Here is a 57,671-nt window from a genome sequence, read left to right as displayed (position 1 = left end):
CGGCATGGACGTCTGGAGCCTGAACGACCTCATGCTGCGCACCCGTCGCGCGCTCGGTTCGGACACCGCCGGAGGGGACGGCATGTCCGGCATGGTCACCGGCAGCAGCGCGGTGGACCGCGTCGTGTCCCCGTTCGACGTCGCCTCCCTGGACATCCAGGGCAAGCTGGTGGGACGGCCGGTCAGCGACCTCCTCGGTGGCGCCGTGCGTTCCACCGTGCCCTACAGCGCCTACCTCTTCTACAAGTGGGCGGGGCACCCGGATCAGGCGGACGACGACTGGGGTGCCGCGCTCGACCCGGACGAACTGGTCGAACAGGCCCGGCGCATGATCGACCAGTACGGCTTCTCCTCCATCAAGCTCAAGGGCGGCGTCTTCCCTCCCGACGAGGAGATCGCCGCGATCCGCGCCCTGCGGGTGGCCTTCCCCGACCTGCCGCTGCGGCTCGACCCGAACGCCGCCTGGAGCGAGGAGACGTCGCTCCACGTCGCCCGTGAACTCGACGGAACCCTCCAGTACCTGGAGGATCCGACCGAGGGCAGGGCCGGCATGGCGGCCGTGGCACGGCAGACCGACACACCCCTGGCGACCAACATGTGCGTCGTCTCCTTCGAGGACCTCGCCCCCGCCGTCGCACAGGGCTCGGTGGGCATCGTGCTGGCCGACCACCACTTCTGGGGCGGCCTGCGGCGCGGTACGCAACTCGCCGCGATCTGCGAGACCTTCGGCCTCGGAATGTCCATGCACTCCAACTCCCACCTGGGCATCAGCCTCGCCGCGATGACACATCTGGCCGCCGCCACACCACGGCTGACCTACGCCTGCGACACGCACTGGCCGTGGAAGCGGCCGGACGAGGATGTGATCGACCCGGGGGTCCTGCGGTTCACCGAGGGGCGGGTCGAGGTGCCCACCGCCCCGGGCCTCGGCGTGGAGCTGGACCGTGACGCGCTCGCCCGGCTGCACCGGCAGTACCTCGACTGCGGGCTGCGCGACCGCGACGACACCGGCTACATGCGCCGCTTCGACCCCGCCTTCGAGCTCAAGACCCCCCGGTGGTGACCGCGGTATGCGCATCATGCTCAACCACCCGATCCTGAGCAGGTTCACCGAACGGCTGAAGACGGGGACCGAGGGTCGGCACGAGTGGCTGGAGGCCTCCGAGTGGGACGCGGAGCGGATCACCGAAGCCTTCGCCGACATCGACGTCTACGTCGGCTCACGGCTTGCCGAGGACGACGCGCGGCAGGCCCGACGGCTCCGTCTCGTCCACGTGGTCGGCGCGGGCCACGACGGCATCCCGCTGGAGGCGCTGGGGCCGGAGGTGACCGTGGCCAACACCCACCACCACGGCAGGTCGATCGCCGAACACGTCCTGATGTGCGTACTGATGCTGTCCCGGCGGGTGCTCGCGGCCGATCAGGAGCTGCGTGCGGGGCGGTGGCGGAACGTCGCCGTCGACGCCACGCTGCCTTTCGGGGACACCTTGCGGGGGCGGCGCGTCGGTGTCATCGGTTTCGGGGAGACGGGGACGGAGATCGGCCGGCTGTGCCAGGCGGTCGGCATGGGCGTACGGGCCGTACGCCGCGATCCGTCGGCCCCCCTGCCGGACGATCTGCGGCCCGACTGGGTGGGCGGCGCGGAGCGGCTCCCGGAACTGCTGGCCGACTCCGACATCGTCGTGGTCACCGTTCCGCTGGGGCCCGCCACCCGCGGACTGATCGGACCGGCCGAACTGGCCACGATGGGGCGCCACGCCCTCCTGGTCAATGTCGCCCGCGGCCCCGTCGTCCAGGAGGAGGCACTGTACGAGGCGCTGTCGGCCGGCACCATCGCCGGCGCGGCCCTCGACGTGTGGTGGGCCGGCCCTCCGCTCGCGCCGAGCCGCCTGCCGTTCCACGCCCTGCCCAACGTGGTGATGACACCGCACAACTCCGGTCATACCGAAGAAACCTTCGCTGCCCGGGCCACGGACATCGCGGCCAACATCAACCGGCTGGAACAGGGAAATCCCCTCACCAATGTGGTGCGTGAGGCCGACTCGCCGACGTAATTACCGGCACCCGCGCTTCCGGAGGGGAACTCACGTAAACTTCTCCTCCGTTATCGCGCTCGGTTGGGTCGGGGAGTGGGGGATCCGCGTCATGGTGACTTTCGCGCAGTTGAAGGCGGTCGACCCCGCTCAGTTCGAGCAGGCGGCCGATGGTTGGCACAAGGTCAGCAGCAGCGCCGGGGCGGCCAAGGACCGGCTGGACAATGAAATCAACGCAAAGCTTCGCGGGGGCCTGAAGGGTCAGGGGGTCGGCGCGGCGCTCGGCCGGCTGCAGCGGCTGAGTGAGAACTTCCACTACATGCAGGTGGAGTGTGCCCTGGTCCTGACGGCGTTGAACGGGCTGGCCGCGGAGTTGCGGGCGGCGAAGAAGAAGATGGACAACGCCGTCCAGGACGCCCAGGACGCGGGGATGACCGTCAAGGAAGACGGTTCGGTGCAGTACACACCCCCGTTGGTGCTGCTGCCGGGCCAGGAGTACGAGCCGGCCGGGAACGGCCGGGCGCCGTACGTCACCACGACGCCGAAGCAGCAGGCCCAGGGGTACGCCGACCGGATCGGTGACGCGCTCAAGGACGCGACCGACGCGGACGGCAAGTACGCCAGGACGCTGGGCAAGCTGATCACCACCGCCGATCTGTCGGTCACCAAAGACGAGTGGATCGACGCGGAGAAGGACCGGGGGGACGTCAAGAAGACGGTCGGGGACCATCTGCGCGATGTTCCCAAGGACAAGTCACCCAAGGACAACGCGGCCTGGTGGAAGAGCCTCAGCAAAGAGGAGCAGGCGGAGTACATCTCGCTGTATCCGGCGAGCGTGGGCAAGCTGGACGGCTTGCCCGTCGAGGACCGCGACGAGGCGAACCGCATCTGGTTCAACGAGCAGCGGGCGAAATACCAGACCGAGCTGGCCAACCTGCCGCCCGAACCGAGGCCCAGGTCCATCCTGGCCGGACGGTCCATGGTGCCCAATCCGGAGTGGAGCAGGTGGGACAGCAAGCGCAAGCATCTGATCGGCTCCCTCGACGGCATGAACCGCATTCAGATGCGTTTCAACTCCACGGGAAAGGTGGACGCTTTCCCTGATTCCAGGCTCTTCCGTCACCAGCCGCGCGGCGACGGGCTGCCGCCGGCGTATTTGCTGGATTTCGATGCCGAGAAGAACGGGCGCGCCATCATCGCGAACGGCAACCCGGACACGGCCGATCACACCGCCGTGATGGTCGGCGGCACCAAGAGCAGGCTCAGCGGCATCTACACGCCCATGGTCGCGGGCACCAACCTCTGGCAGGCCGCCAGCGCGATGCCGGGCGAGCCCAAGGTGTCGACCATCACCTGGAACGGTTACGACGCTCCGCAGAACCTGTTCCCGGAAGGCGTGTCGAACAAGTACGCCGACCGGGCAGCAGGAGATTTCAACGACTTCCTGTCGGGGCTGCACACCTCCCACGACCCGTCGTCCGACGACCATCTATCGGTGCAGGCACACAGCTACGGCACCGTGGTGGTGGGCTCCGCCGCCCGCCAGGGCACCCTGGAGGCGGACGACGTGATGCTCAGCGGCACCCCCGGCGTCCAGGTGGGGCGGGCCGAGGACCTGGACGTGCCCCCCGGACATGTGTGGAACCAGAAGGCGCAGGACGACCTGGTCCCCAAGTTGGGAGCGCCGACCCACGGCCACCACGAGGGCCTGACGCAGTTCATCACCCCCAACGACCCGATCTTCGGCGCCCACCAGATGTCCACCGACACCAAGGGGCACGGGAACTACTGGCTGGTCGGCTCGGAGAGCCTGGAGAACCAGGCGAGAGTCGTGGTGGGACGCTACGACGAGGTCCGGATGAAGTAAGCCACACACTCGCGCTGGTGTGCGAGAGTGAGCCTCCATGTCGTGATGGGATTCGGGCCCGCCGGAGCGGCCACTGCTCGGCTTCTGGCCGAGCAGGGTCATGCGGTAGGGGTCGTCACCACGTCGGGTCGGAGCCAGGAGCCCGGCATCGAACATGTCGCGCTGGACGCGATGGACAGCGAGCGACTGATCACGGCCGCCCAGGGCGCGGCCGCGATCCACAGCTGTGCCGCACCGCCCTACCATCGCTGGGCCGGTGAATGGCCGCCGCTGGCCTCGTCGCTCTGCGCGGCGGCCGAGGCGACCGGGGCCGTCCTGGTCATGCTGGGCAACCTCTACGACTACGGCCCGGTGGACGGTCCCATGACAGTGCGAGCCTCAAACTTCTTCGGTCCGGGGTGACCGACGGCGGGCACCTGGCCGCGCGGGTCATGCCACGCCTGCTGCGCGGCAAGCCGGTCTTCACGCTCGGGGATCCGGACGCCCCGCACAGCTGGAGCTATCTCCCGATGTGGCCAGGGCCCTGGTGGAGGTCGCGGGCGAGGAACGGGCCTGGGGACGGGCCTGGCACGTGCCGACGGAGCCCGCGCGGTCCACCCGTGAGATGGTCGGCCGCCTCGCCGCTCAGTCGGGAACGGGGCCGGTCGCGGTGCGCGGGCTGTCGCCGGCCGTGCTGGGTGTCGCGTCGGTCTTCTCCCCGGCTGATCCGCGGACTGAAGGAGGTCCGTTACCAGTTCGAGCGTCCGTTCGTGGTCGACGCGAGCGCTTACGAAGCCGAGTTCGCGGTACGGGCCACCCCCGTCGATGAGCAGGTCAAGGCGACGGTGGACTGGTGGCGCGAGCGACTGGCCACCACCGGGTGACATCCATAACGGGCCGGGTGGTTTCGTTCGGGGACGGGGCGGCGATCGTCAACTGACTCAGCTGATCTGCCACGACAAGTCGGGTTGAAAAAGGGCCAGTGACCTGAGTATGTCCGCCTCTTCGGACCGGGCCTTGATCTTCCGGCTGACGGCGAGGCCCGCTTCCAGGTGAGCACGGGCTTGGGAGAGTCGTCCGGTGGCGTGTTCTGCCTCCGCCAGGGCACGAAGGGCCTGACATTCTTCAAGGGCGGCATTGATGGTGCGGGCTATCGCGAGCGCGGCTGTGTGGTGGGGGAGTGCCTGTTCGCTCCGGCCGACTTCATGGAGTGCCCGCCCGGCCCCGTTATGAGCGATGGCTTCGCTGCGTCGGTCATCAATGCTCCGTAGCTCCGGGAGTGCTTTGGCGTAGAGCTCCAGGGCTTCCTGCGGCCTTCCGTGCGCGCGCAAGGTGTCTGCCAGGTTCATCTGGAGAATCGCGTACTGGCCCCTGCTGCCCAGGGCCTGTGAAAGCTTGATGGACTGCTGGTAGGAACTGATGGCGTGGTCCAGGTTTCCGGCTTCCTTGTGTAGCTCCGCGAGGTTGTTCAAGGCGATGAACTGGCCTCGTCGGTCGCCCACGTCACGGAAGCGGGCCAGGCCTTCGAGGAAGTACTTCAGCGCGTCTTTGTGCCGCTCGAGACTGAGGCAGATCATGCCCAGGAGATTGAAGCTTCTACCTTGCTGGAGCCGGTCGGCCTTCTTCAGGCGGAGCTGTAGTGCGCGTTGCTGGAGACCGAAGGCTTCGGTGTGTCGGGCGGTGTGCCAGTGGGAGATGGACAACTGGTGGAGGGCTTCGGCTTCGAGATGCTCGTCAGCCGTTTCCTGGGCCAACTCCAGCGCTGTCTGTGCGCTCTGGATTGACTCGTCGTAGGTGCCGGCGCCGGCGCAGGCGCTGCTGAGGTCGATCAGCGCCCTGCCATGAGCCTTTGAAAGGCCTGTGTTCTGCCAATGCCCAACGGCGTTGTATAGAAGCGGCGTTGCCGAGCGAAGGTAGCCCTCACCGGTCAGAAACCCGGCTAGCACATGTGTCGTCAGGGCGAGTCGACGTGGCGAGCCATGGGTGCGGGTGTAATCCAGGGCGACCAGAAGGTTGGGGCCTTCTGCGATGAACCATTGCTGAGGGTCGGCGTCATGCCACGCCTGCTCGGCAGAGCTCTGGGGCAGGGCGATGCGGAGACGGTGGGGATAGGCGCCGCGGTCTGCCTGGTCGGCGGTATACAGGTAATGGTCGAGGAGGCGTGTGAGCGCGCGTTGGTTGTCGGTCCCCGGATCGCTTCCGGCGAGTGTGGAGGCGTATTCGCGCAGCAGGTCATGGAGCCGATAGCGGTGTGGAGCGGGTTCCGAGATCAGATGGCAGGCGAGGAACTCCTCCAGTATGAGCTCGGTCTCCTCCAATGGAAGGTCGGTGAGCGCGGCGACGGCTCCGGGCCCGAACTCAACGCCGACATGCAGGCCAAGGCGACGGAAGGCCGTCTGCTGCGTGGGAGTGAGTTCGCGGTAGGAGACCTCGAACGCCTGCGCCATCGCATGATGGCGGTCACGGATTTCGGGCAGTCGTCTGGCTGCTCGGTTGAAGCGCTCCACGAGGTCGGAAACACCCCAGGTTGGGCGGGAGAGCAGGCGCCTCGCGGTGATCGCCAGGGCGAGTGGGAGGTATCCGCACAGCCGGGCCAGAGTAGCCGCTTCCTCCGCACTCGGAGCCCGCTCGTCGCCGAGCAGGCGCTGGAGAAGAGCGATCGCGTCTGCGCGGGAGAGAACATCCAGCGCGATCTGGCGGATGCCGGTCAGGCCGTCCAATTGGCGTCGGCTGGTAACGATGATCAAAGAGGAGGAGTCGCCCGGGAGGAGGGGAGTGACTTGCTCAGTGCCGGCGGCGTCGTCCAGGACGGCCACGAAGCGGCGGCCGCGCGTCGTGGAGCGCCACAGCGCGACCAGTCCGTTGAGGTCCTGGGGGAGTGCTTCTGTAGGCGTGCCAAGGAGGCGCAAGAGTTCACCGAGCGCCTCGGCGGAGGTCATGGGGGGCTGGAGGAGGGCGTGACCGCGCAAGTTGAGGAAGAGTCGTCCGTGGGGGAATTGGTCGCGCATCTGGTGTGCGGCATGAACAGCCAGAGCGGTCTTGCCGGAGCCGGGCATGCCGGTGACCGCGGTAGCGGTGACACACGCCTCGTGGTCCTGAGCTCTGTCAGTCCACGCGCTGGTCAGCCGGTCCAGTTCAGCCTGGCGCCCCACCCAGATCACGTCGGGAGGAAGAGAGTCGGGCACAGGCTCGAACGTGAGGCCGTTGGAGGCGGTTGTGGGGGACAGTAACGCGGCGACTGGTTCGCGGGCCAGGATGCCGCGGTGGATGCGCTGGAATGCTTCGCCAGGCTCAATGCCTGACTCCCGCACCAGAAGATGCCGCGTGCGCTGCAGTAAACGGGTCGCGGCCTCGGTGCGGCCGCAACTGTGGAGAGCAAGGGCGAGCCGACCGATGACGGACTCATCCGTCTGACCTCGCTCCGCAACAGGCTGCAGATTGGCGACGGCCTCCGCGCAGTTCCCTGATCTCAAGGAGATGTCCGCTTGGAGAAGCGCGGTGGCCAGGTTCTTTTCCTCGACCATGTTGCGAAGATGTCCCGCCCAGTCTCCCGGCAGTCCGGCCAGCGGCTCTCCGCCCCATAATCGGTTGGCTTCCTGTAACGCCTGGCGTGCTTCGCGAATGCTGCCGCTGTCAGCCAGCCAACGTCCCTGATCGAGAAGGCTGAGGTAGCGACGCAGGTCCACGGCGTCCGGGTCCGCCTGAAGCCTGTAGGTGTGCGCGCGACTGATCACGGCGGGGGCCTGTGAACCGGCAAGGGCAGAAAATGCCTTACGGATGCGGGAAATATGCACATAGAGGGCATCGCGTGGCTTGGTCGGCGGGCGATCGTCCCAAATTCGGTGTACAAGCGTGTCCACGCTCACCGTCCGGCCGGCGTCCCAGGCCAGCGCGGCGAGGGTCAGCCGCTCCTTAGGTGTTCCGAGTGGGCTGCGTCGCTCTCCGGCCCATAATTCGACCGCGCCCAGTAGCAGAATGCGGAGCTTCACCAGCGCCCTCCCGCCGGTACGGCACTTCAGTCCGTTACGACAGGATGACATCAAGTCACGGACTTGGCCATGCCAAGCCGCCGGTGGGTCCGAAAAGGTTCGCACGCTGAACGGCTGTGGTCGAGCCTTGTGCTCGCCGGGTAGGGAGTGGCTGTGAGTGACCTCAGCTGCAAGTGCCCTGACAGACGTGATGGGTAAGTCAGGCCCGAGGAGAGATGCACCGTGCGGGAAGCGGACATGGCTACGGCACTGTTATCCGCCATGATTGCCAACACGCCACTGCGCAGTTCATCGGCTGGACAGGCCCTGAACGATGTCGTGCGTGCACGATCCCGGCCTTCCGAGGGGCTTGCCCGGCAGTTGGAGGAGGCCTGTCGGGCCGAGGAACCCCTTCCCGTACTCATGGAACTGGCGAACGACCTCGCCCGGTGCGCCGCAGGCGATGCCACCTGGAAGGCGGCCTTGGAGACTTGGCTGCAACGCCACCAACGGCAGGCCCAGGAGACGAACAACCGCATCGACGGATCAGCCCACCTGCACGGGCCGACCCTCCAGGTGGGCTCGATCCACGGAGGCGTGCACTTCCATCAGACGGATCGCCTCGCCTCTCGCCCGGCGCGGTTGGTGCCGCGTCAGCTGAAACCCGGTCCCGCGCACTTCACGGACCGCGATGCGGAGCTGCGTGCATTGCACCGCATCGCCGACTCTCGGCCGCAGCGGGGGGGACCCGCTCTGGCCGTGCTTTGCGGCCCCGGCGGGATCGGGAAGACCGCGCTGGCCTTGCACTGGCTGCACCAGGTGGCAGACCGTTACCCCGATGGACAGCTGTACGCGGACCTGGCCTCAGACCCTGCGGGAGACCCGGCGCTGACGGGCTTGATCCTGGGGAGATTCCTCCGTGCCATGGGTGTGGCGGGAGAACAGATCCCGGCCGAAGCCGAGGAGGCGGCCGGCCTGTTCCGCTCCGTCACCGCCCACAGGCGCATCGCGATCCTGATGGACAACGCCGTCTCCGCCGCTCAGGTGCGAGCGCTGTTGCCTTCATCGCCGTCGAGCACTGTGGTGGTGACCACGAGGTGGCGCCTGGGCGGCTTGGCCATGGACGGCGCGGAATTCATCTCATTGACCCCATTGCACCAGCGGGCGGGCCGAGAACTTCTGACGCGGACCGTGGGGGAGCATCGAGTATCCGCAGAGGCGGATGCGGTGGCGGGGCTTGTCGGCTTGTGCGCGGGGCTTCCCATTGCGCTGTCCATCGCAGGAGCACGGCTGGTCATGCGGCCCGAATGGCCCATCGCCCGAGTAGTGCGGGAGCTGGCGGATGAACAGCGGCGACTCAAGGCACTGTCGGTGGAGGAGGTGACTGTCCTGAGCGTATTCGATGTCTCCTACGATGGGCTGCCCTCCGATGCGGCCCGAGCCTACAGGTGGCTGGGCCTTCACCCGGGTCCGGAATTCACCCTCGAAGCGGCCGCGGCGGCGATTGAACTGCCCGTCGAAGACACAGCCGCACTGGCGGAGGGCCTTGTGGACGCGAGCGTCCTGGAGGCCAGTGGCTCCGACCGGTACCGCTTCCACGACCTGGTCCGTCTGCATGCCCGGCAGCGGGCCGAAGCACAAGACAGCAGCCAGACCCGCAGGGATGTCATCCGGCGGCTCCTGGACTTCTATCTCTCCTTCGCCATGGCCGCCGACCGGGTGGTGACCCCGCTGGATTGGCATCTGAGCCCGGCCCATGAGCCTCATGAGGGGGCGCCCGCCTTTGCGACGGGTCGAGAAGCGCTCGAGGCGCTGGAGTATGAACTGCCGAACCTGATGGCAATGATGCGCGTCGGCTACGAGTGTGGTTTCGACGCCCTGGTATGGCAGTTGGCCGAGGCCATGTGGTCGCTGTTTCTCCAGCGCAAACACTTCCCGGACTGGATGGCCGCCTACCGACTCGGCATCGACGCCACCATCCGCTGTGCCGACCACGCGGCCCGTTCGCGTATGCACCATCACCTTGGGTTCGCCTTTCACAATCTGGGCAGGGCCGAGGAGGCTCTCGAGCAAGGGGTTGCCTCCCTGGCCGCGGCCCACGAGGCGGGACACGAACTGGCCGAAGCGGAAGCACTGGGACTGGTGGGTATGGCATACCGCTCCCAGAGGCTTTTCGATGAAGCCATCGACGCACAGCGACGCGTGGTCGCACTCGACCATGCGGCAGGCCGGGTGCGGGGAGAGGCCATCGGCAGACGAAGGCTTGGGCAGGCCTTGTGCTCCGCAGGGAGAATCAACGAGGCGATCGGCCAGTTCATTCAAGGCCGGGACCTGGCCGAGTCGCTGTCCGACAACACTGTCAAGGCGATGACCATGGTCTGGCTTGCGGACGCGCTCACGCGCGCCGACCGTCCCTCTGAAGCGGCCGCGATCGCACGGGGAGCCTGGTCGATCCTCGCCGAATCGGGATCCAGCCAGTACCGAGCTCAAGTGCTGATGGTGTGGGGTGAAGCTGCTGAGAAGGTCAAGGACCTGGCGACCGCACGCGACCTCCTCACGAAATCACGAGCCTTGTTCCTTGAAGCCGGCGCGCCGAGTCTGGAGCGAGTCAACCGTACGCTGGACAGGATGGCCGCACAGCGGGGCGAATACCCTGACCAGGCATCACCATGACGGCGTCTCGACAGCGACGCCGAGGCTCTCCATGAGGTATGTCAGCTGATAACCAGCGGCCAGCCAGGGATAGATACACACCCCGCACACCTCGGGACGCCCCGGCCCGTGGCGCAGGAGAACCTGCTCAGCGCAGCTCCGGAACACGGTCCCGGCACCAGTTGCCGGGACCGCGACAAGAGCGCACCCAGGGACTCGGGCCATCCCGGCCTCAGCGGCCCCCACAGCGGAGCCGACCGACGGCTGAGGGCAGCCGACCACCACGTCTGCACTCTGCCTCCACCGGCCCGCAGCTCCTTCCGTGACCACGAGAAACCGGTCAGCGACCATGCACACACACCCGATCCCCGGCCCACCGTTCGCCCCCCAAACCCACACCGAGACGCCCGCGTCATCCTGGCTGTGCCGCCGACAGCGGCTGACTCTCAAGCTCTCCGGCGCATGACGAGCCACCGGGCTGGCGGGAGGCGAGTGCCGGCACTGAAAGAAGCTCATCCCTCGTCCCTCTGGAGGAGATCCACACGGGCGCCCACGGGTGTCGGCAGGGGAACCGGGCGGACGGTCAGCGCCCGGCCCGGCTCAGAGAGATCAAGCAGGCGATACATCGTGCGCCGTAGGATGCCGGCGGCTCGTCCCGGGCGTGAGGTGATCAGCCCGGCTATGTGTGCCTGCCGGTCTCGGCAGTGCCGATCCATGGCCTCCCGCAACTGCCCCCGCAGCGAATTGTCCAGCCTCAGCCGGACTGCCTCCCGGCTCACCGACTCCGCCAGGCTCGCCGGGCGGAGGAAGCGATCCTGTCGTGAAGGGGCGAGCATCACAGGGACGCCGATCGCCGCCCCGTAACTGGTGACCGACCCGTAATCCCCGACGATCACATCGGCCGCGACCAGCGCCGCGCGCCAGCCCTCCTGAGGCGGCATCAGTAACAGACCCGCGTGAAGGCTGTCTGCCAGCCATGCCCGCACCTGCCAGGCTCCATGGACACCCCAGATGTTGGGGTGCACAATTGCCGCCACCCGGTACCCGTCGGACGGCAACTCCCGCAACAGTCGTTCCGGCAGATCCGGATGACTCCCCAGCGCGGACTCCGGCTGCCAGCTCGAGGTCACCACCACCAGCCTCTGGTCCGCGCCTACGTTCAACGCGCGCCGGTAGCGTTCCCGCAAGGGCACACTGGCCACCAACCGATCGAAGCAGATGTCGCCCGCCACCACCGCCACCGGTACTGCCTCAGGACACGAGTTTCTCAGCACCGCGAGTTCATGCTCATGTGTGAGCGACAGCGCCGCCGGCACCAGCCGGCCACGATGCACCAACGTCCCCCGATCCAGGGCATGCGACGGATGCGCGTCCGGACCTGCGCTCCGTGCACGTAACCGGGACGTCATCACGCCCGCCCCGTGCGGCAGTAACATCACTCGCCCGTGCAACTGCTCCACAGCCGTCTCACTGGCAGCCAGCACGAGGTCGAACTCACACTGAACGGCCTGCTGCCACGGTAGGAGGAAGCCGCCTTGAGCCCGTACGAACTCCTCCGCGCCATGACAGATCGCACCGTTCGGCGCAGGTGCGACGGTGAACATCACCGCGACGCGATGGTCGGACTCCAGCAGCGCGAGAACCTCCATCAGCCGAATTCCGGCAACCAGGAACGGCACTACTACCAGCACGGTGCGACACTCCGTACGCAGTACGCGACTGTGCGCGCCCAAGCCGATCGGCCCATTCACCCACGCGGCCCCCGCCATCACCGGTCGCCGCCCGTGCGGCAGTTGACCTTCTCCGACCACCCTGCGAGCGCAGGCGGTAAGCATCCATCGATACCAAACATGGCATCCCCCTGAACGTCGGCTACCCGTCTGCGACGAGGACTGCCCATGGGGTCCGATGGATTACTTGCACCGACCTTGCGGAAACCTTGCTGATGACTTCACGGCCTTTGCGGCCATGGTTTGCCAGGGAGTTAGGGGGGTGCATCCGCTCCTGCCGCCGGCGTCGCGCAGCACCTCGGCCGGCTCGAAGCCGACGTGCGGGAGGCTCCGCCTCCGGCAGCCTGGTCATGCGATAGCGGCTATCGGGGCCTGCGACGTTGCGATGATGTAGGGAATGCAGACCAAAACCGCAAAGATGCCCAAGGGGGACAGTCGGCGCGCTGCGGAGCGGCGATCGCCAGATGGTGCCACGTTCAGTTCTCCTACCTGGTTGGTCAATGGAGTGTGTGTCCTTCGAACGCGCGGATCTTCGAAATCCGCTCGACCGGTATTCGATCACAGCGCCGAGCGGGCATTCAAATCGAACGTTCGGCAGAGGTTGAGTTTTGAACTTTGCAGGCAGCGGGCGTACGGATGTTCGGAATGCTTTGGTCGGAATCCTTTGCCGGCCTCTATGACGCCAAAAATGTCATGTCCATTTGGCAGCATGCGGGTTCGGACGGACCCTAAGCCGGATTCCGGTACGCGGCGAGCAGATCCTCCGTAAGCTGAGCGACCACCTCGGCGACTTGGGTGCGCACGTAGTGGTGGCCTCCGGGATAGCGGTGGACCCGGGTGTCGGCCGTCGTACAGGCGCTCCACTCGTGCAGTGACTCGGGGTCGACGATCGGGTCGTCGAGTCCGCCGAAGACGCTCAGCCGCGCGCGCAGCGGCGGCCAGGCCTGCCGCGTGTGTTGCAGCAGCGCCACCGCATCCGCGAGGAACGGGGTGTAGACGGTCCGGGTGAGCGCGTCGTCAGTGGGTTCTTCCCAGCCCATGATCTCGGTGATGGCGGCGATCCCGGAGCCGAGGTTGCGCGCGATGTGGTCATCGAGACCGTCGCGGTTCGGTGGCGGAACTGCGGATATCGCGAGCAGGCCCGGCTCGGTCCGCGATGTGGACCGGAGCCGGTGCGTGGCCTCGAAGGCGAGCAGCGCGCCGAAACTGTGGCCGAAGACGGCGTGGAAACCGTCGGCGGGCGGCCGATGACGGAGGTCTGCGGCCACCGCTTCCGCGATGCCTGCCGCGGCCCAGCCGATGTCGGTGATCGACGGTTCCCCGACGCGGGCGCCCCGACCAGGGAGTCCGACGGTGACCAGGTCGATGAGTTCGGAGAATTCGGCGACCCAGGGCAGGAAGAATTCCGAGCCGGTGCCGGAAGGCGGAACGCAGTAGAGCCGGATCCGCGCGGTCTGCCGGTCGGTGAGACGGTCGAGGTCCACGGTGGGGAACGGCGAGGGCGTGGTCATGCGCCCCGCCTGATGCGTCCGAGGATGCGAGGGGCGAGCTGCCGGACACTGGCCGCGGTGGCCAGTTCCATCGTCGGGACGATGCAGTCCAGCCTGCGCTGCAGTACGGAGCTCAGTTCGGCCGCCATCAACGACTCCAGGCCGAGCTGGTCGAGCCGGGTGTTCGGATCGATCCGCTCCGATGTGGTCTGCAGCACCGTTGCCAGTGCCGAGACCAGCACATCGGTGACGATGCCCAGCGCCTCCGGCTCGGCCACCGAGCGCACCAGCTCCGGCACGTGCCCGTCGGCGTCATGGGGGTCGGCGTCCTGCGCGGGCAGCACCTCGGCGAAGCGGGGCGCGGCGACGGTGGGGAGGAGTTTCGCGGTCTGCGCCCAGTCCGTGTTCCCCACCATGATGACGTCCACGTCGGGATCAGTGATCAGCTCACCGAGAACCCGGGTGGCGGTCACGGAGTCGAGTTCCCCGAAACCGGCTTGTCGCATGGTCTCGACCATGCCGGCCCGGTCGGCGTAGCCGGTGTCGGAAATGGCGCACCACTGCACGGCGAGTCCGGGCAGTCCCGCGGCCCGGCGCTGCCGGATCACCGCCTCGCCCGCCAGGTTGCCGGCGGCATAGGTGCTCTGCCGGAGATTGCCGGCGAGGGCGGAGATGGAACTGTAGAAGACGAAGAAATCCAGTGGCAGGTCGCGGGTGAGCCGGTCCAGGTGCGCCGTCCCGGCGAGTTTGGGGCTCACCACCGCGCGGGTCCGCTCGTCGTCGAGTTCCACCGCTGTGGCGTCATCGAGGACGTCGTCGAGCACCATGGCGGCGTTGATGACACCCCGCAGCGGATGGCCGGTGGCCTCGATCGCGTCCACCAGATCCCGGGTGGCCACCGGGTCGGTGATGTCGGTGGCGTAGGCGGTCGCCGTCGCCCCCTCCTCGGCGATGCGGTCGAGCACGGCACGGGCTTCCGGGTGGGCGGCGCCGCTGCGGGAGGCCAGAGCCAGGTGTCGCGCCCCGCACCGGGCCAGCCAGAGGGCGGTGGCCGCGCCGAAACCGCCCAACCCACCGGCGACGAGGTAGGTCGCCTCGGGATTCAGAGCGACGGCGGGCCGCGGAACGCGTACCGGGACCGGTTCCGTGGGGTCGAAGATGATGACGATCTTGCCGATGTGCCGGGAGTCCCGCAGGAGTGCCACGGCCTCGGCGATCTGGTTCGCCGGGTAGGCGACGTGCGGCAGCGGCCGGTAGACCCCGGACCCGACGCGCTCGGTCAGTTCGGCGACCATCTGCTCGGCCACCGGGCTGTCGCCCTGGAGAAGACTGGTGAGGTCGACCCCGAAGAAGGAAAGGTCACGGGAGAACGACCGCAGGGCGAGCGCGTTGTCGGCGAGAATGTCGCGCTTCCCGAGCTCGACGAACCTGCCGTGCGGGCGCAGCAACTCCATACCGCGGCCCAGCGCTTCCCCCGCGACCGAGTTGAGCACCACGTCCACCCCGCGCCCCGCGGTGATCTCCCGGACCTCGTCGGCGAAGCCGAGGCTGCGCGAGTCCAGTACGTGCCGGTGGCCGAGCAGGCGCAGGAGCTGGCGCTTGGCGGGGCTGCCCGCGGTGGCGACGACGGTGGCCCCGACGTGTTCGGCGTACCGCAGCGCGGCCAGCCCCACCCCGCCGGCGGCCCCGTGTACGAGGACCGTCTCGCCCGGGCGGAGCCGGGCCAGATAATCAAGGCTGTAGTGCACCGTGGCGAACACCGTCGGGAGGGTGGCCGCCTCGGTGAACGACATGCCCTCCGAAATCGGGATGGTGAGCCGCGCCTGGCAGCGCAGATGTGAGGTGAGGCTCCCGGAGTGCGCGACCATCACCCGCTCGCCGACGGTCCGGTCGGTTACATCGGCGCCGACGCGGGTCACCACCCCGGCGCATTCGAGGCCCAGCAACGGGGTTCCCGCGTCCGGTGTCTCGGCCATGGGCGGCACCAGCCCCCGGGAGACCATGACGTCGGCGTAGTTGAGCGCCGCCGCCCGCACCTCGACGAGAACCTCTCCCGGTCCCGGTTCGGGTACTGTCACCGCCGTCCAGGCCGGTCCGTCGTCCGCCACGGCCAGGGCGAAGGGGCGGACGGCGCGGGTGGCGGGCCGGCGCTCGGTGATCCGCGGTACGAAGCGCCCACCCGCGGTGAGCACGACCTCGTCCTCGTCGGTCTCGGCGAGCAGCTCCGCGCACACGTCCGCCGCGGTCGCGCCGGGGGTCACCGCGATCCTCCGGACCCTCAGCAGAGGGTTTTCGCTGGTCAGCGTGCGTGCCTGGGCCCAGGCGGCGGCCGGTGCGGGGTGTTCGGGGACCGCTGTGTGCTCGCCGCAGGTCAGCACCCAGGCCCGCACCTCACGGCTCTCCGGCACCGTTTGGCAGGCGGTGACCATCGCCCTGAGGACCGCCGCCTGCCGGACCACCTGATCGACGGGGTCCACGGAGTTGTTGGCATCCCCACCGGCCTTCTCACCGAGCATGACCAGGATCCCGGTGCTCTGCTCGGTGCCGTGGAGCGCGGCGCCCCATCGGGCGGCGTCGGTGGAGGCATCGACGTGGCTCACCGAGCGGCCCAGTGTGCGCAGCCGCGCCACCACGGAGTCGGGCAAGCCCTCAATGCCGTCCGTGGCGACGAGGAAGTGACCGGGCGCGGCGCCCGAGGGTGTCGGCGCGAGCTGGTCGCGTTCGCCTCGGTCGGCGAACAGCACCGAACAGGTGGGCTCCTCGCCGAGCTGGACCACGTTGGTGAACCCACCGGAGCGCAGCACCCCGGGCCACTGCTCGCGAGCGAGCAGTGTGTCCTCGCGCAGATCCGTGTCGGTGAAGTCGGTCGCCGATGAGAGCAGCCCGTAGCAGGGGGCGAAGAGGTCGTTGTCGTGGAACTCGACGGCGAGCAGCCGTCCACCGCTGTCCAGGAGTTCGGTGAGGTGGCGGAGGGCGCGGCGCACATCGGTGGTGGCGTGCAGGACGTTGGCGGCGATCACCAGGTCGAAGGAAGCGGCGGTGAAGTCCTGCTCGATGGGGCCGCGGTCCAGATCCAGCGTCCGGTAATCGAGGAACCGGTAGTCGGCGAACCGGTTGCGGGCACGGGGGAAGAACGCACTGGAGATGTCCGTGTAGGCATAGGTGGTGCGATCGGCGGGCAACCGGGGCAGCAGCCAGGCGGTGGTGGATCCGGTGCCCGCGCCGACCTCGAGGATCCGCAGTGGCCGATCCGCGGGCCAGGCCTCGACCAGCCCGGTGACCAGTTCCCTGGCGAGCCGGTTCAGATACTGGTGTGCGACGGAGGTCGTGTAGTGCAGCTCGGCGAGGCGCTCGGTGTCCGAGAACAGCAATTGCATCGGATCCACGTCTCCGGTGAGCACCCCGGCCAGTTGCGGACCACACCGGGCGTACAGGAGCAGCTCCGGCGCCATGGCGGGGAAGTCCCGCAGCAGATCGGCGACCAGCCGGCCCGGCTCAGGTGTCCGGTCGAGCACGCCTTCCCGTTCGGCGAGCGCCCGCAGCTTCTCATACAGCCGCCGGTTGCTCGGCCGCGCGCCCTTTGCCTCCGGCCCGGCGAGCGCGGCCGCCACGAAGTGGCCGGTCAGGTGGGTGACGCGGCGAACGAATGTGGGGCTGTCGTAGCGCCGGGTCGCCGCGGTCAGTGCCTCCACCTGGTCGGCCCGCGCGGCGGCGAGCGCGGTGGCGGCCGGCAGCCCGGTCGGGCCGGTGGCCCCGGGCAGCGGAGCGGCCTGGAGCGTGCTGACGATGCGGTCGACGCCGCTCGCCGCTCCCTTGTTCCTGCGTACCCGGACACCGCGTAGCTCCATGGCAACGGTGCCGTCCGGATCCGCGATGGTGATGTCCATCACGGCCTCACGCAGCGACAGGCTGCGCGCCTGGACCAGTGCCACGCCCCGGTCGGCGGGGGTGCGCCAGAACCGGACCCGCTCGAACTCGGCGGGCAGGAACTGGTGGACCTGCCCGTTCTCTGCGCGGGGGAGCAGCGCCCCTATGGATTGCAGCGCGGAGTCGACCAGGGCCGGGTGTGCGTAGAACTCCTGCGCCCCACTCGGGTTGGCGTAGTCGGCGAGCACCGTGTCGCCGGCGACGGCGAGCCGTTGGACACCGCGGAACGCGGCTCCGTACGCCAGCTCGGCCTGCCGCATCCGCGCGTAGTGCCGTTCCCCGGAGATCTCGGTCCGTGCGGCCTCCCGGATGCCCGGCACGTCCAGCGGCGCCGGCGGCCCGGCGTGCAGTCGGCGTACCCGCCCCTTCGCATGCTCCTGCCAGTCCTCATCGCCCCGGCGGGAGGCCACGCGGGCCACCTCACCGGAGAGCCAGGTCTGCACGGAGATGTTCACGTGTGGGTCGTCCCACGGCAGTACCAGCGCCTTGCTGATGTCCAGGCCGGTGACCTCCGCCGCGCCCTCGTGGGTGGCTCGGCCGGCGGCGAGCGCCATCTCCAGATACGAGGCGCCCGGCATCACCACCGACCCGCTGATCCGGTGGTCGCCGATCCAACCGAGCCGCGACGGCTCGACCGGTGTCCGCCAGGCGGGTTCCACGCTCGGCAACCGGTCGCCGAGCAACGGGTGTCCCGACTCCTCCCCGGCCCCCGATCCCGCCGACCACCAGTGGGGGGCGCCATTGAAATGGTGCTCCCGCTGCCATGGGTAGGCGGGCAGCGGCACCACCCGGCCGCGCACCGGGAACCAGGCGTCCCAGTCGACCTCGGCCCCGGCCGCGAGCACCGCGGCGCAGGTGGTCCGCACCGCGGCCGCGCCGGCGGCCCCGCGGGACAGTGAGCAGACCGTGGTCACCGGCCGGTCCGCGGTGGCGCACTGCCTGCGCAGATAGCCGAGCAGCACCGGATGGGGACCGACCTCCACGATCGTGCCGCAGTGGTGCTCGTCCACCAAAGTGGCCACGGCCGGTCCGAACAGCACCGGTTCCCGGATGTTGCGCCACCAGTATCCGGCGTCGAGCTCGGTGCCCGGCAGCGTCTCGCCGGTGACGGCGGAGACGAACGCTGCGGTCTCCGATCGCGGTGTCAGCCCGGCCAGCGCCGTGTGCAGCCGGTCCCGGATCGAGTCCATCGACCGGCTGTGGAAGGCATAGTCCAGGTTCAGCTCCCGGAAGAAGACCCCGCGACGGAGCAGCTCGTCACCGAGCGCGGACAGTTCGTCGGCGGACCCGGAGAGGGTCACGTCGGACGGGCTGTTCACTCCGGCCAGCTCCAGGTCGCGGCCGGCGATCAGCGCGGTGCCCTCGGCGGCCGGGAGTCCTACCGCCGCCATCCGTCCGCCACCCGCCGTGTCCGCCTGGGCGAGACCGCGTTCGGCGATCACTCGACAGGCCGCCGCCAGGTCCAATGCCCCACAGGCGTGCGCCGCGGCCACTTCGCCCACCGAATGCCCCGCGACCGCGGCGGGCCGGATACCGCGCTCCCGCAGCAGTGCGGTCAGACCGACCTGCACCGCGAACAGCAGGGGCTGGGCGATCTCGGTCCGGTCCAGCTCCGGCTCCGCGGACCTCAGGGCCGCGAGCACCGACCAGCCCAGGCGCCCGGCCAGTTCGGCGTCCACCTCGGTGACCGCGTCGCGGAACGCCGGTTCGGTGTCCAGCAGCTCCGCGCCCATGCCCGCCCACTGGGCGCCGTTTCCGGAGTACACGAACGCCACGGGTCCCGGACACGCCTGTTCTGCCGCACCGCCGGGCACCGGGGCGCCCTCGGCGATCGCTTCCAGCAGCGTGGCTGCCTGATCGGCGCTGTCCGCCAGCACGGCAACCCGTTCGCGGTGGTGCCCGCGCCGAACGCAACTCGTATAGGCGAAGTGGTAGAACGAGTCGGTGTCCCGGAGCCGCGCGGCGGTACGTGTGACGGCCTCGGTGAGCGCCTCCGTGGTGGCCGCCGAGACCAGCACCGGCAATGACGCCGCCTCCGGCGGCGCGGGTGTGAAGGGTACGGGTGGCGGGCCGAGAACGGCGTGTGCGTTGGCCCCGCCGAAACCGAACGAGTTGATCGCGAGCGCCCCCGGGGGCAGGGCCCGCGGTGCGGTCACCGGTTCCAGGCCCAGCGAGGAGAAGTCGATGGCGGGGTTGAGCGGTTCGGCGTGCAGCGACTCCGGAATCGCACCGTGTCGCAGCATGAGCACACACTTGAGCAGACCGGCGATTCCCGCCCCGGACTCCAGGTGGCCGAGGTTCGACTTCACCGAGCCGATGGGCAGCGGTGTACGGCGGCCCGCGCCGAGGGCATCGCCCAACGCCCGGCACTCGATCGGGTCGCCCGCTTGAGTGCCGGTTCCATGGGCCTCCACATAGGACAGATCCTCGGGGCGCACCCCGGCACGGCGGTGCACCTGACGCATCAGCTTCTCCTGGGCCTCCGCGCTGGGCAGCGAGAGTCCAGGGGTACGCCCGTCCGCGCCCACTCCGGTGCCGAGGACCACGGCGTGCACGGTGTCCCCGTCCGCCCGTGCGTCGGCGAGGCGCTTGAGCACCACCACCGCGCCGCCCTCGGCGCGGACGTACCCGTCGGCGTGCGCGGAGAAGGAGCGGCATCGGCCACTGGGGGACAGCATGGACGCCTTGGAGAACCCGATGAAGTCGCCCGGGTTCAGCAGCAGGTTGATACCGCACGCGAGCGTGACTGGGCCCTCTTTGGCACGCAGCTGTGCGCAGGCCTGGTGCAGGGCGACCAGGGACGAGGAGCAGGCGGTGTCCACCGCCATGGACGGCCCTCGCAGGTCGAACAGATGCGAGATCCGGTTGGCGGTGTTGCAGAGTGCCGAGCCCGCCATCGTGTACGCCGTGACCGTCTCGGGGCTGGCGTACTGGAGTTGGCCGTAATTGCCGTTGCTCACCCCCACGTAGACCCCGGACTCCGATCCGGCAAGTGTCCCCGGATCGACACCGGCGTCGTCGAGGGCTTCCCTGGCCATCTCCAACAGCAGCCTCTGCTGAGGGTCCATCCGGCTGGCTTCCCGGGGCGACAACCCGAAGAACGCGGCGTCGAAACCGGTGATGTCGTCCAGGAACCCGCCCGCGGCGGAGTACGACTTGCCGGGACGCCGCGGATCGCCGGCCACGAACCGGCGTGTGTCGAACCGGTCCTCTGGTACCTCACCGACCAGGTCGCGCCCGGTGGCAAGCGCGGCCCACAGCTCCTCGGGCGCCGTGATGCCACCCGGCAATCGGCAGCTGAGCCCGATGATGGCGATATCGCCGGACTGCTCTTCACGGGAGAAGCGGGTACGCGGCTCGGAGATCGTCTGTTCTGCCATCCTTGCCGACCATACCCACGCGGGCCCGCGCTGATGCCCCCGATCAGGCCGGACCGGCATGGACGGGGTTCGTGGCACTGCCAACGTCGAACAGCTCCGCCTGGACGCGGTCCAGCGCGAGACGTACCGCCCCCAGGGCCACGGACTCATCGCCCAGGGCCGACGCCTCGACGGCGTCGACAAACTGGCCGGGATCGGCATGTCGGCCCCACCGATCCCGAGGGGCGGACTACCTCGACCTCGCGCTGGGAAGTCTGGCCGCGCCGGCGGCCTTCGCCGCGATCACCCGGCTGTCAGGTCACCGGCAACCTACGGTGCCTGGGGCGCCGGCTCGAGGCGCACGTCCTCCGGCTGGGCCAGGTACGTGACGAGCTGTGGCGGCCGGTAGCCGGGGTCCTCGTCGTAGCGCTCCTTCGCGGTCATGGCCAGGTACTCACGTCCGCTGGGGTGTCCGGCCTTGTCCGCGGCCTTGCCGATGGGCCGGTGCAGGGGCCTGGCCAATCGGTAAAGCCCTTCCCGGGAGACGTGCGGAGGGGCCATCGGATCGGGTGCGACCCTGAAGTCGACGCTCTCGCCCGGCGTTATCCGGCTGGGACCGTCCGTGCTGATGGCTCCGGGCTGAAACTCCAGGCCGTATTCCCGGGCCCGGCCGACCATCCACAGCAAAGCGATGTCCGACAGGGATGTCTCGGTGTAGCCGCCGCCGATGTCGCAGTGCACACCGCTGAACCAGACCTGCTTCAACTCCTGCCCGTCGGCGCCGGGCTGCTGATGCCAAAGTGTCGGCTCGAACGCCGATCGCTGCTCGTCAAGGGCCAGCGCATGGAAAGCGCCGTCGACCCTGGTGCTGAGCTTGGTGTCGTGGAATTCCCAGGTGCGGTTCAGCCACCTCACGGCGGGCTTGAGCCAGCGGGGTCCGAGAACCGGGACGCCGAGGGCACCGACGGTGTCCCACACGCCGATGAAACGGATCCGCGGGTCGTGCGAGTACGCCCGGCGGAACAGGCTGGACGCGACACCGGTCGGACTGTCGGCTGAGCTGCGGTACAGGGCCCACGCCTCGTCAACCCGTTGGGAGTTCTCCCGACGCAGGATGCCGCAGTTGCGCACCATGCCGGCGGTACTGCGGGCGGTGAACGCACCCCTGCTGAACCCGAAGAAGTAGAGGAAGTCGCCAGGTTCGTAGTTGTCGACGAGGAAGCGGTAGGCATCCAGCACATTGCGGGACAGCCCGACCCCGAACGCGCCGCCACGGAGGCGGTCCCACCGGCTGGTGCCCACCCCACGGTGGTAATAGACGCACTGTCGGTTCCCGGCCGAGTCCTCGGAAGCCACGGCCAGGGCGAGTTTGGTGACGTTGGTCGGGCAGGGATGGCGGTCCTCTGCCTGATCGGCCGTGTTCCACGTGCCGTCGCAGCACACAATCAGACGTTTGGGCATGACAGGCATCCTCTCGCACCTGCCGTCCTGTCGCACGGGCGCTGGCCGTGTGTCACTTGAGATAGGGGTCGTCGCTGCCGATCTCGCCGGGGCCGTTCAGTACGTGGACTCGAAGGTTGCCCTTGCCGGGAGCCGCGACGGACAGCGAGCCGTTGGAGACGGTCTTCGTGTCTCCCGTGACGGCGTCGGTGTAGGTGCCGTTCGGAATGCCGGTGAAGGTGCCTCCGCCGGTCACGGTGACGAGCGCGAAGCTGTCCGTGCTGCCGCTGGTCTAGCGGCGTTTGAACGCCATCTGGCCGGTGATGCCGTCGGTGGAGTACTGGCCCACCTGCAGCGCCGGTACGGCCCTGCGAATCCGGTTGAGCCGTTGGAGGTGCTTGACCAGGGGCTGGCCGAGGGTCGTGGCACCTCGCCGGTCGCCGAGTCGGCCTTTCCGAAGTCCGAGGCGGTGACCGGGCCGACCAGGTGGTCACCGTGGTAGGCGCGTCCGGTGGAGGCCAGGGGGCAGGTGGGGCCGCAGTCGATCTGCTTGCCTCTCTGGAACTCGATTTCCGAGCCGTAGTACAGCGTCGGTATGCCGCGGAAGGTCCACATCAGTGCCATGTTCTCGGCCCAGGCGTCGGTGCCGCCGCTGTAGCGGGTGCTCGACTTGTTCGGGCCGTAGTCGGGGTCCTTGCGAGGGTCGGTGCCCAGCGGGGTGCCGGCTACGGCCGCGCCACCATCATGCTCGCCCCGGAAAGGACCTAGCCGCCGAAGGTCACGGAGAGCCTGCCGTCCGCGGCGAAGGACCACTTCAGTGCGCCGCTGTACGACGTGCACCGAGACCCGTTCGTGCCGGACCAGAACTGGTTCGAGGCGTCGGCGTCGCCGATGGTGCGGTCTTTCGTCCCGCTGCCGCTGCGGCACGACACGTTGTCCCGGAACACCGAAGTGCCGCCATCGAAGGAGAAGTTGCGCTGGGCGTTGTCGATGCCGACGTTGCCCGACACCGACATACGACCGGGGTTGCTGTTGTACGTGAACCCGTGCTTGCCGTTGTGGTAGGCGATGCTGCGCCGGATGACATGGTCGACGGCGACGTCCGAGCCGCCGAGCTTGAAGCCGTTGCGGTCACCGTTCGAGGCCTGGGAGCCGTCCGAGAGGGTGCCGTTGTCGAAGGCGAGGGAGTCCTCGATGGTCACCGGGCCGATGGGGCCGGTGTCCGTCTTGGTGTAGAGGTCCCAGCCGTCGTCGATGTTGTTGTGGGAAACGGCGTAGCGGAACACGTTTCCGGAGCCGACCGTGAGCTTCGCGGCGAAGCCGTCTGCGTCCTCGCCGTCGGAGTCGGCGTTGTCGTGCGACTCCGCGCTCAGGACGAGGTTGTTCGACGGCCACTGGTCACGGGGGGTGCTGGAGGCGATGCGCGAGATCTGGAGCCCGGTGTCGTGGTTGAAGCGCGTCACCGTGCGCTCGATGATGTTGTTGCTGCCTCCGACGAAGATCCCATTGTCACCGGCGCGCTCCACGGTGATGTCGTAGATGTGCCAGAACGATCCGTTGACGGCGAGGCCGCGGTTCGCCGGGTCCTCGCTCATGGCCGAGAAGTTCAACACCGGTGTCTCGCCGGGGTAGGCGGACAGCTCCTTGCGGGCGCTCGAGGTGCCGTCGTTGCCCGGCGGGATGGTGACCGTCTGCGAGAGGTTGTACTTCCCGCCGCGCAGGTAGATCATCCCACCGGCGCTGATGCGGGTGATCGCTGAGGTGAGCGTCGTCGGAGAGGACTCCGTCCCGGGGGCGCTGTCACTGCCGTTCGGTGACACGTACAAGGCGTTGCTGTTGAGGGATGCGGCCTGCGAGACGGTTGGAGGGAACGCGAGCAGACCTGCCGACGCCAACGCTGCCACCGCCGTGGCGGCGAGGAGGCCGCGTGTGCGGCGGCCGCTGGCGGCCGCGGGGCCCTTCTGTCGCGGGGCAGGGGAAATCGGAGTGTGCTTCATGGCGCTGGGACCTCCTGTTGTGGGGGGCTGCCGTGGGGGCGGCGCGCAGCTCATGAGAGCGGTTGCTGACTGCTTCCTGTTCTGAAAGTGCAGGACGGAGCGCATCTTTACAGGTGACGGCCATCACACAAATTGCAAAGTAGCAAGCGCTTGCCGAAGCGTCAACGCCGTCGCCGCGTCTGCGGGTCACGCCACAACAAGGCAAGCGATGCCTGTCGCGCGCCGTACACTTAACTTGAATCATTCGTCTTACTGTACGGATCGCGTTTATGGGGGTAGGTTTGGCGCCATGACCGCATCCCAGACTCCGGCCACCGCCGAGGAGCTGCGAGGTGCCGGCCTGCGGGTGACGGCCGCGCGTGTCGCGCTGCTCGAGACCGTCCGGGACGGTGACCACCTCGGTGTCGAGGCGATCGCCTCCGGGGTGCGCGATCGCGTGGGCCACATCTCCCTTCAAGCCGTGTATGAAGCCCTCCACGCGCTCACCGCGGCGGGGCTCATACGCCGGATCGAACCGGCCGGCAGCCCGGCCCGGTTTGAGGGACGTGTCGGGGACAACCACCACCACGTCGTGTGCCGGTCGTGTGGTGTCGTCGCCGACGTCGACTGCGCGGTCGGCGAGATCCCCTGCCTGACCGCGTCCGACGACCACGGCTTCTCGATCGAGGAGGCCGAGGTCATTTACTGGGGCCTGTGCCCCGGCTGTTCCACCGCCCGCAGTTCTTGAGCACCATGATCCGCCCAGTCCGGAAGGATTCCCATGTCAGAGAACCATGACGCAATCGTCACAGACGCAAAACTGGAGGGCGGAGGCGGCTGCCCGGTCGCACACGGGCGCGCCCTGCACCCGACCCAGGGTGGCGGCAACCGCCAGTGGTGGCCGGAGAAGCTCAACCTGAAGATTCTTGCCAAGAACCCCGCCGTGGCGAACCCGCTCGGTGAGGACTTCAACTACGCCGAGGCGTTCAAGAGCCTCGACCTCCCGGCCGTGAAACGGGACATCGCGGAGGTGCTGACGGACTCGAAGGAGTGGTGGCCGGCCGACTTCGGCCACTACGGCCCGTTCATGATCCGTATGGCCTGGCACAGCGCGGGCACCTACCGCATCAGCGACGGTCGTGGTGGCGCCGGGGCCGGCCAGCAGCGGTTCGCGCCGCTCAACAGCTGGCCGGACAACGGCAACCTCGACAAGGCCCGCCGTCTGCTGTGGCCGGTCAAGAAGAAGTACGGCCAGAGCCTGTCCTGGGCCGACCTCATGATCCTCGCCGGCAACGTCGCCTTGGAGTCCATGGGCTTTACGACCTTCGGCTTCGCCGGTGGCCGCGAGGACGTGTGGGAGTCCGAGGAGGACGTGTACTGGGGTCCCGAGAAGGTCTGGCTCGACGACCAGCGCTACACCGGCGACCGTGAGCTGGAGAGCCCGCTCGGCGCGGTCCAGATGGGCCTTATCTACGTCAACCCGGAGGGCCCGAACGGCAACCCGGACCCGATCGCCGCGGCCCGCGATATCCGTGAGACGTTCCGCCGGATGGCGATGAACGACGAGGAGACGGTCGCCCTGATCGCGGGCGGTCACACCTTCGGCAAGACCCACGGCGCCGGCCCCGCGGACCACGTCGGCCCGGACCCCGAGGCCGCCCCCATCGAGGCGCAGGGCCTCGGCTGGGCGAGCACCTACGGCACCGGCAAGGGCGGCGACGCGATCACCAGTGGCCTCGAGGTCACCTGGACCGCCACCCCGACCCAGTGGGGCAACGGCTTCTTCAAGAACCTCTTCGAGTACGAGTACGAGCTCACGCAGAGCCCGGCCGGAGCCAATCAGTGGGTGGCGAAGAACGCCGAGGCGATCATCCCCGACGCCCACGACGCGTCGAAGAAGAAGCTCCCGACGATGCTCACCACCGACCTGTCGCTGCGCTTCGACCCGATCTACGAGCAGATCTCGCGTCGCTTCTACGAGAACCCCGAGGAGTTCGCGGACGCCTTCGCCCGCGCCTGGTACAAGCTGACCCACCGCGACCTGGGCCCGAAGTCGCTGTACCTCGGCCCGGAGGTCCCGGCGGAGACCCTGCTGTGGCAGGACCCGCTGCCACAGGCCCAGGGCGAGCCGATCGACGCCGCCGACATCGCCTCCCTGAAGGCCAAGCTGCTGGACTCGGGTCTGACCGTCTCCCAGCTGGTCTCCACCGCGTGGGCGTCGGCCTCGACCTTCCGTAACAGTGACAAGCGCGGCGGTGCCAACGGCGCCCGTATCCGTCTGCAGCCGCAGAGCGGCTGGGAGGCCAACGACCCGGACCAGCTGGCCCAGGTGCTGCGTGTCTTCGAGGGCATCCAGCAGGAGTTCAACTCCGGCGCCAAGAAGGTCTCCCTGGCTGACCTGATCATCCTCGGCGGTGCCGCCGCCGTGGAGAAGGCCGCCAAGGACGGCGGGTACGACATCGAGGTGCCCTTCACTCCGGGTCGTGTGGACGCCACGGAGGAGCACACCGACGCGGAGTCCTTCGCCGCGCTGGAGCCCACCGCTGACGGCTTCCGCAACTACGTGGGCAAGGGCAACCGCCTGCCGGCCGAGTACCTGCTGCTCGACAAGGCGAACCTGCTGAGCCTGAGCGCGCCCGAGACGACCGTCCTCGTCGGCGGCCTGCGCGCCCTGGGCGCGAACTACCAGCAGTCGCAGCTCGGCGTCTTCACCGACACCCCGGGCCGGCTGACGAACGACTTCTTCGTCAACCTGCTCGACCTGGGCACGACGTGGCAGGCGGTCTCGGAGGACCAGAACACCTTCGAGGGCCGCGACGACGCCACGGGCGAGGTCAAGTGGACCGGCACCCGTGCCGACCTCGTCTTCGGCTCGAACTCCGAGCTGCGCGCGCTCGCGGAGGTCTACGCGAGCGATGACGCGAAGGAGAAGTTCGTGAACGACTTCGTCGCGGCGTGGGCCAAGGTGATGGACCTCGACCGATTCGATCTCGTCTGATTCATTGCCTGCCGCATGACGTCCAGGCCGGCCCGTACGGGCCGGCCTGGACGTCCTCGGATCGGCATCAGCTCTCGGCGAGGACCTGCGTGAGCGCGTGGGAGACCTGCCGGATCATCCCCGGATTGGTCTCCCAGTAGTAGTTCAGGCCGGTGATCGCCTGGTACAGCGTCCAGCCCCGTCCGCGCAGGTAGGCGGCGGTGTCGACGCCGAGTTCGGACAGGAAAACCGCGCGGCTGCGGCCGGCGAAGATGTTCCAGGCCGGCTGCAGATCGCAGGCCGGGTCGCCGGCGTTGAGCCCGCCCCAGTCAATGACCGCGGACAGCCGGCCGTCCCGCACCAGCAGGTTGCCCGGGAGCAGATCACCGTGCACCCACACATCGCGGTCCCACGGTGGTGCCGCGAGCGACTCCTCCCAGGAACGGGTGACGGCCGCGCCGTCCACCCGGTCGCCGAGCCCTTTGATCGCGCGTCGTACGTGTTCGTCGTTCTCCGCCAACTCCCCGCCCCGCGCGCCCCGGGCCCGTGGCGGCGCGCCGGTGGTCTCGATGCGGCGCATCGCGGCGACGAAGCCGGCAAGGTCGGTGGCGGCTTGTTCCGGATCGTCGATGGTGCCATTGGCGTTGTCGCCGGGCAGCCACTCGTAGACGGCCCACGCGAAGGGATAACCCTCGGCCGGCTCTCCCATCCCCACCTGCACGGGTAGGGCCAGCGGCAGGTGGGGAGCCAACCGGGGCAGCCAGGCCGCCTCGCGCTCGGCCTGCCCGGAAGCCCACCCGATCCGTGGCATCCGGACACAGAGGCGCTCGCCGAGCCGGTAAATGTCGTGGTCCGTACCGTAGGAGGGCACCAACTCGACCGGCTCGTGCTCCCATTGCGGAAACTGCCGCCCCAGAAGTCGACGTACGAGCCCGGCGCTCGTCTCGACCTCGTCGGCGTGCATCTTGATTCGACTCACCGCGCAACGCTCGCAGAGTGTCGTGACCACAGCAAGGTGTGGCGGTCAGGCTCCGCGAGGCCGAGTGCTCTCAGGCCTTCGGCTGGGTGAAGCGGATGTTGTTGCCGAAGGGGTCGCGGAGGCCGCAGTCGATTCCGTACGGGCGATCGGTGGGTTCCTCGGTGAATTCGACGCCCCGGCCCAGCAGCGTCTCATATGTCTTGCGGCAGTCGTCCGTGCTGAAGATGAGCGAGCCGGCCGTCGCGCCCTTGGTCACCAGTTCGCGGACCTGCTGCGCCGTCTCCTCGGACATCGCCGGAGGGCCCGGCTTCTCCAGCAGGATCTGGCGCTCCGGGTGCCCGGGGACGCTCACGGTCAGCCAGCGCATGAAGCCCAGGTCGACGTCGGCGCTGACCTCCAGGCCGAGCTTGCCGACGTAGAAGTCGAGGGCCTCGTCCTGGTCGAGGACGTAGATCGTTGAGTGTGTGATGGCGGTGAACATGTGCATCACGCTACTGGGCGAGCCGGACGAAAACTTATCCAAAACTGCTCAGGTGACGGATGGCGACGGCCACCCGATTCGACCTGCGCCAGGTCGCCGGAAGGGGCGGAGGAGATCGGAACTGTGGTGTGATGGCGCCGTGAGCCGTGCCACAGAGGAGATCAACCGCCGCATGCTGCGGGCGCGGGATGCCATGGACCGCGCCTATGCGCAGCCGCTGGACGTCCCGGCGCTGGCCCGGATCGCCCATGTGTCACAGGCGCACTTCGCGCGCACCTTCCGGGCCACGTTCGGCGAGACCCCGCACCGCTACCTGCAGCGCCGCCGCGTCGAGCGCGCGATGTTCCTGCTGCGGGAGAGCGACCGCAGTGTGACGGAGATCTGCTTCGACGTCGGCTTCGGCAGCCCGGGAACCTTCAGCCGTACGTTCCGCGACATCGTCGGCCGGTCGCCGAGGGCATACCGCAAGGAAGCGGCGGCCATCGACGTGCCGACCTGCTTCACGATGACGTGGATGCGGCCGAGCGCCTGACGCGGCCCGGGGAGACGGCGCGGCAGGTCCGGGCGTCGTCGGCGAGCGCGGTGGGCCGGCCGGGCCTGCTCATCGCGTCGTGAGGTTCGGGCGGGGAGCGCGGCCCGCCAGCTCCAGCAGTTCGTCGACCGACCACTGGTCGTAGACGTGCTCGCCGTACTTGGCGGCGACGACGCGGCCGTCGCTCGCGATCAGGAAGTCGGCGGGCAGGCCGAGCCGGCCGCCGGGCTGGCTGCGCGCGGGGGTGCGCTCCCGCCCGCGGAGTACCGCCCATGTGCTGCGCAGGATCGCCCGGACGATCGGCCCCCAGGCGCGGGGGCTCAACAGGGCTCGGGGGGCCGACTCCACGCCGAACTCGGCGTACAGCTGCTTGGCGGGATCGGCGACGACGGCGAATGGCAGGTCGGCCGTGTGCTCCCGTAGCTCTTCGGCGGGGGAGTGGAAGATCACGACCTCGTGGATGCCGGCCGCCTCGATCTCCTCGTGCCGCCGCACCACGGACCGCAGATGCAGATTGCAGACCGGACAGCCGGCGAAGCGCCGGAACTGCAGGTGGACCAGCCGGTCAGCGGCGGGGACGGCGATCGGTGGGCCGGAGACGGGGGTGAGATCGCGGGGGCTGACGACCGAGTCGGGTCCCAACGGCCTGCGGCGCGTGAACATCTGACATCCCTTCGTAGGCGTACGGTGCACGCTTACGAGCGTAGGCGTATGTCGTACGCTGTCAAGCGCTATGCCACGTCCCCGTTCACTCACACACGAGCAACTGGTCTCCGCCGCCCTCGCCGTCATCGACCGCGACGGGCTCGCCGGGCTGTCGATGCGTGGGGTCGCCAAGGAACTCGGCATGAGCACAATGGGGCTCTACCGGTATGTGGACGACCGCGAGGAGCTCGAACGGCTCGTCGTGGAGTCCGTACTCGGCGCCGTCGACACCGGACCGCCACCTTCGGACGCGCCATGGGGTGAACGCGTCGAAGCCATGGCGCGGCGCCTGCGCGACGCCGTGGGCGCGCATCCCGCGGTCGTGCCGCTGACGGTCGCTCACCGGCACCGATCCCCGGGTGTGCTCCGCTGGTCGGAGACGGTGCTCGCCATCCTCATCGAGGCGGGCTTCCACGGCGAACAACGGGTCATCGCGCTGCGCAGCCTGGTCGCCTATGTGAACGGGGCGCTCCAGTTGGAACACCTCGGGCCCTTGTCCGGCGAGGGTACGGTCGCCATCTCGGCGCTGTCGCCGAGCGAGTTCCCGCACATGGCCGACACCGCGCGGCAGGCCCGGAGCCTCAGCGCCGACCAGGAGTTCCTCGGCGGACTCCGCGTGCTGATACGGGGCCTGGGCCCGGCCGGTGGTCCCTGCTGTCCGCCCGATACACCGGCATGAGCATCGAAATCGCGCTCGCCGGAGATGGCGCGCGCAGGAAGCCCTGGCGTTCGAGCGGCGGCCGTCCGGGCAGACGACGTTCTCCCAGATCGTCGTCGACCGTCGTGCCGCCGCTGGGGACGGTGACCTTGACACGTGCGCCGTCCGCTCCGGCCCCGCGCACCGTGACGCGCAGGGTGTTGTCCTCGAGGCGCGGGACCATGTCCAGGCGGGTGATGTGTGCGATGGCGGTGGGTTCCAGCCAGACGGTCTGCCAGATCCCCGACGAGGCGGTGTAGACGATGCTCTTGCCGGCGTGCGGGGTGACGTCCTGGATCCGCTGCTTGCCGAGGGCCTGACCGCCGGTCTCCGTCGGGTCGTACGCGGAGACGACGAGGGTGTTGCTGCCGCCGTTCAGCAGGGGCGTGATGTCGTACGAGAAGGCGTCGTATCCGCCGTGGTGGACGGCACCGGCCCGCTTGCCGTTCGCCCAGACGGTGGTTCCCCAGTAGGACGCGCCGAAGTTGAGCTGGACGCGGCGGCCGCTCCAGCCGGACGGCACGGTGAAGGTGCGCTTGTACCAGAGCTTGTCGTTCTGGGTGATCTTGCGCTGGACGCCGGAGAGCGCGGACTCCGGCGCGAACGGCACCCGGATCCGCTCGCCGAACGTCGCCGGCTGTCCGGCGTCAGAAGGTGTCGTGTGGTAGACATGCGACAACCATAGGAAGCATCGACGTGGCAATCGTGGGCCGCAATCAGCAACGACTGGTAAAATCTCACCATGACCCAGTGTGTGGAACTGGCCCTCGACCTACCGCCGCACGCGGTGAACGCGGGCGTGGGGGTGCACGGCTCGACCGGCCCCCACGAGGTGTTCCGGCTTCCTCACCTGTGGCAGCTCCATCTGTACGGCTACTCGGGCACACTGACGCTGGGCGGGTCGACGCATCCGATCCGCCCCGGATACGTGAGCCTCGTACCGCCGGAGGCGGAGGTGCGCTTCCACTACGGCGCGCGGCGCTGCGAGCACTTGTACGCGCACTTCCGGCTGCCCGGCGGCGGGGAGCGGCGGACGGTGCCGGTGATGCAGGACGCCGGCGCGGACGCGGCGGCGCTGAGCGGGCTGCTGCGGCAGACGGTCGCGGCCACCGCCCAGTCCCCGGCACGGGCGTCGGCGGAGCTGTGGACGGTGCTGTGGCGCACGACCGGCCTGGCCGACACCGCCGAGAACCGCTCAAGATCCCGACACCCCGCGCTGCGGACCGCCCTGGCCCATATCGAGGAGCGCCTGGCCGGCCCCCTGAGCGTCCCGGAGATCGCCCGTGCCGCCGGTGTCTCGCACACCCATCTGACCCGGCTGTTCCGCGAGGGCACCGGGGACACGGTCGTCGGCTACATCAGGCGGCGCCGCCTGGAACGGGCCCGGCACCTGCTGGAGGCCTCGACCCTGGCGATCCCGGCGGTCGCGGCGACCGTCGGGATCCCGGACCTCCAGGCGTTCAACAAGGCGTGCCGCAAGGAGCTGGGGGCGTCGCCGCGCGCGGTGCGGGAGGCCGCGAGCGGGTGAGGCTCCGGGCCTCACCTGTCACCGGGAGCCCCCGTTTCCAGCAGCCGTCCCCCGTCCAGCCGCAGCCACCGGTCCACCTTGATCTCGGTGAGGAAGCGCTCGTCGTGGCTGACGACCACGAACGCGCCCCGGTAGGCGCCGAGCGCGCTCTCCAGCTGGCCGACGCTGACGAGATCGAGATTGTTGGTCGGCTCGTCCAGCAGGAGCAGCTGCGGGGCCGGTTCGGCGCACAGGACGCAGGCCAGGGTGGCGCGCAGCCGTTCGCCGCCGGACAGCACCCCGGCGGGGAGGTGGGCCCGGGCGCCCCGGAAGAGGAAGCGCGCGAGCAGGTTCATCCGCTCGGCCTCGGCCGTGCCGGGCGCGAACGCGGCGAAGTTCTCGGCCACCGTGCGGTCGAGGTCCAGCAGGTCCAGCCGCTGCGAGAGGTGGGCCACCCGCCCGTCGGCTCGCCTGACCTCTCCGGTGACCGCCGGGAGGTCGCCGCTGATCAGGCGCAGCAGCGTGGACTTGCCCGCCCCGTTGGACCCGGTGAGCGCGATGCGTTCGGGGCCACGGATGGCCAGGTCGACACCGCCGTGGGCGAACAGGGGCCGCTCGCCGTAGCCGACCTGCATCCGCTCACCGAGGAAGACGGTGCGCCCGGCGGGGACAACGGTCTCCGGCAGGTCCAGTACGATCCTCTGCTCGTCCCGCAGGGCTCGGCCCGCCTCGTCGAGTCGGGCCTTGGCCTCGCCGACCCGGGCGGCGTGTGTCTGGCCGGCCCTGCCCGCGGACTCCTGCGCGCCCCGTTTCATGGTGCCGGCGAAGATCTTCGGCAGGCCCGCGTTCTTCAGGTTGCGGGCGGCGTTGCTCGCGCGGCGCTCGGCCCGCTCGCGGGCCTGCTGCAGCTCCCGCTTCTCCCGCTTCAGCTCCTGCTCGGCGTTGCGGATGTTCTTTTCGGCGGTTTCCTGCTCGGCCTGCACGGCCTGCTCATAGGCGGTGAAGTTGCCGCCGTGGAGGCGCAGTTCGCCGCGGTCGAGCTCGGCGATGCGGTCCATGCGGTCGAGTAGAGCCCGGTCGTGACTGACCAGCAGCAGACAGCCGGTCCAGCCCTCCAGTACGTCGTAGAGCTTGTGGCGCGCTTCGAGGTCGAGGTTGTTGGTCGGTTCGTCGAGCAGCAGGACGTCGGGCCGCTTCAGCAGCTGGGCCGCCAGACCGAGGGTGACGATCTGGCCGCCGCTGAGGGTGTGCAGGCTGCGGTCGAGGGGGATGTCGGCCAGGCCGAGCCGGTCCAGCTGGGCCCGGGTCCGCTCCTCGACGTCCCAGTCGTCGCCGATGGTGGCGAAGTGTTCCTCGCTCACGTCTCCGGACTCGACGGCGTCCAGCGCCCTGATCACCGTGGCGATGTCCAGGACCTCGGCCACCGTCAGGTCACCGGTCAAGGGCAGGTTCTGCGGGAGGTAGCCGAGCGTCCCGCTGACGGATGTGCTTCCGCCGCGGGGGCGCAGTTCGCCGGCGACCAGCTTGAGCAGCGTGCTCTTACCGGCTCCGTTGGGCGCGACCAGGCCCGTACGGCCGCTGCCCAGGGTGAAGGACAGGTCTTCGAACACGGTGGTGTCGTCGGACCAGGAGAAGGACAGGTTCGAGCAGACGATGAAGGTGTCGGACATGCGAGAGACCTTGGGTGTCACGCGGGCGCGCCGAGGCTGCTGTCCCGCTGGAGGCATGGGTCAAGGGAACGACGGAATGGCCACGACGGCGGCGCTCCCTGGCGCCCGCCGGTGGCCGATCACATCCGGGTATCACCCGGAGATGTCGTCGTCACCCGCCATGTCTGGTCTCCCTGCTGCACGATGAATGGCCCGGCTACCCTAGCAGCCCCTTTCCGCCTCGGCTACGCCCGCGCAATCGCCAGGACCGCGTTCTGGCCCCCGAAGCCGAAGGAGTTGGAGAGTGCGAGGTCGATGCGGGTGGTGGCCGGGGTCGTGGGGATTTTGATGTCGAGGCGGGGGTCGGGCGTGTACAGATTGGCGGTGGGCGGCACACATTGGTGTTCGACGGCGAGCACGCTGAATGCCGCTTCCACCGCACCGGCCGCGCCCAGCAGATGGCCGGTGACGCCCTTGGTGGAGGTCACCAGCGGGTCCGCGGTGAGCGCGCGGTGCAGCATGCGGCCTTCGGCCAGGTCGTTCAGCGGGGTGGAGGTGCCGTGCGCGTTGACGTGCTGGACGTCCTCCGGGCGGGCGCCGGCGTCCGAGAGTGCCGCGTGCAGCGCCGCCTCGATGCCGATGCCGTCCGGGTGCGGCGAGGTGACGTGGTGGGCGTCGGCGGTCGCGCCGTAGCCGGCGATTCTGGCCCGGACGCGTGCGCCACGGGCCGTGGCGTCGGCGACGCGTTCGAGGACGAGCACACCCGCGCCCTCTCCCGCGACGAAGCCGTCGCGGTCGGCGTCGAAGGGCCGGGAAGCGGTGGCCGGGTCGTCCTGGCGTTTGGACAGGGCGCCCATCTTGGCGAATCCGGCCATGACCAGAGGGGTGATCATCGCCTCGCTGCCGCCCGTGATGACGATGTCACAGCGGTCGAGAGCGAGCAGGTCGCGGGCGGTGCCGATGGCGCTCGCGCCGGAGGCGCAGGCGGTGGCCACGACCAGGTTGGGGCCGGTGGCCTTGAATTCGATGGCGGTCTGCCCGGCGAGCATGTTGGGCAGTTGCATCGGCAGCAGCAGCGGGGACACCCAGGCGGGGTTCTCCTCGATCAGCACCCGGTGCTGTGCCTCCACGGTGCCGGGGCCGCCGTCGGCGCAACCGAGAACCACACCGACCCGGCCGCCGTCCCAGGTGGTCGGGTCGAGTCCGGCGTCCGCGACCGCCTCCCGGGCGGCGACCAGGGCGAACTGCACGAAGCGGTCCAGCCGGTGGGCCCGGCGGCCACCGAGCAGCCGATCGGGGTCGAAGTCCGGGACACGGCAGGAGATCCGCACCGGGTGGCCCGCGAGCTCCGGGTCATGGGCGGCGGTGGGCCGCCCGTCCAGGGCCGCCTCCCAGCTCGGCCCGACCCCGATTCCCCCCGGGGTGACCAGGCCGAGTCCGGTGACGGCGACATCGTGGCGGCCCATCAGACCTTCGCGCTCCGCTCTTCCATGAGGCGCGCCATGTCGCCGATGGTGGGCACCTCCAGCAGCTCGTCGTCGCTGATGACGATGGAGAACTCCTTGTCCAGTACGAGGGAGAGCTCGACGACGGCCAGCGAGTCGAGCTCGACGTCCTCCCTGGTGGCCTCCGGGACGACCTGTTCCGGCGCCACCTTGAGCTTGTTGACCAGGATTTCCTTGAGGGTGTCGAACATGGCTGCGTTCCTTCCGAAGAGTGCACAGTGCGGGACAGGGGGGACAGGCGGTGTGGGCCGTGCTCAGGGGCGTCAGCCAGGCTTGACGTCCGGCCAGATGACGGTCGCGGCGCCCCAGGCCAGCCCGGCGCCGAAGGCGGTGAGCAGCACCCGGTGGCCGGCCGCGAGGCTGCCGTCGGCGGTGGCGTCGGCGAGCAGCAGCGGGATCGAGGCGGCGACGGTGTTGCCCTTGTGCGCGATGTTGGACAGCCGCCGCTCCTCGGGGATGCCGAGATCGTCCGCGACCGTCGCGAGGATGCGTGCGTTGGCCTGGTGGGCGGCGAGCCGGTCGATGTCCGCGAGGCCCCAGCCGGCGTTTTTCACCGCCTGTCGGGACGCCTCCGTCATCCATCGCACCGCGTGCCGGTAGGTGTCCCGCCCGGCCATCCGCAGGAACTCGTCGCCGGGTTTGACAGGCTCGGCCCGGCTGCGCTGCCGGGATCCGCCGCCCGGCACCTGGAGCAGTCCGCTGAGCGAGCCGTCGCTGCCGAGCACGACACGGCCGACCGCACCGGGCTCGTCCGGCTCACCGGCCCGCAGCACCACAGCCCCCGCCCCGTCGGCGAAGATCACCGCAGTGGCGCGGTCCTGCGGGTCGATGAGGGTGGTGAACGCGTCCGCGGCTATGAGCAGGACGCGACCGGCCGTGCCCGCCGCGATCAGCCCGGTCGCGGTGGCCAGCCCGTACAGGAACCCGGTGCACACGGCCGAGACGTCGAAGGCCGCGACCGCGCCGAGCCCCAGCCTCCAGGCGACCTCGGGCGCGGTCGCGGGACACACCCGGTCGGGCGTGGCGGTGGCCAGCACCACGGCGTCGACCTGTTCCGCATGCTCCGGCCCTGCCGACTCCAGCGCCCGCCGGCCGGCCTCGACCGCGAGATCCGAGGTGGCCTGTCCGGGCAGCACCATGTGCCGGGAGGAGATGCCGGTGCGGGTGCGGATCCACTCGTCGGAGGTGTCCAGGCGGACGGTGAGGTCGTGGTTGGACACCGGGTTCGGGGGGACGTACGCCCCGATACCCGCGATCACGGACGCGGGCGCGTTGCCGGTCACGGCGACACCCTCCAACGAACCGTTCATAGCTGCGCGTTCTCCTTACGCGTCCGGACGTGAGCTACGCGCTGCCGGTGACCGCGGCCTCGGGGGTGCCCACAGGGACGTCGCCGCGTATCTCCGTACGGGCGAACGACCCGGTGACCGCCCACGCGACCGTCTCCTTGATGACCCGCTCGGCGATGGGGTCGAGAATCCCCTCGAGGCTCGGGATGCCGAAGTCGAAGTCGGCGTCGAAGCGGACGACCACGTCGTCGCCGCTCTGTGTGATGTGCCACTGGCCGGCGAAGCTGTCGAAGTCGCCGTCGGTCTGTTCGAAGTGGATCTCGCCGCGCTCGGGGAAGAACCGCTCCTCCTCGGTCCAGCGCAGCAGCCCGCTGCGGAAGTGCAGTTCCCAGCTCGAGCTGCCCGCCTCCGCGGGGAACGCGCCGTGCACGGTGGTGGCCTGCACATGCGGGGCGAGTTGCGGATACTTCTCCCACTTGACGATGTTCTCGAAGACGTATCCGGCCTTCTCGGAGCGCACCACGGCGTCCAGTTCCACGTGCCGCACGTTCAGTTACCGCCTTCCGGCATGGTGGCCGAGCCGCTGATCAGGTCGCGGGTGGCCTTGTCGAAGGATTCGAGGAAGAAGTTCACATCGCTGTCGGTGAGGGTGGCGGGCGGCGTGAAGCGCACCACCGAACTGCCGATCATCGAGTGGTTGGCGACGACTCCGTGGTTGAACAGCTCGATCAGCAGCTCACCGGCCAGCCCCGCCTCGACCAGCTCGACGCCGATGAGCAGGCCCTGGCCGCGCACGTCCACGAGCTGGCCGGGGATGTTGCGGTGGGCGATGTCGGAGACGCGCGACAGCAGCATCGCCCCGAGGTCCATGGACCTGGACACCAGCCGCTCCTCCTTGACCGCCCGGATGGCGCCCTGAACGGCGGCCATCAGCAGCGGCTGTCCGGAGAAGGTGGCGGTGTGGACATAGGGGTCCTTGTCGAACGGGCGGAACGCCTGGCGGGTGGCGACGGCCGCGGAGACGGGCAGCACGCCGCCACCGAGGGCCTTGCCGGTGAGCAGGACATCGGGGACCACGCCCTCGGTGTCGGCACCCCACCACTCGCCGAGCCGGCCGAAACCGGTCTGCACCTCGTCGAGGACCAGGAAGCCGTCGTACGCGCGGACGAGTTCCTCGACGCGCTTGAGGTAGCCCTTGGGCGGAATGATCACGCCGCCCTCGCCCTGGACGGGTTCGAGGATGACGCACACCTCGCCGGGGTGGGCCCGCAGTTCCGCCTCCAGCGCCTCCGCGTCGCCGAACGGCAGGTGCTGGACGTCCGGGAGCAGCGGGCGGAACGGCGCCTGGTAGACCTCCTTGGCGGTGGTCGACAGCGCGCCGAGCGTCTTGCCGTGGTAGCCGCCGCGCATGGAGACGGTGCGCCTGTGGCCGCCCGCGCGGGCCAGCTTGAGGCCGGTCTCGACGGCCTCGGCGCCGGAGAGCGCGAAGTGCACCCGGTCCAGGCCCTCGGGCATGACGGAGACCAGCGCCTCGGCCGCACGGGCGACGGTGGGCTCCAGCAGGATGCGGGTGGCGGTGGGGTGGGTGCGCAGCTGGCGCTCCACCTCCTCCATGACGATGGGGTGCCGGGCGCCCATGATGAAGACGCCGTAGCCGCCGGCGTTCAGGAACCGCTCGCCGTCGCTGGTGGTCAGCCAGGCCCCGGAGGACTCCACCTCCATATGGCTGCCGAACAGCTCGGCGAGAGTCGCCCGCCCCTTGCTGAGGTGGGCGCGGTACAGGCTGAGGATCTCCTCCTCGGTGTCGACCCGGGGTCCCTGGATCACGGTCACGGGTAACGTCCTCCGGAATGCGCAGTGGTGAGTCAGAGCAGTGCGAGCGATGGGGCGGCGATTTGCTTTGGCTTGTGTCGGCGGTCGGCGGGCCGTCAGGATCCGAAGACCGCCTCACGCGGGCTGGCGTCACGGGCGATGGACACGCCCTGAAGGTGCGAGGTCTTGAGCATCGGGTAGTTGGCCTCGCCGAAGACGCCGCCGGTCAGGCCGGTGCCGCCATGGCTGGGCAGATAGGGCAGGAACCCGATGTGCGAGTCGTTGATCTTCAGGAGGCCGCCGTTGACGACGCGCTGCACAAACGCGTCGATGACGTCGTCGGACTCGGCCCACAGCGAGTTGCGCAGCCCGTACTCGTTGCTGTTGACGAACTCGATGAAGCCGGCCAGGAGTTCGTCGTCGCCGGACGGCTCGGGGACGACGATCGGCAGCAGCGGGAAGAACGTCTCCTGACGTACGACGTCGAAGCGGCGCGCGCCGGGCAGCCCGTTCACCCGCACCACGGTGGGCTGGAGGAAGACTCCGGTGTCCGAAGGGGTGCCGTCCAGCTCGGTGCGCCTGCCACCGGTGACCAGCTCCGCGCCGGCCTCCAGCGCCTGCTGGAGCAGCCCGAAGAAACGCTCGCTGCGGCGGACCGGGGACAGCAGCACGCCCTCGTCCTCGGGATAGCCCGGGCGTACGGTCTTGACCTGCTCCTTGACCTGGGCGATCAGCTCGTCGGCGAGGGCGGGGTGCACCAGGACGCGGTTGGGCACCATGCAGATCTGCCCGGACCCGTAGAACGACTCACAGATCGCCTCTGCGGCGCGCTTGAGGTTCGCGTCCTTCCACACGACGATGGTGTCGTTGCCGGCCAGCTCCAGGATCGGCTTCTTGCCGTGTGCGACGCACCGCTCCTGGAAGCGCAGGCCCTCCTCGCTGCCGCCGATGTAGAAGATGTCGTTGATGAGCGGGCTGTCGATCCACCGGTCGAGCGTCTGCTTCGGGTTGGAGCAGACGGCGTTGAGCACTCCGGGCGGCGCCCCCACCTCGTCGAGCAGCGGCGCGACGACGTCGCGCAGCACCCACATGGTGGACAGGGCGATGGAGCGGGGCGCCCGTACGACGACGGAGTTGCCCGCCATCAGGGCCAGCACCGCGAGGGCGGCGCTGGGCGCGGGGGCGTTCTGCGGCGGGTTGAAGGCGACCACGCCGTCGGGCTGGCGGCGCACGATCAGCCGCCGCCCGGCGTGCTCGAACTCGGTGTGCATGCGCTGCCGGTACCAGTCCAGGCTTTCCTCGCTGTAGACCTGGAACAGGCAGCTGAGTTCCCAGCGGGCCAGGCTCACCGGGTGTCCCTCGGCGACCAGCATGTCCAGGAACTCGTCCCGGCGGCGATCGAGTGCCTCGCGGAACAGCGTGCCCAGCCGCATCCGGCGCTCCAGCGGAATCGCCGCCCAGCCCGGTGCGGCCGACGCCGCGGCCTCCGTGGCCAGATCGATCGCGGCATCGGACGCGATGGCGCAGCGTCCCACCACGTAGGGATGGTCCGCGGCCGTGGATTCCGGATTCCGCTCCAGATCCCTTTTCAGGCTGACGCTCGTGAAGACGTCTTCGAGCAGCGACTGTGCGCTGACGGTGTAAACCCAGCCGTCGCCCTCGACGTCCTTGCCCGCGATATAGAGTTTGTAACTGGGCAATGGGTTTTCACGCATCATCCGGCCCCTCCGAGTCGACCCCGCCGGCATGCTCAACCCTGGACCCCGGGCGGCGGAATGAACATGGGAATCAAGCTGACGTCGGATTCGGGCAGTTGGATCGCTTCACCGACGCGTTGCATACCGAGCCGCTCCCACAGCAGGGCGTTCCGCTCGGACGAAGCCTCGCAGTAGCCCCCGAGATCAAGGGTGACGGCGAGTCGCACCAGCTCGTCCGTGAGGGCGGTCCGGGCATCCGTCCCCCGCGCTTCCGGACGGACGGCGGCGAGCGCGACGTGTCCATGCCGCGGAAGGTCGGTCGGATAATTCGTGTCGAGCGCTTCGATGAGTTGGAGGCAGCGCTTTTCCGCGGGGCCGGTGGACGCGGCGATGTCGGCGAGGAACGCTTCCTCGTCCTCCGCCGTTATGGGGACCGTCCTCCCCGAGGGCGAGGGCTCCCATACGATGACGCCACTGTGGTCCGCCGTGACGATGGCGGTCCCCTCGTGGTTCAGCATGAATTTCACCCAGGCGCGCAGGAAACCGCGCAGATAGCGCTCCCGCTCCGGAGTCCCGTGCGGTATCAGCCAGTTGACGACCGGGTCGTCCTCGATGAAGGCCGCGGTAAGAGTGTCAACAATCGCCTCCACATCGGAGGACATCTTCACTTCGATCACTTTCATCACTTTCCGTCTGGAGTTCGCGAAACAGCAGGAGACCTGACCGCGCACTGTTGCCAGACGCCGGTCAGCCAGTCGGCGGCGATCCCGATGGGGGCGTCCTGCGCGTTCCCGCTCTTCGGCAGATCGTCATCGGGTGACTCCTTCGCCCGATGAGGGGCGAGGCCGTACGACGGTGTGACCGCCGGCTCCGGGAAAGCCGCGGGGGCAAAGCGCCGCGAGAATTCGTACGGCGGAGTGGGCAAGGTGGAGATCTCGGGGGTGTACGGCAAGAAGAGGGGGGAGTTGCCCGACGGCTCCACGAGGCGCCCGGTCGCTTCACCCGCGGACAGCTGGGCATAGAGCAACGGCCGCTCGCCGACGCACTCCGCGCACAGGTCGAAGAGCCGCTCATCGGCGATGACCCGGCGCGGCAGACACGACGCGTGAAGGGCGGTCAGGCGTTCCCGGTAGGCCTCGGTCCGGGTCGGCAGGGCGGGTGGGAAGACCGGGACCGGGGTCACCCCGGCCCGGACCATTCCCATGAAGGCGGTGATGAACTCACGCTGGTCCGAGAGCATGAGAATGGCGCGGTCCCCCGGCGTGAAGCCGGCGGCAGCGATCCTTCTTCCGATGTTCTCGGCAGCCTCTTTGAGATCAGCAAAGCTGAGAAATTCGGCCGACTCTCCTGAGACAAACGTGAACCCTCGGGTATTAGACAACATTCTACTAATGACACGAGACAAGCTCACGTAACGGAAACCTCCACCTGTGTGTTCTCCCCGGCAAGGGAACGGTTACCCGATAAGTCACTGGGCATTTCCAGTGGCGTGCGGATGAACGTATCAACGTGGCCAATCGCGAACATACAGCGGCCGGTGTAGCCGTAACTGCACTCTCTGCGGATGCCTACCATCCACCCCCGACCGTATTCGGTTCCCCTGTACTCCAGGACGGTGAGCCGGGCTACCGCGCGGAGTGGAAAGCGATACGGTGACCGGTAGGCGGCACCGCGGTGGGCGGCGGCCGGGTCGGTGTCGATGCGGCCCTGCGCCGCTGCCTGGCCTGTCGTCGCCGCACTCGTCGCCGGTCGCAGGCCGCCGGTGCGCTCGCGCCCGGCCGCTTCCCGCGGATACGGCAAGAATCCCATCCGCGTCCTTCATCACCTGTTCACCCGTTGACCTGGATAGCCTGGATTCCGCCGACTTACGCGTAATCGAGACCTGCGCGGTCAGTTTTTCCTTGCGTGTGTCACCGGCTCATGCAAGGGTTTCTGCTACTGGTCGGCTGGTACGGCCCGGAGGAGGGACATTTGATCAGCGGGGGAAACAGTGATGTGGCGGCCGATGTGGAGGCCACATTACTCATCGCGGATGCGCATCCCTGGACGAGACTGGGGCTTTCCGCGCTGTTGAACGCGGTGCCGGGGCTGCGGGTGGTAGCTCAGGCCGCGGACAGCGAAAGTGCTTGTGCGTTGGCCGAGAGCGCCAAACCGGATATCGTCATCATCGACACCGATTTCCCGGATCTCGGCGGGGCGGAGACCATCCAGCGCATCTTGGAAGCGGACCCCGAGGACCCGCCGGCTGCGCTCCTCGTCACCTCGACGGTCGACGACAATGACATATACTCGGCCCTCCATGTGGGTGCCCGTGGCATTCTCCTGAAGAACATCCCGCCGGAGCAGATGACCGCGGCCGTCACGGCCGCCGCCCGCGGCAATATGGTCTTCTCGCCCGGCGTGATGTCCCGTCTGATCGACATCTGCACCCATCGCACCACGCCACTCGAATACGACGGTTCGAGGCTGGCTACACTCACCATGCGCGAGGCCGAGGTGCTCAAGCTTGTCGCCAAGGGGTACGGAAACTCGACCGTCGCCAAGATTCTTCACATCAGCGAAGCGACAGTGAAGACCCATCTCAACCGCGCCATGGGGAAGCTGGAAATCAGCAGCAGGGCGCAAGCCGTCGCGTTGAGCTATGAGTTCGGCCTGGTGATACCGCGGCAGCGGGTCTCGGGCCCGATGCCGAATGCCAACAGCGCATAGCCGCCGCACGACCTGGACGGCCCTCATCCGGCCGTCCAAGTCCGGGTCGTCGGCCTGACCGCCCGTTGGTAGGGTCGCCCGATGTCGGAACGGATATCCCGTAGGGATTCATCACAGGGCGGCAGTCTCCTTTCCGGTCGTGAATTCAGGGCGCTCTGGCTGGCCTACGCCCAGTCCGTTCTCGGCGACCAACTGGCCAAAGTGGCGCTTTCGCTGCTGGTCTTCGACCGCACGGGCTCCCCGGCCTGGACCGCGCTCGCCTACGCCTCACCACCCTGCCCGCGCTGGTGTCGGGCGTGGCGCTCGCCGGCCTCGCCGACCGGTTCCCGCGTCGCACGGTCATGGTCGGATGCGACATGGTCCGCACCGCCCTGGTCGGCCTGATGGCGCTGCCCGGGATGCCGCTGCCGCCGCTGGCCGCCCTGGTGGTCCTCGCGCAGCTCGCCGAGGCGCCGTTCGCGGCGGCGCAGGGCGCCCTGCTGCCCGCGGTGCTGGGCGAGGGCGCGTACGCACGCGGCCAGCGGCTCATGTTCATCACCCAACAGATCGGCCAGGTGCTCGGGTTCGCCGCCGGCGGTCTGCTCGTCGCCTGGTTGGGCCCGCGTCCGGCCCTGGCGGCGAACGCGGCCACCTTCCTGTTATCCGCCGCGCTGATCCGCACCGGGGTGCGCGACCGCGCGGCGGCCGGCGGCCGCACGGCCGGTCCCGGCTGGGGGCACGGGTGACGGGCGCGGCCGGCCTCATCTGGTCGGACCGCCGGCTGCGGGCGCTGGGCTGGCTGGCCGGGTTCATCGTGCTGCCGGAAGGCCTGGCCGCGCCGTTCGCCGCCGCGGCCGGGGCCGGCCCGGCGGGGGCGGGTCTCCTGCTGGCCGTGCACCCGGCCGGGCTTGTGCTCGGCGCGGCGCTGCTGGGCGGGGCCCGGGTGACGGACGGACGACGGCAGCGCCTGCTCGGCCCGCTGGCGGTCGGTGCGACCCTGCGGCTGGCCTGCTACCTGCTGACCCCCGACGAACGGCGGGGCCAGGCCCTGGGCCTGGCCAGATCCGGACTGATCTTCGCGCAGGGGGGCAGGGGTCGCGGCCGACGGCCTGGCGGCGGACATCACCGGCAGCCCGGCGGGGACGATCGGGGTCGCGGGAGTCCTGGGAACCCTGCGTGCGCTGGCCGCGGCCGGAGCCTGGTCCCGGGCCCGGCAGGGGCCGCGCGGCGCGCGGGGCCCGCGCCCCCGGGGGCCGGAGGAAAAAGAAAGCGTTTTCGAAGCGGACACGAAGTGAGGTGCGCCAGCATGGTCGGGCAAGCCCTGGCACACCACCGTAGGTGGATCTGTCTTCGGAGCTCGTTCGCGGTGCGTGGCGCGCAGCGCTGACCCTTCAGAGGCGGCCTTGGGCGCCACACGGCGTTCTTGAGGAAGAAGGCAACACCCGGCTCATGACGCTCTTCTCGTTCCGCTCCTGCTTCGACGGAGCCGTGCCGCCGACGGTCGCCGACCCCGCGGCGCTCGGCACCGCCGCGTTCCGCGCCGTCTCCTACTGTGAACCCTTCCGCGCCGCCTCGGGGTACGGCTGGTACCTCTACCCGCCGCTGGACTGCTTTGTGAAGTGGGACGGGACCTCCTTCCGCTGGCTCGCCGAGGGCTGCCCCGACTGGCTGCCGCTGACCGAGGTGGCCGCCCAGACCATGCTGCGCGTGCGGGACGGCGAGGCGCCCGACGACGACCCCGTGCTCGGCCTGCCCGTCTTCTCCGCCGCGCCCGAACCCGGACTGCTCCAGGTGTGGACGGGCCTGATCGCGCGCACCCCGCCCGAGTGGAGCCTGCTGGTGCGGGGCGTGCCGAACCTGCCGGGCAGCCTGACGTACGAGGTGCAGGACGGGCTGCTCGAGTCCGGCTGGTGGCACGGACCGCTCGTGGGCAATCTGCGGTTCCGCCGCACCGACGAGGTGGTCCGCCTCTCCCGCAGGTCCCCGCTGTCCGCCGTGCAGCCGGTGCCGTCCGAGGCGTATCAGAGCCGGACGCTGCGTCAACTGGACTTCATACCGGCCGACTCCGACAGCCTGCCGGAGACCCGGCAGATGATCGCCGACGCCCTCGCGGTCCGGCACGACGACCGGCCGGGCGGCTACCGACGCGAGGTGGCGCGCCGTCGGCGCGGCGACGAGACGCCGGACGCCAAGGCCGCGTCGCCGCAGTAGCCTTGGGCCCTGCCCGTGCCGACTGCCTGTGCCGACGGCGGATCTTCTGCCGGAGCATCGAAGACGAGAACGCCAGATGCGCAACCAGCTGCTAGGCCCCGTGACGGCCACCGGCCCGGAGGAGCCCGTGCCCGCGGCCGGGCCCCAACGACGGGGGTGATGGCGGCCCTGCTGCTGCACGCCAACCGCGTGGTGTCCGAGAGGCAGCTGTCCCACCTGGTGTGGGGGAACGACCCGCCGCCCAGCGTCCGCGGACAGATCCAGGTCCATGTCTCGGAGCTGCGGAAACTGCTGGGCCGCGGCACCATACTCCGACAGGCGCCGGGCTATCCCATCGTGGTGGGGCCCGGCGAGCTCGACCTGCACGCCTTCGACGAGGCCGTGGCCCGGGCCCGGGACGAACTCGAAGCCGGCCGCCCCGAGCCTGCCGCCGAACGGCTGCGCGCCGTGCTGGACACCTGGCGCGGCCCGGCGCTGGGCGGGGTGACCGAACCGCTCCGCGCGCTGGAGGGACCCGGGCTCAACGAGCGGCGGCTCAGCGCTCTGGAGGACTTCTTCGACGCCCGGCTCGCCGCCGGCCGGCACATCCACACCGTCGGTGAGCTGCAACAGGAGGTCGTCCGTCACCCGTTCCGGGAGCGGCTCCAGGTGCAGCTGATGCTGGCGTTGCACCGGTGCGGCCGTACTCCGGAGGCTCTCCAGGTGTACGCGGACACCCGCGCCCGGCCGGCGTCCGAGGTGGGCATCGAGCCGGGCCGGTCGCTGCGCGACACCCACCTGCGGCTGCTGCGCGACACCACCGAGTGCGCGGCGGACACCGGCGTCCCGGCCCTTCTGCCCGCCGTCTCCCCGGCCGGCCGCGGGCCGCTGGTTGAACAGGTGCTCGTTCCCCGGCAACTCCCTCCGGACGTACCGCTGTTCGTTGGCCGCAGCGAGCAGCTGGCGTGCCTGGACGGCCTGCTCGAAGCCACCGCGACCACCGTGGTCGCCGCGATCGGCGGCGGCCCGGGGGTGGGTAAGACCTCGCTCGCGGTGCACTGGGCCCACCGGGTCCGCGACCGCTTCCCCGACGGCCAGCTCTACCTGCCTCTGTGCCGGCGCGGGCCGGACGCGTCGGCGCTGGACCCGGCGGAGGCGACGGCCGCCGTGCTGGAGGCGTTCGGCGTGCCCGGGCCGCGGATCCCGGCCGGTCGGGCTGCCCGGTTCGGTCTCTACCGCAGCGTGCTGGCCGGCCGGCGGGTGCTCATCGTGCTGGACGACGCCCAGGACGCCGACCAGGTGCGGCCGCTGCTGCCGGGTGTTCCCGGCTGCCTCGTCGTGGTGACCAGCCGTACTCTGCTGGTCGGTCTGGTCGCCGCCGAGGGCGCCCGGCCCGTCACCCTCGACCTGCTGTCGGCCTCCGAGGCCCGCGAGTTCCTGGCCCACCGCCTCGGCGCGGCCCGGGTGGCGGCCGAACCGGAGGCGGCCGACCAGCTCGGCGAGGTGTGCGCCCGGCTTCCGCTCGCCCTCGCGGTCGTGGCCGCCCGCGCCGCCACCTGTCCGCACTTCCCGCTCAGCACGCTGGTCGAGGAGTTGCGGGACGCCTGCGTGGGCCTGGACGCGTTGGACAGCGGAGACCCGGCGACCGACCTGCGCGCGGCCTTCGCCCGCTCGTACCGCTCCCTCAGCCCGTCGGCTGCCCGGCTGTTCCGCCTGCTCGGCCTCCACCCGGGGCCGGACGTCACCTCCGCGGGCCTGTTGGGCGAACCGGTCCGGAGAGCCCGGGCGCTGCTCGCGGAGCTGAGCCGGGCCCACCTGGTGACCGAGGACGCACCGGGCCGGTACCGCAGCCACGACCTGCTCCGCGCCTACGCCCTGGAACTCACCGTGGCCCACGACACCGACGAGGACCGCCGGGCCGCCCTCCACCGACTGCTCGCCCACCCTCCGCACACCGCTCACCGGACGGCTCGGCCGTTCCCCGCCCCGGGGCTGATCCCGACCGGACCCGGCTGCCGGGCCGTGCCCTCCCCTCGTCGCCCAGGCAACGAGGCGGTGTACGAGATCGAGGAGTTCCGGTAGCCGCAGCGAACGATGCCCCTCCGCTGATCGCGGTTGCGGCGGGCGCCGGGTGCGGCTCCGGACGGCGCTGTCCGGGGCCGCTCCCGGGGTACGCCAGTGGCGGGTTGGCGCGAGCTCAGCCGCTCGTCTCCGGGCGGTCGGGGTGGGACCACTCGGTGTGGAAGGTGCCGGGGCGGTCGGTGCGCTGGTAGGTGTGGGCGCCGAAGTAGTCGCGCTGGCCCTGGAGGAGCGCGGCGGGCAGGCGCTCGGCGCGCAGAGTGTCGTAGTAGGCGAGGGCCGTGGAGAAGGCGGGCACGGGGATGCCGCGGCGGGCGGCGGAGGCGACGATCTCGCGCCAGGGCACCTGGGCGTTGGCGATCTCCGCGGCGAAACTCTTCTCGGCGACCAGGCTGACCAGGTCCGGGTCGGCGGCGTAGGCGGCGCGGATACGGTCGAGGAAGGAGGCGCGGATGATGCAGCCGCCGCGCCAGATCCGCGCGACCGCGCCGAGGTCGATCTTCCAGCCGTACTCGGCGGCCGCGTCCTGGACCATCTTCCAGCCCTGGTCGTAGGCGATGACCTTGGAGGCGTACAGGGCGTGTTCGACCTGGGCGGTGAACCGTGCGGCCTCGGTGCGGCTGAGCGAGGGCGTGGTGCCGCCGGGCAGGCCGCGGTAGGCGGCGCGCAGCTCGGCCTGGCCGGAGGCGGCGCGGGCGAAGGTGGCCTGGGCGATGGCGGTGACCGGGGAGGCCAGGTCCAGGGCGGTCTGCACGGTCCAGCGGCCGGTGCCCTTCTGGCCCGCGGCGTCGGCGACGACGTCGACGAAGGGGGTGCCGGTGTCGGCGTCGGTGTGGGCGAGGACCTCGGCGGTGATCTCGATCAGGTAGGAGCCGAGCCGGCCCTCGTTCCAGGTGCGCAAGATGTCGGCGATCTCGGCGGGGGTGTATCCGGCGACCTGGCGGAGCAGGTCGTACGCCTCGGCGATGAGCTGCATATCGGCGTACTCGATGCCGTTGTGGACCATTTTGACGAAGTGTCCGGCGCCGTCGGTGCCGATGTGGGTGGCGCACGGCTCACCGTCGATCTTCGCGCTGATGGTCTCGAACATCGGGCCGAGGACGGTGTACGACTCCGTCGAACCGCCGACCATGATGGACGGGCCGTTGAGGGCGCCCTCCTCGCCACCGGAGATGCCGGTGCCGACGAAGTGGAGGCCGCGCTCGCGCAGCGCGGCCTCGCGGCGGCGGGTGTCGGCGAAGTGGGCGTTGCCACCGTCGATGATCACGTCGCCGGGTTCCAGCAGCGGGGCGAACTCGTCGATGACGGCGTCGGTGGCCGCGCCCGCCTGCACCATGATCACCAGGCGGCGGGGGCGCTCCAGTGCGGCCACGAACTCCTTCGCTGTCTCGGCGGGGACGAAGGTGCCCTCGTGGCCGAACTCCTCGATGAGCGCGCGGGTACGGTTCGCGGTGCGGTTGTGGACGGCCACGGGGTAGCCGTGGCGGGCGAAGTTGCGGGCCAGGTTGCGGCCCATGACTCCCAGGCCGGTGACGCCGAGGGAAGCGGAAGTGTTCATGGGGCAGTTCCTTGACTGTGGCATGCGGTCAGGGGGCGGGCGATCCCGTGACAGCAGATACGGAGCAGGGGCCCGGACGTCTCAACGTCGGCGGGACGACAGGCCCGGGCCCGGGTCCCCGCGCGGCGCACGACCCGCCCCGACCTGGCCCGCGGGCCTCGGATAACCTGCCCTCTGCCCCAGGCACACCCTTGACAGTCGGAGCACATGATGAGCGGCGAGAGCGGCACCTTCTCCCAACGCGTATCCCGCCTGGGGGAGCGCCGACGGGCCCAGTACGCGCCGTTGTTCGACGGCCGGCCCGAGGTCGCGATCGCCAACACGCAACTCCTGCCCGACCAGGCCATCCAGCTGGCCACCGCCTATGGCTACCGTTACGCCCGTACCCAGGGCACCAAGTCCGTCCGTCGGCGGATTTTCGTCCCCGACCCCGACCCGGCGGTGCGGTTCGAGGCGCTTTTGCCCGGCACGCCCTGGGAGGTGGCCGAGGCGCACCCGGCGTTCCACGGGCGCAGCGCCCGCGCCGCCCGCAACCACGCCGCGATGATCAGAGGCGAGCGTAAGCTCGTCAAGCTGGTGCCGGTCATGGTGGTGGTACTGCTGGGCATCGGCGGGATGGCCATGCAGGCCATCACCACCGACAAGGCGGCGTTGCTGGTCCCCGCCGCCTTCTTCACCCTCCTGGAGGCGGCCCTGGTGGCCATGATCTGGGCCGGATTCCGCAAACAACGCCAATTGGAAGCGGCGGCCCAGCGATTGATGCGACAGTTTCCCCCGCATGGCTTCGCCCCGCACTGAGCGGTGACCTTGTGGTGCGGGCGGACCGGACCTCAACCCCTTATAAGTACGGATCATCACGACAAAACAGAGAGGAGCAGCATCCCCGATGAGCTGGGCAGCCCATGACATCAACACGGGAAGCGCGCATTCCGCGCGCATGTACGACTACTTCCTGGGCGGGAAGGACAACTACCCCCCGGACCAAGAGGCGGCTGAAAAGGTGCTGGCCGTCCTGCCGCACGCGCGCACCATCGCGCGGAACAATCGATACTTCATGCGCCGGTCGGCACGCATGCTCGCCGAAGAGGCCGGGATCCGCCAGTTCTTAGACATCGGGACGGGGATTCCCACCTCGCCCAATCTCCACGAGGTCATCCAGGAAATCGCCCCCGAGGCACGCATCGTCTACACGGACAACGACCCGATCGTGCTGACGCATGCCCATGCCTTTCTCACCAGCGTCCCGCCGGGGAAGACCGCCTACGCGGAGGCCGACCTGCGAGATCCCCGCAGCATCCTCACCGCTCCCGAGCTGCTTGAGACGCTGGATCTGACCAAGCCGGTGGCGTTGATGATGATCTCGATTCTGCACTTCGTCCCCCCGGAATACGATCATTACGCCATCCTCGGCGAGCTGGTGGACGCGCTCCCCTCCGGGAGCTACCTGGCGTTGACCTACGGCACCTCGGACTTCGCCCCCCAGGAGATGAAGCGCGCGGCGGACGTCTACGCGGCATCACGGGTTCCGGTGCAGCAGCGCCGGAAGGAGGAGATCCAACAGTTCTTCCGGGGGCTGGAGCTGGTCGAGCCCGGCGTGGTCCCGATCCACCGCTGGCGCCCCGACGACCCTTCGCTCAGTGAGCTGTCGGATGCGGACGTCTCCATGTTCGGCGGCGTGGCCAGAAAACCTTGAGCCACCCCTCGCCGGCCCTACGCGGCCACCGGCCCTACACGGCGCGCGCCAGCCCCTCCCACCGCACCCGCCACCGCCCGTCGGACGGGAAGCCGGGCGCATCGCCCCCGGCGCTGTCCCACCCGGCGGCCATCAGGGCCACCGCGTAGAGCAGTCCGCCCGCGCCCGGGAAGTACGGCGTGGCGACCCGGGAGCCGCCGAGCGGCATCCCGGCGTCGTCGAACCCGAACTTCTCGTGCAGCAGGAAGCCGATGGCGCGGTCGGGCCCGCCCAGCCGCGCCGCGTTCATCGCGAGCATCGGGAAGTCCCAGCCCCAGGCGGCGTCCCAGGCCCACACGTCCCACACCTTGCGGACGGTGGCGCGCATGATCGTCACATCCACGTCGTGTCCCGGCAGCCAGCCGTACAGGCCGACCAGCGAGGGGTGGTCGAAGATGTACTCGGTCCACATCTCGCGCACCCCCTCGTACACGACGTACACCCCGTCCTGGACGGGCAGCGGCGCAAGTCCGTCGAGCACCGCCTCCCAGCCGGGGTCCGCCGGCCGCCCCAGCCGCAGTGATCCGCACGGCGACCGCGTCCACATCCGGGCCGCAGCTCGTCCGCACCGCAACGGGGCTGCCCTCCAGGGTGAACCGGCTGTGCAGCGTGCCGGTCCTCAGGTCCAGCCGCTGGTGACAGCCGCTCAGATCGGCCTCGACCGCCTCGGTCCCATCGGTGCGCAGCAGCCTCAGGCCGATGCGCGCCAGGTTCATCCGGTGCGGGTTCGCCCTCAGCCAGTCGGAGAGTTCCGGGTGCTCCGGGCCGGGGATGTCATAACGGACCGGCCGGCCATGGGTGTCCCAGACCTGTCCGGCGAAGTCCGACGGGGCCTGGCCGTCCGGAAGCGGGTCGCTGTGCCACCCCCAGTCGGACAGGGTGGCGAAGGGCAGAAAGGTCTGCAACCCCGTCACATCGACGCCGAACGCGAGCTGTCCATGACCCACCTGCAGCGGTGTGTGAGGGTCGCCGGCCGTACGGACCACGTCATGGCGCGACACGACCGCGCGAGCTGCTCGGGGGACAGCTTCTCGAACAGGAACAGGGAGCCGATCTCCGCCGGGTCGCAGGGTGGTTTGTTCATGACTGCTCCAGATACCGGTGCACCAGCATGACCGCCATGGCTCCCTCTCCGACAGCGGAGGCGACGCGCTTCGCGGACTCGGCACGCGCGTCTCCCGCCACGAACACACCGGGGACGTTGGTCTCCAGGTGGTACGGCGGCCGGTCCAGCTCCCAGCCGGCCGGAGGGCGCCCGTCGGCGGTCAGATCGGGGCCGGTCAGGATGAATCCGAGGGAATCCCTGAGCACGGTGTCGCCCAGCCAGTCGGTCAGCGGGGCCGCGCCGATGAACACGAACATCCACTGGGCGTCGATGAGCTCGGCGTGGCCGGTCGTGGTGTCGCGCAGGGTGAGCCGCTCCAACTGGTGCGCGCCATGGGCGGCCTCGACGACCGTGTTCGTACGCACCGAGATCGTGGGCGCGTCCATGACCTGCTGGATGAGATAGTGCGACATCGAGGCCGACAGGGACGCCCCGCGCACGACGAGGGTGACCGACTTGGCGCCCCGGGCCAGATGCATCGCGGCCTGGCCGGCGGAGTTCGCGCCCCCGACGATGTAGACGTCATGGTTCTGGCAGGCGGCCGCTTCGGTCAGCGCGGAGCCGTAGAACACTCCGCACCCGGTCAGGTCGGCCACGCCGGGCGCGTCCAACTGCCGGTACGACACGCCGGTGGCGAGGATCACGGAGTGCGCGGCGATCGCGGAGCCGTCCGAGAACCGGACGACGCGCGCCGCGCCGTTGACCTCCAACCCGGTGACCTCGCGTGCGGTCAGTATCTCGGCGCCGAACTTCGCCGCCTGGCGGCGGGCCCGGTCCGTGAGCTGCGCCCCGGACACGCCGTCCGGGAAGCCGAGGTAGTTCTCGATCCGTGAGCTCTGACCCGCCTGGCCGCCGGTCGCCGAGCGCTCCACCAGGACCGTGCGCAGCCCTTCGGAGGCCCCGTACACGGCCGCCCCGAGCCCGGCGGGTCCGCCGCCGATGACGACGAGGTCGTAGAAGTCGGCCGCCGGTGACGTCGCCAGACCCACCCGGGTGGCGAGGTCCCGGTCCTCGGGCTCGACGAGCGCGGTGCCGTCCGGGGTGACCACGAGCGGGAGCCGCAGTCCGTCCTGGCCCGCCGCGGAGAGCAGCCGCCGGCCTTCCGGTTCATCGGACGAGTACCAGCGGTACGGAACCTGGTTGCGGGCCAGGAACTCCCGTACGTCCGATGAACGCGCGGACCAACGGTGTCCGACGACCTTGGTGATGAACACCGGCCGGTGTTCACTGGCCTGCCAGGCCTCCAGCAGGTCGTCCAGGACCGGGTAGAGCTTCTCCTCGGGCGGGTCCCACGGCTTGAGCAGGTAGTGGTCGACGTCGACGACATTGATCGCGTCGATGGCCGCATCGGTGTCCGCGTATGCCGTCAGAAGCACGCGGCGGGCGCCCGGGTAGATGTCGAGCGCCTGCTCCAGGAACTCGATGCCGTTCATCCGCGGCATGCGGTAGTCGGCGAGGATCACCGCCACGGCGTCCCCCCGCAGCTTCAGCTCCCGAAGCGCGTCCAGAGCGGTTTCCCCGCACTCCGAGCGCACCACACGGTACGCTGCGCCATAGCGTCGCCGCAGGTCGCGGGCTACGGAACGGGACACTCCAGGGTCGTCGTCCACGGTCAGGATGATGGTCCGCGCTGTGTCTGCGGCCTGTGCCATGCGTCTCCCAGCCCGGGCCGAGCGGCGCCCTCCTGGCGCCGCCAGTCCGTGTGCGTGTGTGCGCCGGTGGCCCCATCATATGGAGGATCATCCTGCTTCGCTATGAAAAATCCCGTTGACGGCCCGGCGACCGGTGGGGGTAAGGAGGGGTTGTCCGCGTGGGTGAGGGTCGTCCACGCGTTGAAGTAGTTGTCCGTACCGGACGGCCGGTGTGCCTCGGTGTACTTCTGGGCGTTGGGCATGGCGGTGCCGAGGCGGTTGTGGAGGGCGTTGTAGCCGACCTCGGTGACCTGACAGCGCACAGGGCGGTTCTGGTTCGTGCCATCCGATGACCTCTTCCGTTCGCGAATGGGAACGCAGTTCCGAATACGGATAGGATTGGCCTGGGCCATGGGGGCCCCTTGTGGACATGTCAATGCATGGGTCGCTACTCCGGAACGGGCCTGTGTGCTGCCGCTCAGGCACGCGGCAGCACACAGGCGGCGGCACACAGGCAGTGGGGATCTCAGGTCAGCGTCGAGGTGTTGACCACGAAGCGGTACCGGACGTCGGAGGCGAGGACGCGGTCGTACGCCTCGTTGATCCCCTCGGCCGGGATGATCTCGACCTCGGCGCCGAGGCCGTGCTCGCCGCAGAAGTCCAGCATCTCCTGGGTCTCAGGGAGCCCGCCGATCAGCGAACCGGCGAACGACCGGCCCTTCCTGATCAGCGAGAACACGTGCAGCGACAGCGGTTCGGCCGGCGCGCCCAGGTTGACCAGCGCGCCGTCCACGGCCAGCAGGCCCAGGAAGGCGTCCAGGTCGATCTTGGCGCTGACGGTGTTGATGATGATGTCGACAGCGTCCGCCAGCTTCTCGAAGGTCTCGGGGTCGCTGGTGGCGTAGTAGTGGTCAGCGCCCAGGCGCAGCCCGTCGTCCATCTTCTTCAGCGACTGCGACAAGACACTGACCTCGGCGCCCATCGCGCGTGCGAACTTGACGGCCATGTGGCCCAGCCCGCCCAGGCCGATGACGGCGACCCTCTTGCCGGGACCGGCACCGAAGCGGCGCAGTGGCGAGTACGTCGTGATGCCCGCGCACATCAGCGGAGCGGCGTGGTGGAACTCGAGGCCGTCGGGCATCTTCAGGACGAAGTCCTCGGTCACCACGATATGGGTGGAGTAGCCGCCCTGGGTGAGCCGACCGTCCTTGTCGACGGAGCCGAAGGTGAGGGTGCCGCCACCTTGGACGCAGTACTGCTCCCGGCCGTGGCGGCAGTTGACGCAGGTGCGGCAGGAGTCGACCAGGCAGCCCACGCCGACCCGGTCGCCGACGGCGTGCTTGGTCACCTCGGAGCCGGCCTGGGTGACGACGCCCGCGATCTCGTGGCCGGGGACGACCGGGTAGGTCACCGGGCCCCAGTCGCTGCGGGCGTGGTGGATGTCGGAGTGGCAGATGCCGCAGTACTTGATCTCGATGAGCACGTCGTGCGGGCCGACCTCACGGCGCTCGATGGTCATCGGGGCGAGCGGTTCGGTGGCCGACGTCGCGGCGTACGCGTTGACGGTGAGCACGATTTCTCCCAAACGCGGTTGCGATTGATCCTTCAACAGCTTGGGTGATGTTGGTGGCGCCCTTGTCGACGCCGCCGGCCCGGATGCGGCCCTCCCGGCGGGCCCGGGTGCCCCGGTGCCAGACGGAGGTGGGGCCGTTGACGGACCGGACGCAGATCTCGTCGTCGTGGCGGATGACCCAGATCGTCCGCCGGCTGCTCAGCCCATTGTCTCGCCGCAGGGATGCCACCCGCAGCTCTTGCGTGTTCTCGAGCCGGGTGAGCTCATCGCTCGTCCAGCCCATGGGTGCGATCAGTAGTCCAGCCGCGGGTACCAGTCGTCGCGGCCGCCCGGCGTCAGGTCGAGGAGATGCCAGACGGGGCTGAGGAGGTCGATGCCGCGCTCTTGGATGTCCTCGGCCATGCGCGGGTGGGCGGAGTAGCGGTGGCGGACCGTGCCATCACCGTCCCGGGTGAAGACGGAGATGGTGGAGTCCTGCTCGCCGTCCTTGTCCTCGCTGCCGAGGTCGTACTTGAACGTGCTGTCCCCGCAGCTCAGCAGGCGCAGCCGGGACCAGCCGCGGTTGCGGGCGTGCTGCCGCAGGGCGGGCGGGTCGGCGGCCGCGGCGATGACGAAGTCGGCGCTTTGGGCGATGTGGTGGGCCATGCCGTTGTAGCCGTCGGTCCACAGGGTGCACATCGGGCACGGCTCGGTCTGCAGCTTGCCGTACATGAGGTGGTAGACGATCAGCGGTCGGTCCGGGGCGGTGAACAGCCCGCTCAGGGTGGTCTGGCGTTCGGGGGTGTCGCCCGCGTCGAGGTCGGCGGGGCCTTCGATGAAGACGTAGTCGTCGACCGGAGGCCCTTGGGGGAGCGCCCGCCGCTGGGCCGCGACCCTTTCGCGGTGGCGCATGAGGTCGATCTCGGCAAGGCGGAGTTCTTCGCGGGCGGCGAGGTAGTCCGCGGACTCACCGGACAGTCGGGTCTGCCGCAGCATCGCATCCTCCTGGGTGGGGCCCCGAGGTGATTCGAGTCTATGGCGGTGCCGAGGTGCGCCGACACTTGAAAATAGTGTGCCAAGCGAGATATTGCAGGTCAGGAGGGCAACGCTGGGCAACGGGCTTGCTCCGGCGGTGAGCCCGCCCTGCCCACGAGGATGGCAGGGCGGACGGCGCCGGGCCCGGCGCAAGCCGGACGCGTCGCTACGACCACGCGCCGGCCGCGGCGGCCCGGGCGGCGTAGGTGTCGAAATCGATGGGGTCGCGGCCGAGCACGTGCCGCACTCCGTCTCCGGGCTCGGCGAAGTGTCCGGCGCGCATCCCGGCGAACAACGCATTGAGCTCTGTGGCGGCTTCCTCCGGTACGCCTTCGGCCAGGAGCTCGGCCCGGTACTCCTCCGGCGTGAGCTCCACGTAGCGGATGGACCGCCCCGCTGCCCTGGCGATCGTCGCCACCGCCGTACCGAAGGTGAGCGCCCGTGGCCCCGAGAGGTCGTACACCTGTCCGTGATGGCCGTCCGAGGTCAGCGCGGCCGCGGCGACATCGGCGATGTCCTGGGCGTCGATGAACGGCTCGGGCACGGAGCCGATCGGCAGGGCGAGCAGGCCGTCCCGCAGCGGAGCGCGCCATACGTCCTCGTCGAAGTTCTGGTTGAAGTTGTTCGGGCGGATGATCGTCCACTCCGCACCGGAGGCGCGCACGGCCTGCTCCGCGGCGGTCATGCCCTGGAAGGAGTTTGCGGGGAGCTGTTCGATTCCGCGTGCGGACAGGGCCACGAAACGACCGACGCCCGCCTCGGTCGCCTGCTTGACGAAGATCTGGGCGAGTGCCGGGTCCTCGGGGCCATGAGATAGACCGCCGACGCCCCTTCCAGGGCGGTCGGCCATGCGTTCGGACAGTGTCGGCTTCAGCCGGAGGGAGCTGTCGCCGCCGTGGACGCTGCGGTTCACCGATGGGGCATCGCTGACGCTGTGTACGCCGCTGCGGGGCGAGGGTTGGGTCTCCCGTGGGCTGCCACCTGTGCTGGTGATGCCCGGCAACGACGGGTGCGCGTCGCTGCTCGGCTTCCCGGACGCGCAGGCCGCCTCGTGCCCGCCGGGGCAGCAGGTCGTGCTGGACCGCCTGCTCGACTGGCTGCTGGTGTGCGCCCTGCGGGGTTGGCTCGACCAGTGCGGGGCCGTGCCTCCCGGCTGGTTCCGCGAGCTGGGCGACGAGGCGGTCGGCCCGGTGCTGCGGGCCATGCATGCCGCGCCGGACAAGCCCTGGACGCTGGCGACCCCTGGCCGGCGAGGCGGGGGTGTCGCGCACGACGCCGGCCGGTCGGTTCGCCAAGCTGGTGGGCAAGCCGCCGTTGACCTACCTGACCGACTGGCGGATGACCCTGGCCGCCGACCTGCTGACGGAGACCACCGCGACGGTGGCCGCGGTGGCGCACCAGGTCGGCTACGCGGACGCGTTCGGCGTCAGCGCGGCCTTCAAGAGAATCCACGGAGTGAGCCCCAGCGAATACCGCAAGGCCTGCCGCACGGACGCCGATTGCAGCGGCACCGCATGCTCACCGGCCTGACCAGGCAGGCCCAGCCATGTGCGGCGCCTTGAGAAGCCTTTCACGGATCAGCCCGCGAACGCCGGCTTCGGACTGAGCACCAGGCGGCGGCCGAGGGCCGACAGCCACTTGCCCGCGGTCTCCAGCGCCGTGGGCAGGGCGGAGGCGCGTGCGGCGAGGGCGGCCGCGCCCACCTCCCCGGCCTCGGCCGCCACGCCCGCCCCCGCTCCCGCCCCCGTCTCGGCCAGGCCCGTCCCCAGCGCCGCCGCGCCGAGTTCCAGGCCCGCGACCACCGGCAGCAGTTCGACGGCGAGCAGCGCCAGCAGCCCGACGCCCATGAC

The 57,671-nt window shown here is 69.7% G+C and carries 43 protein-coding genes and 4 pseudogenes (2 of these 47 cut by a window edge); 17 read left to right on the top strand and 30 right to left on the bottom strand.

Annotated elements, in window-relative coordinates; genetic code table 11:
- The 4 genes and pseudogenes from PV419_RS20340 to PV419_RS20325 all read left to right on the top strand — a co-directional run.
- Positions 1-1,063: the 3' portion of a glucarate dehydratase family protein gene (locus tag PV419_RS20340; RefSeq protein ID WP_415925334.1), read on the top strand. It extends 221 nt beyond the left edge of the window; the window shows 1,063 of its 1,284 coding nt (coding positions 222-1,284); its start codon lies beyond the left edge, outside the window; its stop codon occupies positions 1,061-1,063.
- 7 nt (positions 1,064-1,070) lie between these two features.
- Positions 1,071-2,054 (top strand): 2-hydroxyacid dehydrogenase, encoded by a 984-nt coding sequence (locus PV419_RS20335; RefSeq protein ID WP_319690882.1) that lies wholly within the window; start codon positions 1,071-1,073, stop codon positions 2,052-2,054.
- Positions 2,055-2,145: 91 nt separating this feature from the next.
- The gene (locus tag PV419_RS20330; protein WP_319690881.1) at positions 2,146-3,900 is read left to right on the top strand and encodes an alpha/beta hydrolase; all 1,755 of its coding nucleotides are present in this window, start codon (positions 2,146-2,148) and stop codon (positions 3,898-3,900) included.
- 27 nt (positions 3,901-3,927) lie between these two features.
- Positions 3,928-4,763: pseudogene (locus tag PV419_RS20325) on the top strand (NAD-dependent epimerase/dehydratase family protein).
- Positions 4,764-4,820: 57 nt separating this feature from the next.
- On the opposite strand, the gene PV419_RS20320 reads toward PV419_RS20325, so the two are convergent.
- Entirely contained in the window at positions 4,821-7,868 is a 3,048-nt protein-coding gene (locus tag PV419_RS20320; RefSeq protein WP_319690879.1) for an AfsR/SARP family transcriptional regulator, read from the bottom strand.
- Positions 7,869-8,090: 222 nt separating this feature from the next.
- On the opposite strand from PV419_RS20320, the gene PV419_RS20315 reads away from it, so the two are divergent.
- Positions 8,091-10,520, top strand: a complete 2,430-nt coding sequence (locus PV419_RS20315; protein WP_319690878.1) for an ATP-binding protein — start codon at positions 8,091-8,093, stop codon at positions 10,518-10,520.
- A gap of 491 nt (positions 10,521-11,011) precedes the next feature.
- Here PV419_RS20315 and PV419_RS20310 read toward each other — a convergent pair whose 3' ends face one another.
- From PV419_RS20310 to PV419_RS20285, 6 genes and pseudogenes are all read right to left on the bottom strand, one after another.
- Positions 11,012-12,190 carry a hypothetical protein gene (locus PV419_RS20310; protein WP_319690877.1) on the bottom strand — a complete coding sequence of 393 codons (1,179 nt, stop codon included), beginning with the start codon at positions 12,188-12,190 and terminating at the stop codon, positions 11,012-11,014.
- 767 nt (positions 12,191-12,957) lie between these two features.
- Entirely contained in the window at positions 12,958-13,740 is a 783-nt protein-coding gene (locus PV419_RS20305; protein WP_319690875.1) for a thioesterase II family protein, read from the bottom strand.
- Complete coding sequence (locus PV419_RS20300) at positions 13,737-21,026, bottom strand: SDR family NAD(P)-dependent oxidoreductase (RefSeq protein ID WP_319690873.1); 7,290 nt, start codon at positions 21,024-21,026, stop codon at positions 13,737-13,739. The genes PV419_RS20305 and PV419_RS20300 overlap by 4 nt, the downstream gene beginning before the upstream one ends.
- Positions 21,027-21,335: 309 nt before the next feature.
- Positions 21,336-22,466: a DUF2235 domain-containing protein gene (locus PV419_RS20295; protein ID WP_319690871.1), complete on the bottom strand. Its 1,131-nt coding sequence runs from the start codon at positions 22,464-22,466 to the stop codon at positions 21,336-21,338.
- A 52-nt stretch (positions 22,467-22,518) separates the two neighbouring features.
- Positions 22,519-23,132: pseudogene (locus tag PV419_RS20290) on the bottom strand (alpha-amylase); the annotation flags it as partial.
- A gap of 77 nt (positions 23,133-23,209) precedes the next feature.
- Positions 23,210-24,442, bottom strand: a complete 1,233-nt coding sequence (locus tag PV419_RS20285; protein ID WP_319690869.1) for a right-handed parallel beta-helix repeat-containing protein — start codon at positions 24,440-24,442, stop codon at positions 23,210-23,212.
- A 289-nt stretch (positions 24,443-24,731) separates the two neighbouring features.
- Here PV419_RS20285 and PV419_RS20280 point away from each other — a divergent pair, with 289 nt between their 5' ends.
- Complete coding sequence (locus PV419_RS20280) at positions 24,732-25,169, top strand: Fur family transcriptional regulator (protein ID WP_319690867.1); 438 nt, start codon at positions 24,732-24,734, stop codon at positions 25,167-25,169.
- 33 nt (positions 25,170-25,202) lie between these two features.
- Positions 25,203-27,419, top strand: coding sequence for a catalase/peroxidase HPI (katG, locus tag PV419_RS20275; RefSeq protein ID WP_319690865.1), 2,217 nt, complete (start codon positions 25,203-25,205; stop codon positions 27,417-27,419).
- A gap of 67 nt (positions 27,420-27,486) precedes the next feature.
- Here katG and PV419_RS20270 read toward each other — a convergent pair whose 3' ends face one another.
- Positions 27,487-28,377, bottom strand: a complete 891-nt coding sequence (locus PV419_RS20270) for an aminoglycoside phosphotransferase family protein (RefSeq protein ID WP_319690863.1) — start codon at positions 28,375-28,377, stop codon at positions 27,487-27,489.
- A 70-nt stretch (positions 28,378-28,447) separates the two neighbouring features.
- On the bottom strand, positions 28,448-28,858 hold the full coding sequence (locus PV419_RS20265) for a VOC family protein (RefSeq protein ID WP_319690862.1): 411 nt from the start codon (positions 28,856-28,858) through the stop codon (positions 28,448-28,450).
- Positions 28,859-28,997: 139 nt separating this feature from the next.
- On the opposite strand from PV419_RS20265, the gene PV419_RS20260 reads away from it, so the two are divergent.
- The gene (locus PV419_RS20260; RefSeq protein ID WP_319690860.1) at positions 28,998-29,390 is read left to right on the top strand and encodes an AraC family transcriptional regulator; all 393 of its coding nucleotides are present in this window, start codon (positions 28,998-29,000) and stop codon (positions 29,388-29,390) included.
- Between the two features lie 69 nt (positions 29,391-29,459).
- Here the strand turns inward: PV419_RS20260 and PV419_RS20255 are convergent, their stop codons facing one another.
- Entirely contained in the window at positions 29,460-30,053 is a 594-nt protein-coding gene (locus tag PV419_RS20255) for a peroxiredoxin-like family protein (protein WP_319690859.1), read from the bottom strand.
- 70 nt (positions 30,054-30,123) lie between these two features.
- On the opposite strand from PV419_RS20255, the gene PV419_RS20250 reads away from it, so the two are divergent.
- The gene (locus PV419_RS20250; protein ID WP_319690858.1) at positions 30,124-30,774 is read left to right on the top strand and encodes a TetR/AcrR family transcriptional regulator; all 651 of its coding nucleotides are present in this window, start codon (positions 30,124-30,126) and stop codon (positions 30,772-30,774) included.
- Between the two features lie 82 nt (positions 30,775-30,856).
- Here the strand turns inward: PV419_RS20250 and PV419_RS20245 are convergent.
- Positions 30,857-31,450: pseudogene (locus tag PV419_RS20245) on the bottom strand (sugar-binding domain-containing protein); the annotation flags it as partial.
- Positions 31,451-31,534: 84 nt separating this feature from the next.
- Between PV419_RS20245 and PV419_RS20240 the strand changes: the two are divergent.
- The gene (locus PV419_RS20240) at positions 31,535-32,320 is read left to right on the top strand and encodes an AraC family transcriptional regulator (RefSeq protein WP_319690856.1); all 786 of its coding nucleotides are present in this window, start codon (positions 31,535-31,537) and stop codon (positions 32,318-32,320) included.
- A gap of 11 nt (positions 32,321-32,331) precedes the next feature.
- Here PV419_RS20240 and abc-f read toward each other — a convergent pair whose 3' ends face one another.
- From abc-f to PV419_RS20190, 10 genes are all read right to left on the bottom strand, one after another.
- The gene (abc-f, locus tag PV419_RS20235; RefSeq protein WP_319690854.1) at positions 32,332-33,969 is read right to left on the bottom strand and encodes a ribosomal protection-like ABC-F family protein; all 1,638 of its coding nucleotides are present in this window, start codon (positions 33,967-33,969) and stop codon (positions 32,332-32,334) included.
- 224 nt (positions 33,970-34,193) lie between these two features.
- On the bottom strand, positions 34,194-35,414 hold the full coding sequence (locus PV419_RS20230; RefSeq protein ID WP_319690852.1) for a beta-ketoacyl-[acyl-carrier-protein] synthase family protein: 1,221 nt from the start codon (positions 35,412-35,414) through the stop codon (positions 34,194-34,196).
- A complete protein-coding gene (locus tag PV419_RS20225; RefSeq protein ID WP_319690850.1) occupies positions 35,414-35,644 on the bottom strand; it encodes an acyl carrier protein in 231 nt (76 codons plus the stop codon). The genes PV419_RS20230 and PV419_RS20225 overlap by 1 nt, the downstream gene beginning before the upstream one ends.
- A gap of 72 nt (positions 35,645-35,716) precedes the next feature.
- Positions 35,717-36,763, bottom strand: a complete 1,047-nt coding sequence (locus PV419_RS20220; protein WP_319690848.1) for a beta-ketoacyl-ACP synthase III — start codon at positions 36,761-36,763, stop codon at positions 35,717-35,719.
- 34 nt (positions 36,764-36,797) lie between these two features.
- The gene (locus PV419_RS20215; protein ID WP_319690846.1) at positions 36,798-37,289 is read right to left on the bottom strand and encodes a type II toxin-antitoxin system RatA family toxin; all 492 of its coding nucleotides are present in this window, start codon (positions 37,287-37,289) and stop codon (positions 36,798-36,800) included.
- A 2-nt stretch (positions 37,290-37,291) separates the two neighbouring features.
- Complete coding sequence (locus tag PV419_RS20210; protein WP_319690844.1) at positions 37,292-38,575, bottom strand: aspartate aminotransferase family protein; 1,284 nt, start codon at positions 38,573-38,575, stop codon at positions 37,292-37,294.
- 95 nt (positions 38,576-38,670) lie between these two features.
- On the bottom strand, positions 38,671-40,272 hold the full coding sequence (locus PV419_RS20205) for an aldehyde dehydrogenase (protein ID WP_319690842.1): 1,602 nt from the start codon (positions 40,270-40,272) through the stop codon (positions 38,671-38,673).
- A 32-nt stretch (positions 40,273-40,304) separates the two neighbouring features.
- Positions 40,305-40,928: a hypothetical protein gene (locus PV419_RS20200; RefSeq protein WP_319690840.1), complete on the bottom strand. Its 624-nt coding sequence runs from the start codon at positions 40,926-40,928 to the stop codon at positions 40,305-40,307.
- Positions 40,929-40,933: 5 nt separating this feature from the next.
- The gene (locus tag PV419_RS20195; protein WP_319690838.1) at positions 40,934-41,635 is read right to left on the bottom strand and encodes an AMP-binding protein; all 702 of its coding nucleotides are present in this window, start codon (positions 41,633-41,635) and stop codon (positions 40,934-40,936) included.
- A gap of 23 nt (positions 41,636-41,658) precedes the next feature.
- The gene (locus PV419_RS20190; protein ID WP_319690836.1) at positions 41,659-42,060 is read right to left on the bottom strand and encodes a hypothetical protein; all 402 of its coding nucleotides are present in this window, start codon (positions 42,058-42,060) and stop codon (positions 41,659-41,661) included.
- A 111-nt stretch (positions 42,061-42,171) separates the two neighbouring features.
- On the opposite strand from PV419_RS20190, the gene PV419_RS20185 reads away from it, so the two are divergent.
- The 4 genes from PV419_RS20185 to PV419_RS20170 all read left to right on the top strand — a co-directional run bounded on the left by PV419_RS20185 (position 42,172) and on the right by PV419_RS20170 (position 47,211).
- Positions 42,172-42,960, top strand: a complete 789-nt coding sequence (locus PV419_RS20185; protein ID WP_319690834.1) for a response regulator transcription factor — start codon at positions 42,172-42,174, stop codon at positions 42,958-42,960.
- A 296-nt stretch (positions 42,961-43,256) separates the two neighbouring features.
- Positions 43,257-43,685: an MFS transporter gene (locus PV419_RS20180; protein WP_319690832.1), complete on the top strand. Its 429-nt coding sequence runs from the start codon at positions 43,257-43,259 to the stop codon at positions 43,683-43,685.
- A gap of 703 nt (positions 43,686-44,388) precedes the next feature.
- Positions 44,389-45,150 (top strand): DUF6065 family protein, encoded by a 762-nt coding sequence (locus tag PV419_RS20175; RefSeq protein WP_319690831.1) that lies wholly within the window; start codon positions 44,389-44,391, stop codon positions 45,148-45,150.
- A 159-nt stretch (positions 45,151-45,309) separates the two neighbouring features.
- Positions 45,310-47,211: a BTAD domain-containing putative transcriptional regulator gene (locus PV419_RS20170; RefSeq protein ID WP_319690830.1), complete on the top strand. Its 1,902-nt coding sequence runs from the start codon at positions 45,310-45,312 to the stop codon at positions 47,209-47,211.
- Positions 47,212-47,326: 115 nt separating this feature from the next.
- Here PV419_RS20170 and gndA read toward each other — a convergent pair whose 3' ends face one another.
- Complete coding sequence (gene gndA / locus PV419_RS20165; protein ID WP_319690829.1) at positions 47,327-48,766, bottom strand: NADP-dependent phosphogluconate dehydrogenase; 1,440 nt, start codon at positions 48,764-48,766, stop codon at positions 47,327-47,329.
- Between the two features lie 210 nt (positions 48,767-48,976).
- Here gndA and PV419_RS20160 point away from each other — a divergent pair, with 210 nt between their 5' ends.
- Both PV419_RS20160 and PV419_RS20155 read left to right on the top strand, forming a co-directional pair.
- Positions 48,977-49,564, top strand: coding sequence for a hypothetical protein (locus PV419_RS20160; RefSeq protein ID WP_319690828.1), 588 nt, complete (start codon positions 48,977-48,979; stop codon positions 49,562-49,564).
- An 88-nt stretch (positions 49,565-49,652) separates the two neighbouring features.
- Positions 49,653-50,459: an SAM-dependent methyltransferase gene (locus tag PV419_RS20155; RefSeq protein WP_319690826.1), complete on the top strand. Its 807-nt coding sequence runs from the start codon at positions 49,653-49,655 to the stop codon at positions 50,457-50,459.
- Positions 50,460-50,493: 34 nt separating this feature from the next.
- Here PV419_RS20155 and PV419_RS20150 read toward each other — a convergent pair whose 3' ends face one another.
- The 7 genes from PV419_RS20150 to PV419_RS20120 form a co-directional block, all read right to left on the bottom strand.
- Positions 50,494-50,979: a hypothetical protein gene (locus PV419_RS20150; protein ID WP_319690825.1), complete on the bottom strand. Its 486-nt coding sequence runs from the start codon at positions 50,977-50,979 to the stop codon at positions 50,494-50,496.
- 429 nt (positions 50,980-51,408) lie between these two features.
- Positions 51,409-51,582, bottom strand: coding sequence for a hypothetical protein (locus PV419_RS20145; RefSeq protein WP_319690954.1), 174 nt, complete (start codon positions 51,580-51,582; stop codon positions 51,409-51,411).
- On the bottom strand, positions 51,579-53,255 hold the full coding sequence (locus PV419_RS20140; RefSeq protein ID WP_319690824.1) for an FAD-dependent oxidoreductase: 1,677 nt from the start codon (positions 53,253-53,255) through the stop codon (positions 51,579-51,581). Before PV419_RS20140 ends, PV419_RS20145 begins: the two co-directional genes overlap by 4 nt.
- Before the next feature lie 505 nt (positions 53,256-53,760).
- Positions 53,761-54,807, bottom strand: coding sequence for an NAD(P)-dependent alcohol dehydrogenase (locus tag PV419_RS20135; RefSeq protein ID WP_319690823.1), 1,047 nt, complete (start codon positions 54,805-54,807; stop codon positions 53,761-53,763).
- On the bottom strand, positions 54,734-55,090 hold the full coding sequence (locus tag PV419_RS20130; protein WP_319690822.1) for a DUF2255 family protein: 357 nt from the start codon (positions 55,088-55,090) through the stop codon (positions 54,734-54,736). Before PV419_RS20130 ends, PV419_RS20135 begins: the two co-directional genes overlap by 74 nt.
- An 8-nt stretch (positions 55,091-55,098) precedes the next feature.
- Positions 55,099-55,782 carry a DUF899 family protein gene (locus PV419_RS20125; RefSeq protein ID WP_319690821.1) on the bottom strand — a complete coding sequence of 228 codons (684 nt, stop codon included), beginning with the start codon at positions 55,780-55,782 and terminating at the stop codon, positions 55,099-55,101.
- A gap of 205 nt (positions 55,783-55,987) precedes the next feature.
- Positions 55,988-56,734, bottom strand: a complete 747-nt coding sequence (locus tag PV419_RS20120; RefSeq protein WP_319690820.1) for an NAD(P)H-binding protein — start codon at positions 56,732-56,734, stop codon at positions 55,988-55,990.
- Here PV419_RS20120 and PV419_RS20115 point away from each other — a divergent pair.
- Positions 56,670-57,351: pseudogene (locus tag PV419_RS20115) on the top strand (AraC family transcriptional regulator). The gene PV419_RS20120 and the pseudogene PV419_RS20115 overlap by 65 nt on opposite strands.
- A 47-nt stretch (positions 57,352-57,398) precedes the next feature.
- Here the strand turns inward: PV419_RS20115 and PV419_RS20110 are convergent.
- On the bottom strand, positions 57,399-57,671 hold the 3' end of the coding sequence (locus PV419_RS20110) for a hypothetical protein (protein ID WP_319690819.1). The gene runs 846 nt beyond the window's last position; only the last 273 of its 1,119 coding nucleotides appear in the window; its start codon lies beyond the right edge, outside the window — the gene reads right to left on this strand; it ends in the stop codon at positions 57,399-57,401.

The sequence above is a fragment of the Streptomyces sp. ME19-01-6 genome (genome assembly GCF_033793745.1).
In the GTDB taxonomy this organism is placed as follows: Bacteria; Actinomycetota; Actinomycetes; order Streptomycetales; family Streptomycetaceae; genus Streptomyces.
The sequence above is the reverse complement of the archived record's forward strand: the minus strand, read 5'-3'. Positions and strand labels throughout refer to the sequence as shown.

What these genes read in the sequence shown, in the direction of transcription:
- PV419_RS20335 (WP_319690882.1), top strand. Translation starts at nt 1,071, where the DNA reads ATGCGCATCATGCTCAACCACCCGATCCTGAGCAGGTTCACCGAACGG.
- PV419_RS20330 (WP_319690881.1), top strand. Translation starts at nt 2,146, where the DNA reads ATGGTGACTTTCGCGCAGTTGAAGGCGGTCGACCCCGCTCAGTTCGAG.
- PV419_RS20305 (WP_319690875.1), bottom strand. Translation starts at nt 13,740, where the DNA reads ATGACCACGCCCTCGCCGTTCCCCACCGTGGACCTCGACCGTCTCACC.
- PV419_RS20300 (WP_319690873.1), bottom strand. Translation starts at nt 21,026, where the DNA reads ATGGCAGAACAGACGATCTCCGAGCCGCGTACCCGCTTCTCCCGTGAA.
- PV419_RS20295 (WP_319690871.1), bottom strand. Translation starts at nt 22,466, where the DNA reads ATGCCCAAACGTCTGATTGTGTGCTGCGACGGCACGTGGAACACGGCC.
- PV419_RS20285 (WP_319690869.1), bottom strand. Translation starts at nt 24,442, where the DNA reads ATGAAGCACACTCCGATTTCCCCTGCCCCGCGACAGAAGGGCCCCGCG.
- PV419_RS20280 (WP_319690867.1), top strand. Translation starts at nt 24,732, where the DNA reads ATGACCGCATCCCAGACTCCGGCCACCGCCGAGGAGCTGCGAGGTGCC.
- katG (WP_319690865.1), top strand. Translation starts at nt 25,203, where the DNA reads ATGTCAGAGAACCATGACGCAATCGTCACAGACGCAAAACTGGAGGGC.
- PV419_RS20265 (WP_319690862.1), bottom strand. Translation starts at nt 28,858, where the DNA reads ATGTTCACCGCCATCACACACTCAACGATCTACGTCCTCGACCAGGAC.
- PV419_RS20255 (WP_319690859.1), bottom strand. Translation starts at nt 30,053, where the DNA reads ATGTTCACGCGCCGCAGGCCGTTGGGACCCGACTCGGTCGTCAGCCCC.
- PV419_RS20250 (WP_319690858.1), top strand. Translation starts at nt 30,124, where the DNA reads ATGCCACGTCCCCGTTCACTCACACACGAGCAACTGGTCTCCGCCGCC.
- PV419_RS20240 (WP_319690856.1), top strand. Translation starts at nt 31,535, where the DNA reads ATGACCCAGTGTGTGGAACTGGCCCTCGACCTACCGCCGCACGCGGTG.
- abc-f (WP_319690854.1), bottom strand. Translation starts at nt 33,969, where the DNA reads ATGTCCGACACCTTCATCGTCTGCTCGAACCTGTCCTTCTCCTGGTCC.
- PV419_RS20230 (WP_319690852.1), bottom strand. Translation starts at nt 35,414, where the DNA reads ATGGGCCGCCACGATGTCGCCGTCACCGGACTCGGCCTGGTCACCCCG.
- PV419_RS20225 (WP_319690850.1), bottom strand. Translation starts at nt 35,644, where the DNA reads ATGTTCGACACCCTCAAGGAAATCCTGGTCAACAAGCTCAAGGTGGCG.
- PV419_RS20220 (WP_319690848.1), bottom strand. Translation starts at nt 36,763, where the DNA reads ATGAACGGTTCGTTGGAGGGTGTCGCCGTGACCGGCAACGCGCCCGCG.
- PV419_RS20205 (WP_319690842.1), bottom strand. Translation starts at nt 40,272, where the DNA reads ATGATGCGTGAAAACCCATTGCCCAGTTACAAACTCTATATCGCGGGC.
- PV419_RS20195 (WP_319690838.1), bottom strand. Translation starts at nt 41,635, where the DNA reads ATGTTGTCTAATACCCGAGGGTTCACGTTTGTCTCAGGAGAGTCGGCC.
- PV419_RS20190 (WP_319690836.1), bottom strand. Translation starts at nt 42,060, where the DNA reads ATGGGATTCTTGCCGTATCCGCGGGAAGCGGCCGGGCGCGAGCGCACC.
- PV419_RS20185 (WP_319690834.1), top strand. Translation starts at nt 42,172, where the DNA reads ATGCAAGGGTTTCTGCTACTGGTCGGCTGGTACGGCCCGGAGGAGGGA.
- PV419_RS20175 (WP_319690831.1), top strand. Translation starts at nt 44,389, where the DNA reads ATGACGCTCTTCTCGTTCCGCTCCTGCTTCGACGGAGCCGTGCCGCCG.
- PV419_RS20170 (WP_319690830.1), top strand. Translation starts at nt 45,310, where the DNA reads ATGGCGGCCCTGCTGCTGCACGCCAACCGCGTGGTGTCCGAGAGGCAG.
- gndA (WP_319690829.1), bottom strand. Translation starts at nt 48,766, where the DNA reads ATGAACACTTCCGCTTCCCTCGGCGTCACCGGCCTGGGAGTCATGGGC.
- PV419_RS20160 (WP_319690828.1), top strand. Translation starts at nt 48,977, where the DNA reads ATGAGCGGCGAGAGCGGCACCTTCTCCCAACGCGTATCCCGCCTGGGG.
- PV419_RS20155 (WP_319690826.1), top strand. Translation starts at nt 49,653, where the DNA reads ATGAGCTGGGCAGCCCATGACATCAACACGGGAAGCGCGCATTCCGCG.
- PV419_RS20145 (WP_319690954.1), bottom strand. Translation starts at nt 51,582, where the DNA reads ATGAACAAACCACCCTGCGACCCGGCGGAGATCGGCTCCCTGTTCCTG.
- PV419_RS20140 (WP_319690824.1), bottom strand. Translation starts at nt 53,255, where the DNA reads ATGGCACAGGCCGCAGACACAGCGCGGACCATCATCCTGACCGTGGAC.
- PV419_RS20130 (WP_319690822.1), bottom strand. Translation starts at nt 55,090, where the DNA reads ATGGGCTGGACGAGCGATGAGCTCACCCGGCTCGAGAACACGCAAGAG.
- PV419_RS20125 (WP_319690821.1), bottom strand. Translation starts at nt 55,782, where the DNA reads ATGCTGCGGCAGACCCGACTGTCCGGTGAGTCCGCGGACTACCTCGCC.